Origin of the sequence: Tomitella biformata AHU 1821 (genome assembly GCF_000524475.1) — a bacterium.
Classification (GTDB): domain Bacteria; phylum Actinomycetota; class Actinomycetes; order Mycobacteriales; family Mycobacteriaceae; genus Tomitella; species Tomitella biformata.
Genome location: NZ_BAVQ01000036.1, coordinates 56,578 through 113,101, shown reverse-complemented (window position 1 = coordinate 113,101; position 56,524 = coordinate 56,578). Strand labels below are relative to the sequence as shown.

Genomic DNA, 56,524 nt, shown 5'->3' with positions numbered 1-56,524 from the left:
TCCGACGAGAAGGTCGAGGACGCAGACCTGGCCCAGAGCTCCACCCAGCTGCGGCTGCTGGAGTTCCGCGCCGACCACCTCCTCGAGACCGCGGCCCGCCGGCTCCGCGGGGCGGCGAAGAACCCCGACAACGATCTTGACGATGACGGCGAGGTCGACGATTTCGAGGCCTTCAACTCGGTGCAGGACCACATCCTGGCGGCCGGCGCCGCGCACATCGACCGCGTGGTCCTCGAGTCCTTCCTCGAGGCGATCGACGCCTGCGCGGACGAGGACACCGCCGCGCTGCTCGCGGACGTGTGCACACTGTTCACCCTCAGCACCATCGAGGCGGACAAGGCCTGGTTCATGGAGCACCGGATGCTGTCGGTCGAGCGCGCCAAGGCCGTCACCCGGCACCTCAACGAGCTGTGCCGCACGCTCCGCCCCCACGCGCTGACACTGGTGGAGGGCTTCGGAATCCCCCAGGTCCTGTTGAACTCGGCCATGCTCGACGGGCCGGGCACCGACGCCGTGCGGCTCGCTGCCGATTAATCATCACGAAGATGCATCAATTGGGCTGATCTGCCACCGCCTCTGCCAGACTCGCACCAGCTTGCGAAGTCACCTCTGAGCACGGGAGATCCTCCATGGTCAAGCCCCGCCGCGCCGCCGTCGCGATCGGCGCCGCGCTGCTCAGTGCCATCCTGCTGCCAGGGGCCGCCCCCGCGATCGCGGGGGCGGCCCCTGGCTCCGCAGGGTCCGGCGGCTCCGGCGCGGTCGGGAACATCGGCTCCATCGACGCCTTCAACAGCGTCGACCCGTCGAGTCTGGCGGCCGGTGCCGGGGGCATCGGCTCCACAGGTTCGTCGGGCTCGTCCGTCACTTCGGGATCCGGCACACTGCCGACGCTGGGCACCGGCTCGCAGAACACCAACGCCACCCCGCCCATCGGTATGGAGCAGACGCCGATAACACAGTCTGAAGTGCGAGCGGGCACCTATGGCGACCCGCGGGTCAACAGCGGAGACCACCGCTTGGAGACGTGGACCGTGGCGTCAAAGTCGATGAACCGCATCTTCGCCATCGAGATTTGGCGTGCCAGGGATCCTGCGGCCCCGGCCCCGATGCTGTATCTGCTCGACGGCGTCGACTCCCCCGAGCCCAGCGGCTGGATGCTCCCGGGCAATGCCCATAACATCTTCGCCGACGACCAGGTCACGCTCGTGATGCCCACCGGCGCGGATGGCTCGCTGTTTGCGGACTGGGCCGAAGACGACCCAGTGCTGTCCCGCAACAAGTGGGAAACGTTCCTGACCGAGGAGTTGCCGCCGCTGCTCGAGGGCCGGATCCCGTTCAATGGCAAGCGCGGTGTGGCAGGACTGTCAATGGGCGCGGCCAGCGCGGTGGACCTCGCCGTCCGCCACCCGGACATGTACGAGTCCGTCGGCGCGATCAGCGGCTGCTACACGCCCACCGACGACATCGGCTTCCTGCTGACGAAGATCACGGTGGAGACCCGCGGCGGCAATGTCGCCAACCTGTGGGGTCCGCGCAACTCGCCAGCCTATGAAGACCACAACAGCGTGGCGAAGATCGGCGCGTTGCGCGGCAAGTCGCTGTTCTTCTCCGCCGCGTCCGGCATCCCCGACGGCGCCGAGTGGGACCGCAACAACCACGACATGCTGCGCTTCGTCCAGGGCGCGGCCATTGAGCAGGCCACACACGCGTGCACCGTCACGATGGACCGCAGCTTGACGGCCAAGGGCGTCGACGCCCAGGTCGTGTTCACCCCGTTCGGACTGCACAACTGGGACACGTTCGGCCCGCAGGTCGCGCCGATGCGAGCGCGCCTGCTGCCGGCGCTGACCAGCTGACGGGAGTCGGCTCTCCCGGCCCCTGGCAGAGCGCTAACTGCGGCGCTGCCGCGCGATCTCGGCGAGCACGACGCCCGCTGCCACGGAGGCGTTGAGCGACTCCATGTTGCCGGCCATCGGGATGCTCAGGATGTGATCGCAGTTCTCGCGGACCAGCCGAGACAGGCCCTTGCCCTCAGAGCCGACGACGACTGCCACCGCGTCGTGCGCCACGTCCAGGTCATCCAGAGTCATGTCGCCGCCGGCGTCCAGACCGATGACGATGACTCCGGAATCCTTCCAACCCTTGAGCGTTCGGGTCAGGTTGGTCGCCTTCGCCACCGGGACGCGAGCGGCCGCACCGGCGCTGGTGCGCCACGCCACGGCGGTGACGCTCGCGCTGCGGCGCTCCGGGATCAGCACGCCGTGCCCGCCGAACGCGGCGACGGAGCGGATCACCGCGCCGAGGTTGCGGGGGTCGGTGATGTTGTCCAGCGCGACGATCAGCGGCGGGCTGTACGCCTGCTTCGCCTCGGCCAGCATGTCCTCGGGGTGCGCGTACCGGAACGGCGGGATCTGCAGCGCGACGCCCTGGTGCAGGCCGTTCGAGGACATGCGGTCCAGGTCCGTGCGCGGCACCTCGAGGATCGAGATGCCGGCCTCTGCGGCCAGCTGGACGGACTCCGTCAGACGCTCGTCGTTCTCGGTGCCGACGGCCACGTACAGCGCGGTCGCGGGCACGCCGGAGCGCAGGCACTCGAGCACCGGGTTGCGGCCCAGGACGTTCTCGTACGGGCTCTCCTTGCGGCGGGTGTGCGATTCGCGGGCGCGCTGCGCGCCCTTCTCCACACGGTTCGCCCGCTTGGCGGCAGCGTGGTAGGTGCGCTCCTCGGCCGGCGGAGTCGCGCCACGGCCAGCGAGTCCGCGTCGCCCCTTGCCGCCGGATCCGACGACCTGCCCCTTCTTGCTACCGGAATTCCGGGTTGCCCCTCGTCGGGACGAATTGCCTGCCATCAGTTTCCACCTTCAGATGCTTTGAGGGACCATTCCGGCCCGTCGGGGGTATCCGTGATCTCGATACCCGCCTTGACAAGGCGATCGCGGACCTGGTCGGCGACCTCCCAATTCTTCTCGGAGCGTGCCTGGCCGCGGCGCTCGAGCTCCGCCTGGATCAGCACGTCCAACGCTGCCGTCGCGGCCTCCGAATCGCCGCCGACCGCCCAGTGCTCGTCGAGCGGGTCGACGCCGAGGATGCCCATCATCGCGCGCACCTGCGACGCCGCCGCATAGGCGCTGGCGGTATCGCCGGACTCCAGTGCCCGGTTGCCCTCGGTGACGACGCCGTGGATGACAGCCAATGCCGCCGGCACGCCCAGATCGTCATCCAGCGCCGCCGCGAACTGCGCGGGCCACTCACCGGGGGTGACGTCCCCCGCTCGATCGGTCACCCGGTTCACGAAGGACTCGATCTTGCGGTATCCGGCGGCGGCATCGCGCAGCGCGTTGTCGGAGTACTCGAGCATCGAACGGTAGTGGGCACTGCCCAGGTAGTAGCGCAACTCCTGGGGCCGAACCTGCTTGAGCACGTTCGGGATCGAGAGCACGTTGCCGAGCGACTTCGACATCTTCTCGCCGCCCATGGTGACCCAGCCGTTGTGCAGCCAGTACCGGGCGAAGCCGTCGCCAGCCCCGCGGCTCTGCGCCATCTCGTTCTCGTGGTGCGGGAAGACGAGGTCCATGCCGCCGCAGTGGATGTCGAACTCCGCGCCCAGGTAGGTCCGCGCCATGGCAGAGCACTCGAGGTGCCAGCCGGGCCGGCCGCGGCCCCACGGCGTGGGCCAGGACGGCTCACCGGGCTTCTCGGCCTTCCACAGTGTGAAGTCGCGCAGGTCGCGCTTGTGCCCGCCAGCGCTCTCGCCCTGGTGCACGTCGTCGAGCTTGTGCCCAGACAGGCGGCCGTACTCGGGGAAGCTCTGGACGTCGAAGTACACGTCCCCGCCCGCCGCGTAGGCCCGGCCGGTGTCGATGAGGCGCTCGATCAACTCCACCATCTGCGTGATGTGGCCAGTCGCGCGCGGCTCCACCGACGGCGGCAGCACGTTGAGCTTGTCGTAGGCGTCGGCGAAGGTCCGCTCGTAGGTGGCGGCCCATTCCCACCAGGGCCGGCCAGCCTCCGACGCCTTGTTGAGGATCTTGTCGTCGATGTCGGTGACGTTCCGGACGAAGTGGACGTCGCTGCCGTAGCCGGCCTCGAGCCAGCGCCGCAGCACGTCGAAGGCGACGCCGCTGCGCACATGGCCGATGTGCGGCGCCCCCTGCACCGTTGCCCCACATAGATAGATCGAAGCCAGGCCGGGGACCAGGGGCGTGAACTCACGCATGGACCGCGTCTCAGTGTCGAAAAGGTGCAGGGTCACAGGGGCATATCCTACTGGTTGGGGGTGGATACAGTGCTATCGGCCGACGGTGTCGGCTGACACTAGGCGATTGGCCAGGCCCTAGCGGGGCACGACCATCGCGGTCGCCACCGCGGCCAGGCCCTCGCCGCGGCCGGTCAGGCCCAGCCCGTCGGTGGTGGTCGCGGAGACCGACACCGGGGCGCCCAACACCTCCGAGAGCACCCGCTGCGCCTCCTCGCGGCGCGGCCCGATCTTGGGCTTATTGCCGATGACCTGCACGGCGGCGTTGCCCACCAGCAGCCCCTGTTCGCCCAGCAGCCTGCGTACCTCGGTGAGCAGCTTCGCGCCAGACGCGCCCGACCACTCCGGCCGGCCCGTGCCGAAGACCGTGCCGAGGTCGCCCAGGCCCGCGGCGGAGAGCAGCGCGTCGCACAGCGCGTGGGCGGCGACGTCCCCGTCGGAGTGCCCGGAGCAGCCGTCCGCGTCCTCGAAGAGCAGGCCGGCCACCCAGCATGGGCGGCCGCTCTCGACGGGGTGCACGTCCGTGCCGATACCGACTCTGCCGTACTGCATTAGTCCTCCATAGTCATGCGGCCAACAGCTATGCCAGCAACGCCTCGGCGAGGGCCAAGTCGATAGGGCGCGTGATCTTGAACGCCATCTCGTCGCCCGCGACCACGAACACCTGCTCGCCGATCAACTCCACCAAGGCCGCGTCGTCGGTGGCTCCGGACTCTCCGCGATACGCCCGCCGGAGCACTTCGGCGTCGAATCCCTGCGGCGTCTGCACTGCCCGCAGCGTGGCCCGGTCAGGGGTGCCCACGACCATGCCCGACGCGTCGACCGCCTTGACGGTGTCCACCACAGCCAGGCCAGGGATGACGGCCCGATGGCCGCTCCGCAGTTCCGCGACCACCCGTTGGATGAGGCCTGGCGGGGTCAGCGCCCGCGCGGCGTCGTGGACGAGCACGTAGTCGGCGTCGCCGGCAGCCTGCAGGCCGCACCGCACCGAGTCGGTGCGCTCCGCGCCGCCCACGACCACCTGAACCGTCGCGGGGAGCAGGGCCGCCGCCGCCGCGACGAGGTCCGCGGGCACGATCACCACCACCTGGTCCACGCAGCCCGCGGCCAGCAGCCCCTCGACCGCCCGCACCAGCATCGGCTTGCCCGCCAGCTCCACGAACGCCTTCGGCATGCCCGCCTCAAGGCGAATGCCACGCCCGGCGGCGGGAACCAGTGCGATCACTGTTCCGCCGGCAGTCGTGGCATTCGCTGTCAGCTTTTGCTCTTCCACACGCATTACGACGCGGTGGCCAGCACCTCGTCGAGAATAATGTCGGCCTTCTCGGTGTCGGTGCCCTCGGCGAGCGCGAGCTCGCCAACCAGAATCTGCCGCGCCTTTGCCAGCATGCGCTTCTCGCCGGCGGACAGTCCGCGATCCTGCTCACGCCGCCAGAGGTCACGCACCACCTCGGCGACCTTGTTCACGTCGCCAGAGGCCAGCTTCTCGAGGTTGGCCTTATAGCGACGAGACCAGTTCGTCGGCTCCTCAGTGTGCGGCGCGCGAAGCACGTCGAACACCTTGTTCAATCCCTCTTGGTCGACCACATCACGAACGCCCACGTACGCGGCGTTCGACGACGGCACTCGAACCGTCAAGTCCCCCTGCGCAATGCGGAGGACCAAGTATTCCTTGGCTTCCCCCTTGATCGTGCGCATCTCAATCGCCTCGATCAACGCAGCACCGTGATGGGGATAAACTACGGTATCTCCGACAACAAAATTCATCTGTCCGGTACCCCTTTCGATGTGCCCATCTTAACACGCCGCTGAGCTGCACCGTTTCCGTCCATGCAGGTCAGGCACCGTGAGGCGTCCAAGAGCGGCCAATTCGACGCTTTCGACGTGCCCCATACCAGCACCGACACCCTCCGAAAGCCCGTTCGGCGGGGGCGTTTTGGGCTTGTCCTGGCCGGCACTCAGGCCAACGCGGCTCTCGGCCGGACCGCGCCTCTCGCCGCAGCCCCGGCTCGCCAAATTCCGCGAACGCCTACCCGGGCTTTCACTCTGGGCAGGAGGCGCACTACTCTACGTAGGAGAAGTTCGGGGCACTTCCCTCGGCGGGGCACCTCAGGTGGGTACCATCCAGCCAGGAACCGAGCACTGCGCGGACTGCATTTCGCCCCGCCAGCGACCGGCTTAGTGCCTATTTATCAAACGCGAAATTGACCACGCGACACGTCCTGGAGGATCGCCCGTGACTGCCTCAACTGCGTCGAATACCCGCTCCGTTTCTGGAGCGCGACGTCTCATTGGCCGACGCGCCATCGTGGCCCTGGCCATCGGCGCAAGCGCAACGCTGGGCCTGTCCGCGTGCGGCGCCGGCCAGATCGCCCAGACCTCGTCGCAGGCCCCCGGAGTCACCGGTTCCGAGGGGATGAGCGCCAACGGGCTCATCAGTGTCCACGACGTGCAGCTGCTGTACCCGAGCCAGGAGGACGCGCTCGAGCAGAATCTCCTGCAGATCTCCTTCACCGCGGTCAACACCGATCCGGTGAACGCGGACACGCTAGAGAGCATCACCGTCAACGGGCACGAGCTGACGCTGGCCGACGGCGACTTCGCGGTCCGCCCCAAGGGCGCCATCGCGACGCCCGAGTTGGCCGCATTCAGCACCGCGGCCCGCGATCTCGCCGGGGAGCAGTCCAGCCCCGCCTCGACATCGACGCCCGCGGAGACCACCACCTCCGATGACGGTGACGCGACCGAGTCAACCACCAGCACCCCCGCGCCGACCACGAGCGCGGCGGCCACTTCCGCGGCGCCCGCCGCCGACTCCTCCCTCCCCTCCAGGGTGACGGTCAACGCCGTCGACAACGCCAAGGTGGGCGAGGTCGGCGAGAGCGTCACGGTGGTCTTCAAGTTCGCCAACGCCGGCGTCATCGAGATCCCGACGCCCCTCGCCGTCTGGCACGACGTCCCCCGTCGCGCGCCCGACACCACTGCGGCGACGCACGACTAGCCGCTCTGAGTCTCCGCGCTGACGCCATCACCGTTCTCGGTGGTGGCGTCAGCGCTTTCACGAGTTGTCGGAGGCACGTTCTAAGCTGCCGCTGTGGCTAAGCAAAAGAGTTCGTACCGGTGCACGGACTGCCGTCATGTCGCACCCAAGTGGGTGGGGCGCTGCCCGGACTGCGGTAGCTGGGGCTCGTTGGAGGAGACGGCTCCGCTGACCGCCGTCCCCGCGGGCAGATCCGGTGCCGGGCAGACCACGATGCTGCCCAGTACCCCCGCGGTGCCCATCACACAGGTCGACGCGAGCACCTCGCACTACCGGAGCACCGGCGTGGCGGAGTTCGACAGGGTGCTCGGGGGCGGCATCGTGCCGGGGTCCGTGGTGCTCTTGGCGGGCGAGCCTGGCGTCGGCAAGTCCACCCTGCTGCTCGAGGTCGTGCACAAGTGGGCCCGCCTCGACCAAGGCCCCGCCCTGTACATCACCGGCGAGGAGTCCGCGGGGCAGGTCCGCATGCGGGCGGAGCGCACGGGGGCCGTCCACGAGCAGGTGCTGCTCGCCGCAGAGTCCGACCTGCACACCATCATCGGCCATGTGGACCAGGTCCGCCCGAGCCTGCTCATTGTCGACTCCGTCCAGACCATGGTCGCCTCAGACGTCGACGGCGTCGTGGGCGGCGTGACGCAGGTGCGAGCGGTCACCAGCGCCCTGACGACGCTCGCCAAAACCCACGGCGTGGCCGTCCTGCTCGTCGGCCACGTGACCAAGGACGGTGCCGTCGCAGGCCCGCGCGCGCTGGAGCACCTCGTGGACGTGGTGCTGCACTTCGAGGGGGATAAACACTCGACTCTGCGCATGGTCCGCGGCATCAAGAACCGTTTCGGCGCTGCCGACGAAGTGGGGTGCTTCGAGTTGCGGGACAGCGGCATTGTCGGGATCAGCGACCCGTCAGGATTGTTCCTGCACCACCGGGACGCGAACGTGCCAGGCACCGCGGTGACGGTGACCATGGACGGCAAGCGGCCGCTCCTGGGCGAGGTGCAGGCGCTGGTCGCCACATCCAGCACCCCGTCCCCGCGCCGCGCGGTCAGCGGACTCGACTCCGCGCGAGTGTCGATGATCCTCGCTGTGCTCGAGAAGCGTTGCGGGCTAAAGCTTTCCGATAAGGATGTCTACGTCGCCACAGTCGGCGGGATGAAGGTCACGGAGCCCGCCGCGGACCTGGCCATCGCGATGGCCGTCGCGTCCGCGTTTATGGATCGGGCGCTGCCGGACGGGCTGGTGGTACTCGGCGAGGTTGGTTTGGCCGGCGAGTTGCGCCGGGTGGCGGGCGTCGACCGGCGGATCGCCGAGTCCTCCCGGCTGGGCTTCCACGCGGCGATGATTCCCATGGGCGCGGGCGCCCTCCCCACCGGCGTGCGCAGACTCGAGGCCGAGAACCTCGCACTGGCGTTGCGCTCGCTGACGGGGTGATGATCTCAGAGGCGCGAGGACAGCGCGGCAGTGTCCTTGAAGTGCTCCTCGGGGTCGATCGTCAAGAACAGCGCGCGGCTGGTGGCGACCACCAGGCCGCTGCCGTCCACGTACGCCTCGGCCGTGGTGTACAGCTTGCGGCCCACCATGCCGGCGATCCGGGCGCGGATCTCCAGCCGACTGCCCAGCAAGATCGGCCGCGCATAGTCGATCTCGAGGTGGGCCGTCACCACCGGCGTGTTGAGGTGGCTCGAGATGCTGCCCATCGCCTCATCGAACGCGGCGCTGAGCACGCCACCGTGGATGACGCCGGGGCCGCCCTCGAACTCCTCGGTCACATCGAACACCCCGGTGACGCCGAGGCCCTCCTCGAGGATGATCTTCGTGCCCATGCCGCCCTCGGCCTTGGGGCGGCAGCCGAAGCAGCCGCGCCAGTGCGCGTGGATCTCTTCGCCGAGCTTCGGAGCCCTCGGGTGCCTGTCCGGGAGCGTCGCTTCCGCGGGTACGGTCCATGTACTACTCATGAGTGAGTAATCTAATCGTGAAACATCCCCGATCAGCGGCCGCCCCATTAAGATGTGTGGCCGCTCACGGATCAGGGACCGAATAAGTTCGCCCGCGGCAGCTAACCACCCCACAAAGGCGGTTTGCCACGGTCTTCTGTCATGCGAGGGGATGGAGCCATGGAACACCAGAGCCGCACCACTGCGGGGCTCCGCGACACTATCGCCAGGTTGGCCCCCGGCACGTCGCTGCGGGACGGCCTCGAACGCATCCTGCGCGGCCGCACCGGCGCCTTGATCGTGCTCGGCTACGACGACCTGGTCGAGTCCATCTGCGACGGCGGCTTCGAGCTCGACGTCCGTTTCGCGCCCACTCGCATGCGCGAGTTGTCCAAGATGGACGGCGCCGTGGTGCTCTCCACCGACGGCAGCCGGATCCTGCGCGCCAATGTCCAACTAGTCCCCGATCCCAGTCTGCCCACCGAGGAATCCGGCACCCGCCACCGCGCCGCCGAGCGCACCGCGATCCAGACCGGCTATCCCGTGATCTCTGTCAGCCAGTCCATGAGCATCGTCAGCGTGTACATCGGCGGCCTGCGCCATGTCTTGGAGACCTCCAGCACCATCCTGTCCCGCGCCAACCAGGCTGTCGCCACCCTGGAGCGCTACCGGATCCGCCTCGACGAGGTGAACCGCCAGCTGTCGGTGAGCGAGATCGAAGATTTCGTCACACTGCGCGACGCGCTGACAGTGGTGCAGCGGCTGGAGATGGTCCGGCGGCTATCCCAGGAGATCGAGAAGAACGTCATCGAGTTGGGCACCGACGGCCGGCAGCTGGCCCTCCAGCTCGAAGAGTTGGTCGGCAACAAGGACACCGCCCGCGAGCTGCTGGTGCGCGACTACCTGCCCGGCGAGGTCCGTCCCGACAGCAAGGAGGTCCGCGCCACGCTGGAGGCCATCGACCAGCTTACGGACGCCGATCTCCTCGACCTGACGACGCTGGCCCGCACGTTCGGCTACCCCCCGACGATCGAGGCCCTCGACTCGCCGCTGGTGCCGCGCGGGTATCGGCTGCTCACCAGGATTCCCCGCCTGCAATACATCCAGGTGGACCGTCTCGTGGAGTCGTTCGGCACCCTTCAGGACCTGCTCGCCACCACCGCCGCGGACCTCTACTCGGTGGACGGCATCGGCGAGGTCTGGTCCCGGCACATCCGCGAGGGCCTCTCGCGGCTCGCGGAGGCCGGCATCGCGGAGCGGTTCGGCTAGTCGACTGGCTGGCGCCGTCAGCCGATGTTGAAGGTCTCCGGCGCGCTCGCCTTGCCCGCGCTGTAGGCGGTGACCGAATATGCGCCGGGGCCCACCGGCACTCGATCCGCGGAGCAGCCCTCGGTGGAGGTGGTCCCAGACCAGTCGATCTGGGTGCGCTCCTGCTTGCCGGGCTGCAGGGTGACGATCTTGCCTTCGCCGCCGGGGAAGCAGTCGGTGCTTGCCCACACACGGGTCTGGCCGTCGAGCGAGGTGACCACGTTGGGGGTCAGCTTGTCGCTGAGATCCCTGGTGCAGGGCGCGTTGCCGATATTGGTGATTGTCGTGAAGAACCGGGGCTGCTGCCCTGCGGTGTAATTCGGCTTCTCCGGGGCCACGGTGATGCCGATCGCGGAATCCGGGCACTGGCCCTGCGCGATGGCGGCCGCCTCAGCCTGCCGCGCCTGCTCCTCCTCGGCAGGATCGGCAGTAGTGGTCGCCGCAGCCGTGGATGAGGAGGTCGCCGTCGTGGACTTGTCGGTGACGGTCGCAGTCTCCGACGAACTGGTGCTCGCGGCGTTGTCCGCTGGCGCATCCGATCCGCCGCACTGCGTGGCCAGGAGCAAGATAACCACGATCAGGACGACAAGCGCCCCGCCGATTGCGACAGCACGCCTGCGCCTATAGGTAGTTTCGGGCAACGGGCCCTGAGGTTCCAACACAGGCCCCACGTTAGGCGAGCGCGCGCGGTCCGAGCTGGACCGCGCGCGGCGTGTCGCCCGTACTAGATTGCGGCTTCGCCCACATCGCCGATGACATCGCGTAGCTTCATGCAGCCGTCGGTCAAGGTGTAGGTGACGCCGACGATCGCGCACTCGCCCTTCTCGACCCTGTCCGAGATGATGCTCGAGCGCTGCATCAGGAGCTTGCCCGTCTCGATGACGTGCCGCCCCTCGAGCTCGTCGACTGTGGTGAGGCCCTCCTTGCGGCCGATCAGGACCGAGGGGATCACCCGCTCCACCACGCTGCGGATGAATCCGCCGGGCACGACGCCCTGGTCCAGCGCGTCGAGGGTGGCCGACAGCGCGCCGCAGCTGTCGTGGCCTAGCACGATCACCAGGGGGACGTCCAGGATCTCCACGGCGTACTCGATGGAGCCGAGCACGGAGCTGTCGATGACGTGCCCCGCGGTGCGGACCACGAACATGTCGCCCAGGCCCTGGTCGAAGGTGATCTCGGCCGCCACCCGCGAGTCGCCGCAGCCGAAGATCACCGCAGTGGGGTGCTGTTCGTTCACCAGCGAATTTCGTGTCGCGATGCTCTGCGACGGGTGGATGGACTCGCCGGAGACGAACCGGCGGTTACCCTCCTTGAGGGCGTGCCATGCGGTAGTGGGTGTTGAGTTAGGCATGCTTCGAGTATGGACCCGGTTCGCATCCGAATTTCCACCGGGAGGGGTTACGGCTTCCGCGCCAGAATAGTTACTGACCAGTAGGTATAGGAGTATCGACGTGGCGAGAGCCCCGCAGCACCCCGACTCCGAGGTGCTCATCTCGTGGTTTGCCGACCAGGGCCGCGATCTCCCGTGGCGGCTCCGCGGCACCCCTGCTTGGCACATCCTCATCAGCGAGGTGATGCTGCAGCAAACCCCTGTCGCCCGCGTGCTGCCGATCTGGCTCGACTGGACGCGGCGCTGGCCCACCCCCTCCGCGATGGCCGCCGCCAGCCCCGCCGAGGTTTTGCGCGCCTGGGGCAAGCTCGGCTATCCGCGCCGGGCGCTCAGGCTGCACGAGTGCGCCCGGGTGCTCGCCGAGCAGCACGGCGACGAGGTCCCGGCCGACGTGGACACGCTGCTGGGCCTGCCCGGCGTGGGCGCGTACACCGCCCGGGCGATCGCATGCTTCGCCTACGGCCAGCGGGTCCCCGTGGTCGATATCAACGTGCGCCGCGTCATCGCCCGCACCGTGCACGGCCAGGGCGATCCGGGGCCCGCCTCCACCACCCGCGACCTGGCCGATGTCGCCGCGGCGCTACCGGTGGGCCAACGTCGCGCGGCGCAGTACTCGGCCGCCCTGATGGAGCTGGGGGCTCTGGTCTGCACCGCCCGCAAGCCCGGCTGCGACCGCTGCCCGCTCCCCGAATGCGCTTGGCGCGCAGCAGGATTCCCCACCTACGATGGCCCGAAACGACCCACTCAGCGCTTCGAGGGGACTGATCGCCAGGCCCGCGGCCGGCTGCTGGATGTGCTGCGCGACGCCCCGGGCCCGGTCGACCGGACTCTGCTCGACCTCGCCTGGACCGTCGACCCCGGCCAACGCGACCGCGCCCTCGACTCGTTGTTGGTGGATGGGCTGATCGAGCAGACCGACACTGGCCTGTTCGCCCTGCCCGGGGAGTTGTCGCCGGGCTAATCAGCCGAGGACCTCCGATAGGAACGCCTCGACCGCGCCGCGGTACACCTCCGGCGCATCCGCCTGAACCAAGTGGCCCGCGCCGTCTACTCGGACATGGCGGGCCACACCCGACCTCGGCATCTCGGCCATGCGCTGGATCTGGCCGGCTGGGGCTAGGGAGAACTCCGCCTCGATCAGGAGCGCGGGGGCCGATACCGCCGCCCACTGCGCCCAATAGTCCCGGGTCCCCCAATGCTGCGCCACCTCGCGCCAATGCACGATCTCGCCGTGCAATCGCCACCCGGCATCGGTGCGATCGAACGAGTCCAGGAAATAGTTGCCCGCGACCTCCCCGAACATCCCCATCACCTGGCTCTTGTCCGTGAACTCCACCGGCCAACTGTCGAACCAGGCGTCCCAGGGCTGGGTCGTCTGGCCTTGGAAGTCCGGCGCCATGTCCTCGACGACGATCGCCGCCACCAGGTCCGGCCGGGCCGCTGCGAGGCACCACGCGTGCAGTCCCCCCATGGAGTGGCCGATGACGATGGCCGGACCACTCCCGATCGCCTCGAGCGCATCGGCCGCGTCGGCGACGAACCGCTCGGTCCGCATGTTCTGCGCGTCCGGGGCCTCGGTGACCTCGCGCCCTCGATGCCAGGCCGCGTCCAGCGTGAACACCCGCCCGTACTCGCGCAGCCAGTCCACGTGTGGAGCCCATGCCCGGCCACGCCCCATCAGCCCGTGCAGTAGCAGGATCGGCGGGCCAGAGCCGCCCCAATCGCTGACGCCCAGTCGGTCGAATTCCTGTGATCGGTTGTCCACGACTTCGCACGCTACGCCACCGTGGCCCGCGCCTTCCCTGACCTATCCGTTGGCAGCTACCGCACTAGTCCCCCGCGATAGGCGACCAACGCCAATTCAATCCGGTTCTGGGCGTTGACCTTCGCCATGATCGCCGAGATATGCGTTTTCACCGTGGTCACACCAAGAAATAGCGTTTCCGCGATCTCCTTGTTCGATCGCCCGCTCGCCAGTGTCACCAAGACCTGGCGCTCGCGATCGGTCAAGTCTGCCAGCTGATCCACATACCTGGCCCCGCCCTTATCTGGCACGATGCGCCCCCACATGCGGTGGTTCATCCACATATTTCCACCGGCCACGACTCGCACCGCCTCTTCAATCAGCTCTGGCGGATCTTGGCCGCACACAATGCCGTGCACTCGAGTGCCCGCCGCGCGGAGCCACTCGGCGCTGTCCGTGGGCAGTGCCACCGCGATGACCCGGACTTCCCCGCCGGCGACAGTTCGCGTGTGGGGGTAGTTCACCGCCTCTGCTGTCCGCATCAACACCACTTGCGGACCGTGCATACCGATGGCCAGCGCAAGCTCGGCCGCGCTGGTGACTACCCCGACGACGTCGATACCCTCTGAGTCCAAGAGCGCCGATGCCAGGCCCAATCCCCGATAATGGTCGTCGTCAAAGACCACCACGCCAACCATTGAATGCAGTTCGTCCACCCCTGCCATCTGCCGCTTCCACAAGTTTTCCTAACACATCCCCTCGTCGCCCAAAGTCGACTCTGACTACATGTTGCGGACCCTACGGGCAGGCTCTGACATTGATCCGGAGCGCGAGAACCAACCCCCCGATGCTGTTGAGACGGCCGGCCCGGCCGCCAATATCTCCACGCCGGTAGCCTCGGCCTCATGACTGTCGTGAAGATCAATGCCATCGAGATCCCCGCCGGCTCAGGCCCCGAACTCGAGCAGCGCTTTGCTGCCCGGGCCGGTGCCGTCGAAGGCTCGCCCGGGTTCATCCGCTTCCAACTCCTCCGCCCGGTCCAGGGCGAGGACCGCTACTTCGTGGTGACGGAGTGGGAGTCCGAGGAAGCGTTCCAGGGCTGGTCCGGCGGCCGCGCCCAGGCCGCCCACGCCGGCGAGCAGCGCAAGCCCGTCGCGACTGGAGCCGCGCTTCTCGAGTTCGAGGTTGTCCAAGAGGTCAGCGCCCGTTCCTGATCTCCGGCAGTACACCTGATCGCAAATACAAAGACGCGACGGTGCCGACCTCACGAGAGGTCGGCACCGTCGCGTCTTTGTTTGACTAAACCAGTGCGGCATCCAGCGTGATCTCCACGCCGGTCAGCGCCTTGCTCACCGGGCACATCTCCTTGGCCAACTGGGCAGCCTTCGCGAAGCCCTCCGCGTCCAGGCCCTCCACCTCACCGCGAAGCGTGAGCTTGATTCCAGTCAGCTTGAAGCCGGGGGTGTCAGGGCCCAGCGTGACGTCCGCGGTCACGTCTAGCGCGATCGGTGTGCCGCCAGCCTCGCCGATGATGGCGGACAGCTGCATCGCATAGCAGGCGGAATGCGCGGCGGCGATGAGCTCCTCCGGGCTGGTGGAGCCATTCGCGGTGTCTGCGGAGCGGGTCGGGAACGAGGTTGTGAACGTGCCCAGCCCCGAACTGGTCAACTCCACCTTGCCTGACCCCTCGGCGAAGGTTCCTGTCCAATCGGTGCGTGCGCTACGTGTAGGCATGAGCTGTCCTCTCGAAGTCTGACATCACTGAGCAAGCCTCATCCTTGTCTGTTTGCGCGCCAATGTCACTGCCTGGTCACGGTCCGCGCCGCGGATAGCCGAAAGTGCGGGCGGCCCCGAGGGGCCGCCCGCACTTTCGTTCTGGACTAACTCAATCGATCAACGCCGCGATCACTCAGCGGTGGGCTCCACCGTGGGCTCGGCCTTGGTGATCGAGACCATCGCCTCGGCCGGGGTGTCCGGCACCTCTGAGGGCCGAGGAGAGGACGCGAACGTGAACTTCGCCTTGTCGCCCTCGCCCTCGCCGTCCCAGTTCTCGACGTCGACCAGGACGATGTCGCCCGCGCTGACCTCGCCGAAGAGGATCTTCTCGGACAGCTGGTCCTCGATCTCGCGCTGGATCGTGCGACGCAGCGGCCGCGCGCCCAGCACCGGGTCGAAGCCGCGCTTGGCCAGCAGAGACTTCGCCTGCTCGGTCATCTCGAGCGCCATGTCCTTCTGCTTCAACTGCACCTCGAGGCGGCCGATCAGCAGGTCCACCATCTGGATGATCTGATCGCGCGTCAACTGGTGGAAGACCACGATGTCGTCGATGCGGTTGAGGAACTCCGGTTTGAAGTGCTTCTTCAGCTCGTCGTGCACCTTGAGCTTCATGCGCTCGTAGTTGTCGCCCTCACCGCTGCCGGAGGTGAAGCCGAGGCCCACCGCCTTCGAAATGTCGGCGGTGCCCAGGTTCGAGGTGAAGATCAGCACGGTGTTCTTGAAGTCGACCGTGCGGCCCTGGCCGTCGGTGAGACGACCTTCCTCGAGCACCTGCAGAAGCGTGTTGTAGATCTCCTGGTGCGCCTTCTCGATCTCATCGAAGAGCACCACGCTGAACGGCTTGCGGCGGACCTTCTCGGTGAGCTGGCCGCCCTCCTCGTAGCCGACGTAGCCGGGAGGGGCACCGAACAGGCGCGACGCGGTGAAGCGGTCGTGGAACTCGCCCATATCGATCTGGATCAGCGCGTCGTCGTCACCGAACAGGAAGTTCGCGAGCGCCTTCGACAGCTCCGTCTTACCCACACCGGACGGGCCGGCGAAGATGAACGAGCCCGAGGGACGCTTCGGGTCCTTGAGGCCCGCACGGGTGCGGCGGATCGCCTTGGACACCGTCGCGACGGCCTCGTTCTGGCCGATGATGCGCTTGTGGATCTCATCCTCCATGCGCAGCAGGCGGGTGGTCTCCTCCTCGGTGAGCTTGAACACGGGGATGCCGGTCCAGCTGCCGAGAACCCCTGCGATCTCCTCCTCGTCGACCTCCGCGACGACGTCGAGGTCTCCGGAACGCCACTGCTTCTCCCGCTCGGCGCGCTGCGCGATGAGCTGCTTCTCCTGATCGCGCAGGCTGGCGGCCTTCTCGAAGTCCTGCCCGTCGATCGCGGACTCCTTCTCACGACGCACATCGGCGATGCGGTCGTCGAATGCGCGCAGGTCTGGCGGCGCGGTCATCCGTCGGATTCGCATTCGGGCGCCCGCCTCGTCAATGAGGTCGATCGCCTTGTCCGGCAGGAAGCGGTCGTTGATGTAGCGATCCGCGAGGGTCGCCGCGGCAACGAGCGCGCCATCGGTGATCGACACGCGGTGGTGTGCCTCGTAGCGGTCGCGCAGGCCCTTGAGGATCTCAATGGTGTGCTCGACGGAGGGCTCGCCCACCTGCACCGGCTGGAAGCGGCGCTCGAGCGCGGCGTCCTTCTCGATGTACTTTCGGTACTCGTCGATCGTGGTCGCGCCAATGGTCTGCAGCTCGCCACGCGCCAGCTTGGGCTTGAGGATCGAGGCCGCGTCGATGGCGCCCTCGGCGGCGCCAGCGCCGACGAGGGTGTGCAACTCATCGATGAACAAGATGATGTCGCCGCGGGTGTTGATCTCCTTGAGGACCTTCTTCAGGCGCTCCTCGAAGTCGCCGCGGTAGCGGCTGCCGGCCACGAGCGAGCCCAGGTCCAGCGTGTAGAGCTGCTTGTCCTTGAGCGTCTCGGGCACATCACCGTTGACGATGGCCTGCGCCAGCCCCTCGGCGACGGCCGTCTTGCCGACGCCGGGCTCGCCGATCAGGACCGGGTTGTTCTTGGTGCGGCGGCTGAGCACCTGCATCACGCGCTCGATCTCTTTGGAGCGTCCGATGACGGGGTCGAGCTTGCCCTCGATGGCGGCCTGTGTGAGGTTGCGGCCGAACTGGTCCAGGACCAGGGAGGTCGATGGCGTGCCGCTGTCGCTGCTGCGGGTGCCGGCGGTGCCCGAGCCTTCTGACCCTTCTTTGCCTTGGTATCCAGACAGGAGCTGGATGACCTGCTGGCGGACCCGGTTCAGGTCGGCGCCGAGCTTGACCAGGACCTGCGCGGCGACGCCCTCGCCCTCGCGGATCAGGCCCAGGAGGATGTGCTCGGTGCCGATGTAGTTGTGGCCGAGTTGGAGCGCCTCGCGCAGCGAGAGCTCCAGGACCTTCTTCGCGCGCGGGGTGAAGGGGATGTGTCCGGACGGCGCCTGCTGGCCCTGCCCGATGATCTCCTCGACCTGGCTGCGCACTCCCTCTAGGGAGATGTCCAGGGACTCCAGAGCCTTCGCCGCAACGCCCTCACCCTCATGGATGAGGCCGAGCAGAATGTGCTCGGTGCCGATGTAGTTGTGGTTGAGCATCCGGGCTTCTTCTTGAGCCAGGACGACGACGCGCCGTGCGCGGTCGGTAAACCTCTCGAACATTGCTCTTCCTCACTCTTCGGCAGCTGGGTAAATGGCAGTTGCTTCAGTGGCAATGGCCTGGCGACCGCATGTCGACTTGTCCGACAACGGCTCCACCACCCCACAACACACTGTAGTGGCCTAGACCGCGCGCAGATGTCCCTCCTGCGCGCAACCGCTCCTTGATTGGGCACTGCTAGTACCAACGTCGCACGTCAGCGATTCATTACCACCAGCGGTACGCCACCAGCGAACAGCGCCATTCTGGCGTCCCAGACAGCTAATCCGTCGGCATTCAGCCGACGAAGGGCGGCACGAACACGCACGGGACGGGCTGCGCGTGGGCTGGGTCCAGCGTGTTCAGCACGATTTGCTGCGCCCGCACCGACGACCCGACTGCCACATGGTCGGAGAAATCCTGCTCGCAGGTGTCCTGGAGAACGATGTTCACGGCGTTCGGCGCCTCCACGTAGCCGGCGGTGTACGGCATCACCAGCTCGTCATAGCGGGTCATGACGTTCGTGTACTGCACGTTCGGCGCATAGGGGCCGCCGTCGGTGATCTCGTTCATGAAGTCCGAGCCCTTCGCCATCTGCAGGCAGGCCGGGCAGATCGGGTCCCACAAGGCCAGCGTCTGGTTCCGGATGCCGAGCTGGTCCATCACCTCGAGCGCGACGCCAGCGCCATAGGCCTCGTTGCCCCGCCACACCGGAGTGAGCGCGATGAGGTTGTCGACGTCGGTGGAACCGCCGAGGACCTTGACGTAATAGCCGGCCAGCAGGGTGCCGGTGGAGTGCGAGACGAGGTCCACCTGCTCGGCCCCCGTCGCCGCCAGCACTTGCTCGACGAAGACGGCGAGCTCGGCGGCGGCTCCTCGCATGTCCCCCACCGCGCCGATGACGTTCAGCGGGTATTCCGTCGCGTGCGGCAGCACCCCGACGGTGGGCGCGAACACGCAATAACCCTCGCGGACCAGCGCGCCCGACATTGGCACCCAGTTGATCTGGCGGTTGGCGGTGAGCCCGTGCACCAGGACCACAGGCTGCGGGTGCTCGGCCGAGGGCTTGCAGTCCCAGTCGTTGATGCCGGGCAGATTCCCACCGGGGTTGGCGGCCTCGGCCGCGTAGCCGGCATAAAACCCGCCGGGCACCGCCTCCGGCTCCGCGGCCGCGGGAACAGCCCCCGCCACCAGGGCGAACCCGGCGATGAGAATCGGTACTGTTGACCATAGTTTCCGCATTGCGCACCCACTTCTTCTAGTGTTCGGGTTGAGGTCGGGGCCCTTCCGGTTCGGACTCAGCCCAGCACGGGCAGCACTAGCACACACGGCACCGGCTGAGCGTGCGCGGGATCGAGGGCGTTCAGCACATACCGCTGCGAGCGCACAGATGCCGCGACGGCGAGGTGGTCGGAGAAGTCCTGCGCACACTCGTCCTGCACCACGATGTTTGTCGCGTTGGGACCGGGCGCATATCCGTTGGTGTATGGCGTCACCAGCTCGTCATAGCGGGTCATGATGTTCGTGTAGGTGACGCCAGCCGCGTAGAGGCCGCGCTCATGCATCCGGTTGAGGAATTCCGAGCCGTTGTCTTGCTGCGCGCAGGCGACGCATAACAACTGCCCATCCGGTCCGGTCAGATCCGCGAACGGGTCCTCCGCGCGCGGACCGCCGCCGAGCCATTCTGGGGCCAGCGAGACGTACCGGTCCACCTTTTCCGCCCCGCCGAGGTTCTGCACGTAATAGTTGGGCATCAGGGTGCCCTCCGAGTGTCCGACGAGGTCCACCTTCTGGGCCCCGCTCGCGGCGCGGACGCGGTCCACGAACGACGCGAGCTCCGCAGCGCTGTCCTCCATCGGAGCTAGGCCGCCGAGCGCGCTGACCGGCCACTGGGAGCCCGGCAGCGCCCCGTAGGTGAGCGCATACACGCAATAGCCCTCGTTCTTCAGGCGCGGGGCCAGCGCGCCCCAGTTCGTCTGCGCACCGCCGGCCTGCCCGTGCACGAGGACCACCGGGTTCGGATGCGCGACGCTGGGCTCACAGTCCCATTCGTTCACCCCTGGCAGGTCGCCGCCGGGATTGACCAGCTCAGGCCCGATGCCGGCGAAGAACGTCGGCGGCACGGGCAGCGGCCCCGCCTGCGCGGATCCCCCGCCGACAGCCACGGCGAGACCGACGGCTAGTCCCAGGAGCACTCTCGACAGCCTGCGCACGGGATATCAGCCAAAGATCGGTGGCACGAACACACAGGGCACGGGCTGGGCGTGGTCGGGGTCGAGGGCGTTGAGCACGTACTGCTGCGCGCGCACAGAAGCCGCGATGGCGAGATGATCGGAGAAGTCCTGCGCGCACTCGTCCTGCACCACGATGTTTGTGGCGTTCGGGCCCTCGACATATCCGGAGGTATACGGCAGCACCAGCTCGTCGTAGCGGGTCATGATGTTGGTGTACTGCACCCCCGGCGCGTAAACCCCGCCGGCGTGCATCTGCGCCAAGAAGCCTGGACCGTCGATCATCTGCCCCACCGCGTACGGCTTCAGCGCGTCCGCCACGCTGGCGCTGTCGCCGAGGACCTCGCCGCCAAGTTCCATGCCCGTGCCGTTCCACATCGGCGCCAGCGAGACGTATCGGCCGACCTTCTCCGCGCCGCCGAGCTCCTTGACGTAGTAGTTCGGCATCAGCGTGCCTTGCGAGTGCCCGACGAAGTCCACTTCCTTCGCCCCGCTGGCCGCCAGCACTTTGTCCACAAAGGCGGATAACTCCGCCGCGCTGTCGTCCATCCGCATGAGCCCGCCGAGTTGGTTGACCGGCCAGGGCGACCCGGGAATCGAGCCGTAGGTCAGCGCGTAGACGCAGTAACCCTCGTTCTTCAGCCGCGGGGCCATCGGGCCCCAGTTCGTCTGCGCGCCGCCGGCGGTGCCGTGGACCAGGATCACGGGATTGGGATGCGCGGCGCCGGGCCGGCAGTCCCACTCGTTGACTCCGGGGAGGTCCCCGCCGGGATTGCCGAGCTCAGGGCCGATGCCAGAGAAGAAGGTTGGCGGCACCGGGAGTGGGTCGGCCGCCGCTGCTGTCGCGCCGGCCAGGAGGGCAATCACACCCACGGCCATAAACGCCGTGGACCACAGTGTGCGCATCGAGACCCCTCACGGTTCACGCCGGAAATAGCGTGTGCCGAAGTTAACACGAAATCGAGCATTGTCCAGCACAATGGGCAGCATTTCTGGCGCAACGGGCGCGAAAACGGGTGCCCTCGCCAATCCGTGGATTGGCGAGGGCACCCGCTAGCACTTCAACGGCTAGGCGCCGTTAGTTCAGCTGGCCTTCTGGTAGGCGTCGAGCACCTCGGTGGGGATGCGGCCACGCGCCGAGACGGTGAACCCGTTCTCCCGCGCCCAGCTGCGAATGGCTGCGGTCTCCTCGCGGTGCGATGCACCACTGCGAACGCCAACCGTCGGACGGACACCGGTCTTGCGACGGCCGCCGGAGCGTCGTGCGCTGGCAATCCAGGTTGCCAGGCTCTCACGGAGCGCTGTGGCATTCGCATCCGACAGATCAATCTCGTACGTCACGCCGTCGAGCGCGAACTCTACGGTCTCGTCGGCGGTCGACTCCAGGTCGATATCGTCCACCAACGTCACGGTAACCTTCTTGGCCATTACACCCTCATCCCTTGCTTGCATGTCCGAAAGCAGTTGTATTCAGAGGCAATTCTTCAATTGACCCTATCCCCTGAATACGAGAGTACTCGCTTCAACAGATATTGCAGAACTTCGGGCTTCGAGCCTGATCAATTACGCTGAACCCAGTCAACGAATTGACTGGACAGTCAATCGGTAGCGGGCTTCACCATTGGAAACAGGATGGTCTCCCTGATTCCCAGACCGGTCAGCGCCATCAGCAATCGATCGACGCCCATTCCCGTTCCGGTGGTCGGCGGCATCGCGAACTCCATTGCGGCCAGGAACTCCTCGTCGAGTGCCATCGCCTCGACATCGCCGTCTGCCGCCAACTGCGCCTGGGCCAGGAAGTTCTCGCGTTGGATAACGGGATCTACCAATTCGGAATATCCGGTGGCGAGCTCGAATCCCCGCACGTAGAGGTCCCATTTCTCGGTAACACCCTTGATTGTGCGATGCGGCCGGGTCAACGGCGACGTCTCCGCGGGGAAGTCGCGGACAAAGGTCGGCGCGGTCAAATGGTCGCCCACCAGGAACTCCCAGAGCTCTTCGACCAGCTTGCCGTGGTTGACGGCCTTCTTGGGCACCTCGACCCCCAGCTTGTCCGCATGCGCTAGCAGTTCGGCAATAGTAGTGTCCGGGGTGATCTCCGTCCCCAGCGCCGCGGAGAGTGACGGGTACATCTCTAGCGTGGCCCATTCCCCACTAATGTCATACGTGCTGCCGTCCACCAAGGTCAGCACGCGAGTACCGAATACGTCATCGGCAATCTCCTGCACAAGCTCCCGGGTCATACGTGCCGAATCGTCATATGTGCCATATGCCTGATAGGTCTCAAGCATCGCGAACTCCGGCGAATGCGTCGAGTCGACGCCTTCATTGCGGAAATTCCGGTTGATCTCGAAAACCTGGTCAATGCCGCCGACCACACAGCGCTTCAGGAATAGCTCCGGTGCGATACGCAGGAACAACTCAAGGTCTAGCGCGTTTGAATGGGTCGCGAAAGGCCGGGCGGCGGCCCCGCCGTGCACAGTCTGCAACATCGGCGTCTCGACTTCAAGGAAGCCTCGCTTGGTCATCGCCGCGCGCAGCGAACTCATCACAGCGATTCGCTCACGGGCGATACGGCGCGCTTCTGGACGCACGATCAAATCAACGTAGCGTTGGCGGATACGTGATTCCTCGCTCATTTCCTTATGCGCGACGGGCAGCGGACGCAGCGACTTCGAAGCCATCGTCCAGGAAGCCGCCATCACGCTGAGCTCGCCACGGCGAGAACTGATCACCTCACCGTGCACAAAGACGATGTCGCCGAGGTCGACGAACGCCTTCCACTGCGCCAGGGATTCCTCCCCCACGCCGGCCAGGCTGATCATCGCCTGCAACTGCGTGCCGTCGCCCTCCTGCAGGGTGGCGAAGCACAATTTTCCGGTGTTGCGGAGAAAGATGACCCGGCCCGAGATACCGACAATGTCGCCGGTCTGGGTATCGGGTTCGAGCGCGGGGTGAGCCGCGCGAATCTCTGCCAGGGAATGGGTGCGCGGGACCGAGACCGGGTACGGGTCCAAGCCCTCCGCGAGCATCCGCTCGCGTTTTTCCATGCGGATCCGATGCTGCTCCGGAATCGCATTCGACGGATCTTCGACCGCGGCCGAAGTGGCGGCGGGGGAAGGCTGCGGCTGGGCTGACGCGTTATCACTCACGGTGACTCAGGGTAGTGCGTGTTGGGCGTCACGTGGTGTCCGGCACGCACTACCCGGCCGGCACCCGCGATTACGGCTAGTGCGCTGAGATCGACCGCGCTTCCCGACGCAGGTGCTGCGCCGAGGACACCGCACCCACCCCGCCTTCCGCCCGGAGCGCGCGATAGCCGCCCGCGACGTCCACGACGTTGCGTAGGCCCAATTGCTGCAGCGCAGTGGCGACGCGTGCGGAGACGCTGCCGTCGCTGCTGACCAGCACCCACTCGACGTCCTGGTCGACGGCGAGGGCCAGTCGGGTGGGCGCCGACGAGTCCAGGCGGTCCGCCAGCAGTGCCGGCTCGATGGCCAGTGCGCCGGGCAGCGTGCCCTCCACGGCTCGGGCCGATTGGGGCCGAATATCGACGACGACGGCACCACGCAGTACCGCAGCAGACAGGTCGGTGGCGGCCACGCGTAGTGGCCGGGAATAGCCAGCGGGCCGGGTCGTGGGAGGGGAAAGGGCAGAAACAGACAGATCTGCCAAGAAAGCAGTCATGGGAGAACTCCAGGAGTGAGGGATGGTCGAGGCGGAGGTCAGCCTCGACAACACTCCAAGGCACTGCAGGCCCGTACGCAGGCGGCGACGCCGACAGGGACGCCAAAGGCGTTCTGCGGGGCCACACTGCGAGCAATCACATCGTGAATAATGCCATAGGATCCGAGCAATTGCCAGCGATCAGCCGCGGACATTGCGCCGGCCGGCCCGCGTCCCGGCCTGGTTGCGTTCGAACACCAACCGCAGCCCCGTGACGGTGAGGTCGGGCTCGTGGTCGGTGATGGTCTCGCACTCGTCGATCACCAGGCTGGCCAGGCCGCCGGTGGCGACCACGGCCACGTCGTCGGAGTCGAACTCGGGCAGTTCGCGCTGCACGCGCCGGACGAGGCCGTCTACCTGCCCGGCGAAGCCGAAGATGACGCCGGACTGCAGGCATTCCACGGTGGACTTCCCGATCACCGAGCGCGGACGCACCAGCTCGACCTTGCGCAGCGCGGCGCCTGCGGCCGTGAGCGCGTCCACGGAGATGTCGATGCCGGGGGCGATGGCGCCGCCCAGAAACTCGCCGTCGCCGGTGACCACGTCCACGCGGGTGGAGGTGCCGAAGTCCACGACGATCGTCGGGCACGCGAAGAGGTGATGCGCGGCGAGCGCGTTCATCACGCGGTCCGCGCCCACCTCCTTCGGGTTGTCGACCTGCAGCGGCACCCCGGTGCGCACGCCGGGGGCGACGACGACCTGCGGCAGGTCTCGCCAATAGCGGTCGAGCATCATCCGCATCTCACGCAGCACCGACGGGACCGTGGACAGCGCGGAGATTCCAGTGATCCGCTCGGCGTGCCGGCCCAGCAGGCCGTTCACGGTCAGCGCGATCTCGTCCGAGGTCAGTCGCGCGTCCGTGCGCATCCGGCGGCGCAGCACCACATCCGCGTCGGCACCCTGTCCCTCGAAGACCGCGAGGGACAGATTGGTGTTGCCGACATCGATGGCCAGGAGCAACGTCAGGCCAGGGTGGGCTCGAGGACGTGCTGCATGCTGACCAGGCCCGAGTCGGCCGGCGCGTGGCCGGGGTTGGAGCCGAGGTCCACGGGCCGGTTGAGCTCGTCGACGAACACGACGCGGGGCTCGAACTCGCGGCACTCCTTCTCGTCCATCATCGCGTAGGAGATGAGGATGACGAGGTCGCCCGGGTCGATCAAGTGCGCGGCCGCGCCGTTGATGCCGATGACCCCCGAGCCTGGCTCGCCCGTGATCACGTAGGTCTCGAGGCGGTTGCCGTTGTTGATGTCGACGATGGCGACCTGCTCGCCCTCGTAGAGGTCGGCGGCCTTCATCAGGTCCGCGTCAACCGTGACGGAGCCGACGTAATGCAGGTCCGCGTGGGTGACCGTCGCGCGGTGGATTTTGGACTTGAGCATTGTGCGGAACATGTTGGCCTCTCGGTTAGGAGTGTGCGGACTAGTTGTCTTGGAAGTGGCTAGCTGTGAGCTCGTCCTCGGGGACACCGGGGGTGTCCGAGCCAGTGAAGCCGACGCCGATGGGCACCCCGACATTGTCGATGAGCCTGGTGCCGCCCAGTCGTGCCGCGATGAGCAGCCGCCCGTCCCCCAGCTCCGGCGCAGGACCCAGATCCAGGCCGCGCAGCTCGAGGTAGTCGACCTCGAGCTCCGGCGCGGTTGCCAGGACGGCACGGGCGGTGTCCAGCACGGCCTGACCGCCGTCGCCCGCGGCATGCGCGCCGGCGACCAGGGCCGCGGCGAGCGTCGTCGCCAGTGCGCGGTGCTCCGCGCTGAGGTAGCGGTTGCGGGAGGACAGCGCGAGGCCGTCGGCCTCGCGGACCGTGGGCACGCCGACAACGCGCACGTCCAGGTTGAGGTCGCCGACCATCTCCCGGATCAGCGTCAGCTGCTGGTAGTCCTTCTCGCCGAAGTACGCGCTGTGCGGGCTGGTGATCGTGAACAGCTTGCAGACGACCGTGAGCATCCCGCCGAAGTGTGTCGGCCGGGCGCCGCCCTCCAGCTCCGCGCCCAGCGGCCCCGGATGGACCATCGTGCGTGGGCCCCTCGGGTACATCTGCGCGGCGGTGGGTGCGAATACGAGCTCGACCCCCTCCGCACGCAGCAATTCGAGGTCCTGATCCAGGGTGCGCGGGTACGCGTCGAGGTCCTCGCCAGCGCCGAACTGCAGCGGGTTGACGAAGACCGAGACGATCACCACCGAGCCGGGAGTCCGCTTGGCGTGGCGCACCAGCTCGATGTGTCCGGCGTGCAGCGCGCCCATGGTGGGCACCAGCACGATCTGCCGGCCGACGCCGCGCAGCGCGCGGGAGACCGCGGCGATGTCCGCCGGATCGTGGTGCACCGTCAGCTCCCCGGGCACGTAGCCGCGGGATTTTGGTCGGGTCACTGCAATTCCTCCAACTGCTCGATCAGTTCGGGCGATGCGCCAATGCGCTGGGCGGTGCGTAGTGAGAGCGCGCGGTAGCTGGCGGCGATGCGTGTGTCGTCCTGCTCCAGCACCCGCAGGTGCCGGGCCACGGCGTCGGCGTCCCCCCGTGCAACGGGGCCGGTGAGTGCCGCATCGCCATAGCGCAGGGCGTTGTCGAGGGCCGCGGACAACAGCGGGGCGAGGATCCGCTGCGGCACACCGGCCGCGGCATCCTGGTCCAGCAGGCCCTGGCCGTCGAGCGCGTGCGATAGCGCAGCCACCGCGTCGTTGACCAGTGTCACCAGGTGGTTGGCGCCGTGGGCGAGGGCCGCGTGATAGAGCGTGCGGTTGGCCTCGGGCACGTGCACAGGCTCCCCGCCGATCTCCAGGACGAGTGATTGGGCGATGGCGAAGCCGACCTCGTCGGGCGCGGTGATGCCGAAGCAGGCGGAGATGAGGCGGTCGACGTCGCCCTCGTGGCCGGTGAAGGTCATCGCGGGGTGGATCGCCAGGCAGATCGCGCCGCGCGCCGCTAGCGGCGCGAGCACCCCGATCCCCTGCGCCCCGGAGGTGTGCAGCACGATGCGGCTGCGGAAGCTGACGTCGCTGGCTGCGAGTCCGCGGACCAGGCCCTCAAGCTCGGTGTCCGGAACCGCGAGGATGAGCAGCTCCGCGCCGGCCGCGACCTCCACGGCTGGGCGGACCGGGGTGTCGGGCAGGCGCGTGCGGGCGCGGTCCAGGGAGGCCTCGGAGATAGCGGCGACAGCGGTGACGACATGCCCGGCGCGCTCGAGAGCGGCGCCGAGAGCTGAGCCGACACGCCCAGCGGAGATCACGCCGACGGTCAGGCGCGCAGGCCGCGGCCAATCGGTCTCGTTATCGGGGCCGGGCATGTTGCCCAGACCGGGAGCCTGTCCGAGTGCAGACACTCGAGTAGTCCTTCCAGAGGCGTTCCAGTCCTGCAGGGCAGGTACCGGACGTACCGCTCGAGAATATCGTGGTGGCCGCTCGGATGGCGCCCACGGTGAGACAACTCACTCCCCACCCCACGGCCCAGTCCCCGGTCCCCGCCACTAATGCGAGCCGCCCCCGCTGCGGCGCGGCAGCGGGGGCGGCTAAGGCCTATCGGCTCGGAGCTTCTCGGGTCGGACTCAATCCTCGGAGCGGCGCCGGCGACGGCCACCGCTCTCCGGCAAGGTCCCATTCGCCTGTAGCCGGGCCATCAAGTCCGCGACGGAGCGTCCGCCCGCTCGCACCGAATGCTCGGAGTCATCCGCGAGGTCTTCCTCAGCATCGTCAAGCTCTACCTCGACCTCGCCGGCCTCGTCCTCGTCGTCGGCGTCATCGTCGTCGGCGTCATCGTCTGCCGCATAATCCCCGTCGGCGTGCTCCTCGACGTCGTGGTCCTCGACCTCACCGACCTCGACCTCATCGACCTCGAGCGCCTGGCCGTCAGTGCTGTAGTCCTCGGCGTCGTATTCCACCGCTGCGGCGTCCGAAACGGTGGAGCCCTGGACCCCGTAGCCCTGGGCCGCGATCTCCTCGGCGGACAGGATCTGCGTCTCAGCGGTCTGCGGGTCATCATCGGCGTCGGCGATGCCCGGGATCACGGTCTGCGCGGCCTGGCGGTAGCCCTCGTAGTCCGGCTCGAAGCCCTCCGCGTCCTCGTCCTGGGCGAGAGCGACGTCCTCGATCGGGGGGAGGTCGGCGGCCTGAGCCGCGACCAGCCGGCCGGGTGCGCCGGCGAGCTCCTGCAGACGGTGGGACTCCGCGCGCACAGCGGTCCGCTCGTCCGGCAGCTCGCCGTCGAACAGCGCCTCCAGGCTGGAGCGCAACGCGGAAATCTCCTCGCGGAGCCCGATCAGCTCCTCGGTGGACTCGACGCGGACCTGCTCCTCGACCTGCCGGCGGACCTGCGTCTCGACCACCAGCTCGTACTCGCGGCGGGCGGAGATCTCCCGCTCCAGCTGCAGCTCGTAGACCAGCTTGAGGTCGCGAGTCTTCGCGGCGTCGTTCTCGGAGTCCTTCCGATACTTCGTCATGGCGATCGAGCCGATGACGGCGGCCCACAGCGCGGCGACGAGGCCGATCCGGAGCATGGTGACGCTGTCGGTGAAGACCATCACGATGCTGGCCGCCACCGCCAGGAAGATGAGCGCGCCCAGCAACAGCTGGAGTTTGCTCTGGCTACGGACGGTTTTGCGGCCCGGCTCGCGACGAGCCGTCTCGCGACGGTTCGGGCGTGGGGAGGTGGCGCGGCCGGAATCGGTCATGTCGACAACATACCGTTAGCCGCCGCCAGGTTCGTAGAGGGCGGGCGGCGATTCTCCATTTTGCACTAACCTGCGCCATCGAGCGTGGATTGCGGCGGGGTGACGCAGCCGCGTTCCAGCCACACCGCCGCCGCGGCGAGCAGCGCTCCCACGATGAGCCCGATAATCACTCCTGGCAGGTCGGCCTCCGCGGCGTGCAGGCGGGAGGACTCCGGGACCAGGTAGATCAGCAGCCCTGCCCACAGACCCGCGGTGAACACGCCCACCCAGGCCGATGCCTTTGCGAGGACCGCGCTGCGGGCGACGGTGATCGGATGGGTCTCGTGCAGGCCCGAGCCGATCTCGCGGTGTGCGATGCGCCGCCGGAGATACCCGCCGAGCCCGACCTCCGCCAACGCCAGCACCAGTAGCGGCAGGCCCACCAGCAGGTGGACGGCCGGCAGGCTGCCATAGAGCGAATTGGCCAGGACCCAGCCCAGCGCCGTGCACGCCAGTGCCGTCAGCAGCAGGTCACGGATCCGGGTCACGCGCAGCTCATACATTGGCGATCGCCAATCGCTCCGCCACCTGTGCCACTCCGTCGCGTTCCCGCGCGGGCAGCGCGGCGAGTAGCGCCGCGACCGAGTCGCCGCCCAGGACGGCGTCGCGGTCCACATCGAGCCAGGGGCGCAGGACGAAAGCCCGCTCACGGGCGCGCGGGTGCGGCAGCAGCAGCTCGGGGTCCTGGCTGACGATCTGGACGCCGTCGCGGGCGCAGGTGATGACGTCGACGTCGAGGGTCCGCGGGCCCCATCGCACCTCGCGCACCCGGTGGGCCCGAGCCTCGAGGTCCTGGCCGAGCCGCAGCCAGCCCCACTCGTCGAGGCCGGGGGCGTCCGCGATCAGCGTGGCGTTGTAGAAGTCCGGCTGGTCCACCCCGCCCCACGGTGCGGTGGAGTACACCGGCGAGACGGAGATCACGCGCGGTCCGAGCGTGTCGAGGACCGATTGCAGGTTGCCCAGACGGTCACCCAGGTTGGTGCCGATAGACAGCACCGCGCGGGTCAACGCCGGCCCCGGGTCCGGCGCGCCACCACCGCGACGTCTTGGAAGACCAGGGGGATGGGCGCCGACGGCTTGTGGACGGTGACCTCGACCGCCGTGATCCGTGCATCGCCCATGACGTGCTCGGCGATCTCCGCTGCGACGGTCTCGATGAGGTCCCGAGTCGGGCCTGCCACGATGTCCGCGGCCCCCTGCGCCAGCGCGCCGTAGTCCACCGTGTCCGCCAGATCGTCGGAGGCGGCGGCCGCGCGCTGGTCGAACCACACAACGAGGTCGATCAGGAAGTCTTGGCCGTCGCGCTTCTCATGCTCGAACACCCCGTGGTTGCCGCGGACGGTCAGACCACGCAGCTCGATGCGGTCGCCGGTAATCTCGGTCACGTGGATCTCCTGGGGGTCGGGGGCTCGGGGTTCCTGCGCGCAGTGGGCCCAGCCGCGGAGTGCCCCGCCGTCGACCATGCGCTGGCCACCGCGATCGCGTCGAGGGATGCCCGGACGTCATGTACCCGCACGCCCCACGCCCCGTGCTCCGCGGCAAGGGCGCTGATCACGGCAGTGGCGACCTCGCGGCCTGCGGGCTCGCGCGGCTGGCCGTCGGGGCCCGCGAGCAGCCCGCCGAGGAATCGTTTTCGGGATGCGCCCACCAGCACCGGGAAGCCGACGTCGATCAGTCGCGGCAGTTCGCGCAGCAGCGCCCAGTTGTCGTCGGCGGTCTTCGCGAAGCCCAGGCCTGGGTCGAGGACCAGCGCCGACGCGTCCACACCCGCCGCGATCGCGAGGTCCGCCTGCTGGCGCAGCTCGTCGAGAACCACGTCGACCACGCTGGCGTCGCCCGTCTCCGCGCGGCCGCCGGCCTGCACATACTCGCCATCGGCCCGCCAGTGCATGAGGATCCAGGGCGCGCCCGCCTGCGCGACCACGCGCGCCATGTCTGTGTCGGCCCGTCCGCCGGAGACATCGTTGACTATGGCCGCGCCCGCCTCAAGGGCGTCGGCGGCCACGCGGGCTCGCATCGTGTCGACGCTGACCCGGACTCCAGCCGCGGCCAGCGCCGCGATCACCGGCACAACGCGCGCGGACTCCACGTCGGCCGTGACGCGGTGCGCGCCGGGCCTGGTGGACTCGCCGCCCACGTCGATGTAGTCCGCGCCCTCCGCGCACAGCCGCAGGCCGTGCGCGACGGCCGCGTCGCGGTCCAGATAGCGGCCGCCGTCGGAGAAGGAGTCGGCCGTGACATTCAGGACGCCGAAGACCGCGCAGCGCCCCCCGTAATCGAGCGGTGCGGAGCTCACTTGCGCAGGATCAGGTCCAGGGCCTCAGACCGAGAGGTGGCGCTGGTCTTCAACAGCCCGCGCACGGCCGAGGTGGTGGTGGTGGCGCCCGCCTTGCGGATGCCGCGCATCGCCATGCACAGGTGCTCGGCCTCAATCACGACGATCGCCCCGCGCGGGTCGAGCTTGTTCATGAGGGCGTCGGCGACCTGACTCGTCAACCGCTCCTGCACCTGGGGACGCTTGGCGTAGAGGTCGACCACCCGCGCGAGCTTCGACAGGCCCGTGACCTGCCCGTGCTCGCCCGGGATATAGCCAACATGCGCGACGCCGTGGAAGGGCACCAGGTGGTGCTCACAGGTGGAGTAGATCGGGATGTCGCGCACCACGATCAGCTCCTGGTGGTTCTCATCGAACACCGTCTCCAGCACCGCGTCCGGGTCGCAGTAGAGCCCGCCGAAAGTCTCGCGGTACGCCCGCGCGACCCGCGCGGGCGTCTGCACCAGCCCGGGGCGGTCCGGGTCCTCGCCCAACGCGAGGAGTAGCTCCCGCACCGCGGCCTCGGCCCGCGCCTGATCGAAATGGCGAACCGGGAGCCCGGCGCCTGACTCGTCGACAGACGAATCACTGCCAACGCTGTTCTGCGTGAGCACTCCGTGCACCTCCATGAAGGGCGGTCAATAGCGGCGATCCGCGCATCGCGGGCCGCTCGATTTATCCGGTCGCCTACCGCGAGCCGTCGTCAGTGCTCCAGTCTTGCCCATTGGCCACCGGCGGGTCCACCTGGCCGGGTCCGAGCTGCGGATTCTGCGCTCCGGGGTGCCACTCCTCGGGACGCTGTGGACCGGCTTGCCGGGGTCCAGGCTGGTGCGGCACGGGCTGCTTGGGGGACGGCGGCCACCCCGGCGCATGCCAGCCCGGAGGGGCACCATAGTTCGGTCCCGCGGGCGGGGCCGGCTGTGGCAGCGCATGGGCGCCCGGCTCCGGCGTGGTGCCGTTGGCCTCCGGGGGCGGTCGGCGGAACGCGGGCACCGGCGCGGGCGGGGGCCACGGCTCGCCGCGCTCCATCGCCAGCTCGCCGGGGGTCTTGATCGGCGGCTGGTCCGACGGGGTCCGCGTCCCGAACTCATTGAACGTGGTGATGCGGGGGCGCTTGACGACCGTGCTGAAGATCTGCTCGAGATCCTTGCGGTGCAGGGTCTCGCGCTCCAGCAGCTCGCCGGCGACGGCGTCGAGCGCCTCGCGGTACTCGCTGAGGATGGCCCACGCCTCGGTGTGCGCGGCCTCGATCAGGGCGCGCACCTCCTCGTCGATCTCGTGTGCCACCTCGAGGGAGTACTCGGCCTGGCGGCCCATGGACCGGCCCAGGAAAGGATCGCCCTGCTCGTGCCCGTACCGGACAGCGCCGAGCTTTGCGCTCATGCCATACTCGGTGACCATTGAGCGGGCAACCTTGGTGGCCATGTCGATGTCCGAGGATGCGCCGGTGGTCGGCTCCTGGAAGACGAGCTCCTCAGCCGCGCGCCCGCCCATGGCGAACACCAGCCGGGCAATCATCTCCGAGCGGGTCATCAAGCCCTTGTCGTCCTCGGGGACGGTGAGCGCGTGGCCACCAGTGCGCCCGCGCGCCAGGATTGTCACCTTGTAGACGGGCTCGATATCCGGCATCGCCCATGCGGCGAGCGCGTGTCCGCCCTCGTGGTAGGCCGTGATCTTCTTCTCGTGCTCGCTGATGATGCGGCTCTTGCGGCGCGGCCCGCCGATGACCCGGTCCACCGACTCTTCGAGGGCCTCGCCGGTGATGACGGTGCCGTGCTCCCGCGCGGTGAGCAGCGCGGCCTCGTTGATCACGTTGGCCAGATCCGCGCCGGACATGCCGGAGGTGCGCTTGGCCAGCCCGTCCAAGTCGGCGTCGGGCGCGATCGGCATCCCCACCGAGTGCACCTTCAGCACCGCGCGCCGGCCCGCGAGGTCCGGGGCGGTGACGGGGATCTGCCGGTCGAAGCGGCCGGGACGCAGCAGCGCCGGGTCCAAGATGTCGGGTCGGTTGGTGGCGGCGATCAGGATGACATTGGTGGTGGTGCCGAAGCCGTCCATTTCCACGAGGAGCTGGTTCAGCGTCTGCTCACGCTCGTCATGCCCGCCGCCCATGCCGGCGCCACGCTGGCGGCCGACCGCGTCGATCTCGTCGACGAAGATGATGCAGGGCGAGTTCGCCTTGGCCTGTTCGAACAGATCGCGCACTCGGGACGCGCCGACGCCAACGAACATCTCGACAAAGTCGGAGCCGGACATTGTGTAGAACGGGACGCCAGCCTCGCCCGCGACCGCGCGGGCCAGCAGCGTCTTGCCGGTCCCGGGCGGGCCGTAGAGCAGGACGCCCTTGGGGATCTTCGCGCCCAGGGCCTGGTAGCGGGCCGGATTCTGCAGGAAGTCCTTGATCTCGTAGAGCTCCTCGACGGCCTCGTCGGCCCCCGCGACATCATCGAACGTGGTCTTCGGCATGTCCTTGGTCAGCAGCTTGGCCTTGGATTTACCGAAGCCCATCATGCCGCCGCGGCCGCCTTGCATGCGGCTCATCAGGAAGACGAACAGCCCCAGCAGCAGGATCATCGGCACCATGAACATTAGAATCGACGTGAACCAGCTCTCCTGGGTCACGACGGTGTTGTACTTGCCGATCTTGGAGTTGTTCAATTCCTCGAACAGGTCGGGGGCCGTGCCGGACGGGTACTTCGCCACGATCTTCGTGGCCCCGTCGGTATCGTCGGCCGCCGCCTTCAACGTCAGCTCGAGCTGTTGCTCTTTATCGTTGATCTGCGCGGACTCAACGTTGTCGGTCTTCAACTGAGAGATGACGACAGACGTGTCGACCTCTTTGAACTCCTGGGATTTGCCAGTGACCTGGAAGATCACCCAGACCGCCAGTAGAAGGGCGGCAATGATCGCCAGGTTTCGGAACACCGTCTTACGGTTCATACAGCGTCGGCCGCGCTGGCCAGGTCCTTCCAGTCATGGGTTCCGGCTTGGTGTCGCCGGATTCTCTAGGCTACCTGGGCGGTCATGGCAGTCCGCAGCCACCGATAGCCCATTGTCCGATTAACGCGCGGGCCCGCGCTGGGGTTCCCAGCCCAATGCACCGCCTGGCTCGGCTCCGGCACGGCACTGGCTCGAACATGAAGAAGATTCACACTTTTGGCGCGAAACACCGGATCTTCTTCACATTCGACGCGAGCCCCTATGGGGCCTCAACGATAGTGCGGCGCCACGCGCTCCCACGGCAGCAGCTGCTCGATTTGGGCCGCCAGCGCCAAGATGGTGCCCTCGCTGCCCGGGAGGCCGCCGATCTGCACGGCCATCGGCAGCCCCGTGCGGTGGCTAATCCCCGCGGGCACGCTCGCTGCCGGCCACCCCAGCATGTTCCACACCGCTGGATACGAGGCGTACCGCACGTTGGAGACGGTATTCGAGAGCCACGACTTCTCCGACCAGCGCTCGGCGGCCGGCGCGGGCTGCGCGAGCGTCGGGGTGATGACGACGTCGAACTCCTGGAAGAACTCCTCGAAATCCGAGGTAAGCCTGCGAGCCTGCGCTTCTGTGGCCAGCCCGAACCTCTCCACCAGCGCGCCCAGCTGCGCGTGCCGGCGAGTGCGCGGGGCCAGCAGGCTCTGGTCGAGGCCCTCCGCGTCCGCGTAGACCCCGCGGGTCCAGCGGGCGAGCAGCCCGACGGGGCTCGCGGGATACGGCAGCCGTGCCCGCGCCACCTGGTGGCCGGCGCCGATCAGCTCGTCGGCGACCCGCTCCAGCCCGCCCGCGAGGGTCTTGTCGAGGCGCACCAGCGGGCTCGGGGTGTTGGCCGCAACGCCGATGCGCAGCCCGGGTGCGGGGTCCGGATTCGCCAGCGACGGACGGCCGGCCAGTACCGAGAGCATCAGCGCGGCGTCCGCGACGGTGGTGGCGAGGGGTCCGGACTCGGACATGCCGTGCCACGTCTCGAGAGCTGCCCCCGAGGGGACGACGTCGCGGCCGGGCTTGAGGCCGAAGAGCCCACAGTTGGCGGCCGGGATCCGGATGGACCCCATGCCGTCGGTGCCGTGCGCCAGCGGGATCATGCCCGACGCGACGGCGGCCGCGGAGCCGCCCGACGAGCCGCCGGGCGTGCGATCTCGGTTCCACGGGTTTCGAGTGATGCCGAACGAGGAGTCGGTGGTGCCGAACACACACAGCTCCGGCACCGAGGTCAGGCCCACGACCACCGCGCCCGCGGCGCGCAGGCGGCGGACCACCTCGTGATCGGCCGGAGCCGGGGCCGGTGAGGTCGCCGCGGAGCCGTGGCGGGTGGACTCGCCCGCCACCGCGACAGAGTCCTTGATGGCGATCGGCACCCCCGCCAGAGGCAGGGTCGCGAGGTCCGGGCGGGCGGCGACCGCATGTGCCTCCGCCATCGCCTCGGCCGCGCGGACCTGCCGGAACGCGCCGAGCTCGCGGTCACGACTAGCGATGCACTCGAGCGCCCGCTGCGTGGCGTCGACCGGGGACTGCCGCCCGGCCCGCACCCGCGCCGCGATCGCGACAGCCGTGTTGTCCGAAAAGGTATCGACCATTCCGGAAGGCTATCGCGGAATCACGGCTAGTGGTGCTCGTATACCTTCGGGTCCAGCCGCCCGATGTACGGCAGGTCGCGGTAGCGCTCCGCGTAGTCCAGGCCGTAGCCGACGACGAACTCATTGGGGATGTCGAAGCCGATATTCGCGACGTCGAACTCCGCCTTCACCGATTCCGGCTTGCGCAGCAGCGAGCAGACCTCGAGCGACGCGGGGTTGCGCGTCGCGAGGTTCCGCATCAGCCAGGACAGCGTGAGCCCGGAGTCGATGATGTCCTCGACGATGAGGACATCCCGGCCGGCGATATCGCGGTCCAGGTCCTTGAGGATCCGCACCACGCCCGAGGAGGACGTGGAGGAGCCGTAAGAGCTGACCGCCATGAACTCCATCTGCGTGGGGATCGGCAGCGCGCGGGCGAGGTCCGTCATGAACATCATCGCGCCCTTGAGCACACCGACGAGCAGCAGATCCTTGTCCGGATCGCCCTGGCCCGCCTCCGGGTACCGCGCACCGACCAACGCGGCCAGCTCTGTCGTTCGCTGCCGGATCTGGTCCTCAGTGATCAGTACCGATGCAATATCGCCCTCGTACACGGTCTTAACTCCCATTCTGTTCGCGCTGCACGGTCAGCCTCCCACGTTCTCGCTGGACCACGATCCGCACACCCGGCCCGCCACCTGCCAAAGCCACCCCGCCCTGCCCTCGCCAGTCCCCGATCAGCGCGTCCACCGACCGCAAATGCGCGTCGGTCAGGCCCTTCACGCCGGCCCCCAACAGCCACCAGCGCAGGGCCCGGCGGCGCACCGCCACGTGCTGTCCGGCAAGCACCGCGACCTCCAACTCCTCGGCGTCCGCGGCGAGTGCATGCAGGTCGGCGGCCATCTCGTCGAGCGCGTCTGCATCCTCGGCCAGCTGCGCGGCGGTGCGGGCCAAGGCCGTCGCGACCCCTCCGCCGAGCACCTCCTCGAGCAGCGGCAGCACCTCACGGCGCAGCCGGACCCGCGTGAACGCCGGATCGAGGTTATGCGGGTCCGCGTGAGGTTCGACACCGCGCGCCGCGCAGGCGGCAACGGTGTCCGCGCGGCGCACCCCCAGCAGCGGACGACCCCACGGCTGCGCCCAGTCGGCCATACCGCGGATCGAGCCCGGGCCGGAGCCGCGGGACAGGCCCAGCAGCACCGTCTCGGCCTGATCGTCCAGGGTGTGGGCCAGCAGCACCGGCTGCCCGTCGCGAGCGCCGTTCAACGCCGCGTATCGAGCCCTGCGCGCGGCCGCCTCCATACCGCCGGGGCCCGTCACATCCACTGTGAGCACCTGCGCGCGCACGCAGCCGAGCGCGAGCGCCTGCTCGGCGGCCCGCGCCGCCACCGCGGCGGAGCCCTCCTGCAGCTGATGGTCGACGATCAGCGCCGCCACCTCGCGCTCCCCGGCGGCGGCAGCGGTCAGGGCGAGGGAGTCCGCCCCGCCGGACAAGCCCACACACACCGGTCCCGTCGGCGCGTACTCCCGGAGCCAGTCGCGCACGGCCCGCCGCACCACTGGTTCCGTCAACCCAGGACCCTGTCGATCCACAGTCGCGGCTGCTCGATCTCCGCACTGCGCGGCAACGTCTCCGGACCCGTCCAGATCGCGTTGAACTCGGTCATGCCCACGGTGCCCACGACCTCGTCGACGAATGCCTTGCCCCGCACGTACTGCGCCATCTTCGCGTCGACCCCCAGCAGCGCGCGCATGATCCGCTGCACCGGGTTGGGGTTGCGCTGGCGGCGACCGTCGAACGCGCGGCGGATGCTCGCGACGGTCGGCACCACCTTCGGCCCGACGGAGTCCATCACGTGGTCGGCGTGGCCCTCGAGCAGCGTGCCCAGCATCAGCAGCCTCTCGATGGCCTCCCGTTGCGGCGCGGCCTGGGTGGCGGTCAACAGCCCGAGGATGCCCGCGCTCTCCGGCGCCCCGTCCCCGGCGCGGCGGCGGCGCACCTCCGCCGAGAGCCGCCCGGCGATGGCCGACATCGGCTCGTCGACCTCCTCGCCGAGCAGGTCGACGGACTCCTTCATGTAGTCCGCGAGCCACGGCGCGGACGAGAATTGGACCCGGTGCGTGACCTCGTGCAGGCACACCCACAGCCGGAAGTCGCCGGGCCGCACGCGCAGCGCCCGCTCGACCGCGATGATGTTCGGGGTCACCAGCAGCAGCGTGCCGTGCTCGCCGGTGAAGGGGTCGTACTGGCCAAGGATCGCTGTGGACAAGAACGCGAGCACCGCGCCGGCCTGCGCCCCCGAGGCCTGCCCGCCGACGCGCCGGACCAGCCCGGGTCGCTCAGTGCCCGTGCCAGTGTCGGTGTCGGTGTCAGCCTCGGCCTTGGGTGGGCTGAGCATCGAGCGCATCGACTGCGTGGCCGCCCCGATCCAGCCGGGCCGGTCCACCACCTGCGCCGCCGGCACCGGAAGACCGTCGGCTAGCCCCGTCACCTCGCGGACCGGGCCCTCCGCCAGGACGGCTGCCGCGAGCAGCTCCACGTTGGCCTTCTCGAGCGTGTAGGCCGTCGTCTTCGGACCGGCCGGGGCCAGCCTCGCGCCCACCTTCGCGGCCACCGCCCAGTCGATGTCGGCGCCCAGGTTCGCATTCTGGGGACCGGCACCGGGTTCCTCTAGCGACATCCGCATCCCCTCAACACCTCAGCCACCTCGTCGAGCGCTGGCCGCGCCAACTCCGGCGGGGTGCCGCCGGACATCAGCGCGAACGCCAACACCCGATTGTCCACGTCCGTGACGATCCCCGCCAGGGTGCTCACGCCGGAGAGTGTGCCGGTCTTAGCCCGCACCCAACCCGCGCCCGTCGCGCCGTCGCCGTAGCGGTCCACAAGCGTGCCCGTGCCGCCGGCGATTGGCAGCGAGTCCAGCAGCGGCCGCAGCTTGGGCTGGCCGTCGCCCGCCGCTGCGACGAACACATCATCTAGCAGTCGGGCGGGCAGCAGGTTGTCCACCGACATCCCGCTCAGGTCGTGCAGTGTCGCGCCGGCGGTGTCGATCCCCGCATCGCGTAGCGCGCCCAGAACCGCTGCGCCGCCGCCGCTGAAGCTGGCGGGCTTCCCGGCCGCCACCGCGACCTCCCGCCCCAGCGCCTCCGCCAGGACATTGTCGGAGTCCACCATCGCCTGTCGGATCAGAGTCTCGAGCGGCTGGGACTGCACCGCGGCCAACTGCTCGGCCCCCGACGGCGCCGTGCCCAGCGCCACCGCGGCGGAGTCCACGTCCAAGCTCGCGGCGAGCGCCCGGCCAGCCTCGAGCGCCGGAGTGGCGGAGCGTGGGGAGAGATCGCGTGTCGGGTCCAGCCGGCCGCCGTCGAGCATGACGGGCCGCATGGGTGCGATGTTGCCGCCGCCGATGTCCTCCTCGAACCAGCCCTGCGCCATTTCCGGCCCGCTGTAGCGGCTCACGTCGACCGTGATGCTCGTGGCGGTGACGCCGGCGTCGCGGATCTGCGCGGCGAGGTCCGCGATGTGCGCCGCGCCCTCGAAGTAGCCTTCCTGGCCGATCGGGGTGGCCGTCAGCGTCGGATCGCCGCCGCCGACGAGCACCACTTCACCGGGCTTCGAACCGCGGACCACGGTCGTGGTCAGCCGGTGGTCCAACGGCATCGTCAACAACGCCGCCGAGGAGGTCAGCGCCTTCGTCACCGAGGCGGGGGTGCGGGGCGTCGACGCGCCCTGCTGCCACAGCACCTCGCCGGTCTCCGGATCGCTGACTTGGCCGGTGAAATCGCCGAGGTCGGGGTTCGCCAGCACCGGCGCCAGCGCGGCCGCCAGCGCGGCGGAACTCGGCAGCGGCGAGTCAGCTGGCACCGGCTCAACCTGTGGGCTGGCGGTGACCAACGCGGGCGCGGGCTCCGCCGGCTGGTAGGACCCACCGGAAAAGGCCCCGGTGGCGATCCCGGAACCGGCTAAGACCAGCAACAATGCCAGTGTCGACGCGACCATCGCCCGTCGTCCCCCACGACGCCGCACAGCAAGGTTCCCCGGCTTGGCTTTGCTCAATTCCCCACGTCCTGGCCTGACATTGGTGGGTGTCTCCTCGGTGTCGGACTCCCCGGGGTGGCTACCGCAGGTCAGTCTGCGTCCACACTATCTGGCGACCGGCTATCCTTCTTGGGTTGACTCCGCCGCGTGCCTAGATGATGTCGTGCCCGGTGCCTGTGTCAACACTGCCATCAGTGCAAGGCCGACATTGGGTCTGGTGATGGTCCCCCATTGTGAACGGCATCAGTGAACCGGAGCGAAGACGCGTGGAATTCGACGTCAGCATCGAGATCCCCAAGGGTCAGCGAAACAAGTACGAGATCGACCACAAGACAGGTCGGATCCACTTGGACCGCTACCTCTACACCTCGATGGTGTACCCCGCCGATTACGGCTACATCGAGGACACCCTCGGGGAGGACGGCGACCCGCTGGATGCGCTGGTCCTGCTGCCCGAGTCCGTCTACCCGGGCGTGATCGTCAAGGCTCGCCCCGTCGCGATGTTCAAGATGGTCGACGAGGCCGGCGGCGACGACAAGGTGCTGTGCGTGCCCGCGGGCGACCATCGCTGGGACCACATCCAGGACCTGGCCGATGTGCCGGAGTACGAGCTTGCGGTCATCAAGCACTTCTTCATCCACTACAAGGACCTCGAGCCCAACAAGCACGTCGATGGCGCGGACTGGGTCGGCCGGGCCGAGGCCGAGGCCGAGGTCACGCGCTCCTTCGCACGCTTGAAGGATCAGGGCGAGCACTAAGCCCCTGTTCTTCTAGGTTTTCTCTTCTAGGTTTTCGCCCAGCCGCGAGCCTATTTCTGGTCAGCGGGCCCCGAAGGGCCTGCAGGCCGCGAATAGGCTCGCGGCTGAGTCGTTTGAGGGCTAAACCTCGCTGGGATCCGGGCCGTCCTCCGCCTCGCCCTTCGCCGCCACCAATCCTGCACTCTCCCGCAGCGGCACCTCCTTCCAGAACAGCACCAGCACCCACGCGATGAGCGCGAATCCGGTGGTTGCCAGGAACACCTCGTCCATCGCGTCGGCGAACCCGTCTGCCAGGGGTTTCGCAAGCTCCGGGCTCAGCTTCTGAATGATCGAGCTGTCCTCCAGCACGCTGCCCGCCGCGCCCGAGTCCTTGTTCAGCAATCCCTGCGCGAAGGCCTTGTCGACGGGGTTGCCGCTGACCGCCGCCTGCTGGACGACCGCCACATACTGCGGATTCTGGGTGGCCGTCTCCAGCTGCGACGTGATGCTGGGGGTGATCTGGGCGAACAAGATCGACAGGAAGATCGCGACACCCAGGGTGCCGCCGATCTGCCGGAAGAACGTGGCCGACGCGGTGGACACGCCCATGTCCTTGGCCGGCAGCGCGTTCTGGATGGCCAGCACCAGCGGCTGCATCATGTTCCCCAGACCCACGCCCACGATCAGCATGAAGCCCATCACCACCGGGAACGACGTGTCCGCGCGCACTAGATGCAGCAAGAACATGCCGATGACCAGCAGGGTCGAGCCGATGATCGGGTAGATCCGGTAGTGCCCCGTCTTGGATATCGCAATGCCGGACGCGATCGAGCCCACCATCAGCCCCAGCACCAGCGGCAGCATCTGCAACCCGGCGATGGTCGGTGAGGAGCCCTTCGCCACCTGCAGGTACTGCGGCAGCAGCATGATGCCGCCGAACATCGCCATGCCCACCACGAAGGAGATCGCGACGCCCAGCGCGAAGTTCTTGTTCCGGAAGAAGCCCATCGGGATCAGCGCGGCGTCCTTCATCGCGATCTCCACCAGCACGAAGGCCACCACGCCGACGGCGCCCAGGAGATAGCAGGTCCAGGACAGCGCGCTGCTCCAGCCCCAGATGCGACCCTGCTCCGCGACGATGAGCAGCGGTACCAGGCCCAGGGTCAGCGTCGCCGCGCCCCACCAGTCGATCCGCACGTTGTTGCGCACCTTCGGCAGGTGCAGGTTTTTGAACACGACGGCCAGGGCGATGAACCCGATGGGCACGTTGACCAGGAACACCCAGCGCCAGCCGGAGATGCCGAGGATGCTGGCGTGGCCGGCGAACACTCCGCCGAGCACGGGGCCCAACACGCTGGACGTGCCGAACACCGCGAGGAAGTAGGCCTGATACTTCGCCCGCTCACGTGGCGCGAGGATGTCGCCGAGGATGGCCAGCGCCAGGGACATCAAGCCGCCGGCGCCAACACCCTGCAGAGCGCGGAACGCCGCGAGCATGTACATCGACGTCGAGAACGAGCACAGCGCCGAGCCGATGAGGAAGATGACAATCGCACTCATGAACAGAAGCTTGCGGCCGTAGATATCGGAGATCTTGCCGTAGAGCGGCGTCGCGAGCGTCGAGGTGATCAGGTACGCCGTGGTCACCCAGGCCTGCAGCGCATAACCGTTCAGTTCGTCGGCGATAGTGCGGATCGCGGTGGAGACGATGGTCTGGTCGAGCGAGGCCAGGAACATGCCCAGCATCAGGCCGCTGAGAATCAGCAGGATCGCGCGGTGGCTGAGGCCCGCCGGCGACTCGCCCTCGGTGCCCGCAACCGCCGCGCTCTCGGTCATGGCTCCACAGCACCCTGCCCGACACGGTCCAACGCCTCCGCCAGCAGGTCCTCGCGGCGCAGCTCGTAGTCGTCTAGCAGCCGGGTCATCAGCCGCACCAGCTCTTGCCGGTCCTGCCGTGGCCAGTCCCCGATCACCGTGGCCAGGCGCTCGTTGCGGCGTGCCCGCATGCGACCAGCCGCCGCCCGGCCCGCAGCGGTCGCCGCGATCACGGTCGCGCGCCCGTCCGCGGGGTCCGGCCTACGCTCGAGATGTCCCAGCGCAACCAGCTGCGCGACGTGGCGGCTCACTGTGGACGGGTCCGCCAGGACCGCCTCTGCCAGCGCCCCGGAGCGCATCGGGCCCAGCTCCAGCACCGCGAACACGCAGCGGTACGCGGCCATCTCCAGCCCGTCCGCACCCCGCCAGCCGAGTTGGTGCACGGTGCGCTCACGGACCCGTTGCAGGCGTCCGAGCTGGTAGCCGAGGTCGTCCGCATCGTGAGCGAGGTTGTCGTCCGCGCCACTCACGATCGAGCCCCCAGTACCCCAGGTCCCCCACGCCCCAGTACGACGACGAACCGCCGAGTGGCCCGGGCCGGTGCTCGGCCCATCCCGCTCGGCGGTTCGGTGTGTCGCGCAAGTCGTTGCATTCCCCAAGCATCCGCCTGTCGGCGCCGCGGCGCAATCGGTTGGCGCAAGTCAGGGCCCTGGGGTTCTAATGTCCCTTGAAGTCGGGCGTGCGCTTCTCGAACACCGCGCCCATCGCCTCCCCGAGGTCCTTTGACGGCAGGAAGGCGGCATTCCACACTGCGACGTACCGCAGGCTCGCGTCGATGTCGGCCTGTCGGGTGTGGTTGAGCACGGCCTTGACCCCGTGCACCACCAGAGGCGGGTTGCCGGCAATCTCCAGCGCGGTGGCGTGTGCGGCGGCCAGCGCGGCGGCCTGGTCCTCGTAGACATCGTTGACGAGGCCGATCTTCTCGGCGCGGGCGGCGTCGATGTCCTTGCCGGTCAGTGCCAGCTCACGCAGGTGGCCTTCGCCGACGATCCCGGGCAGACGGCTGAGAGTCCCCATGTCCGCGACCATGGCCACCCGCACCTCGCGGACGCTGAACTTGGCGTCGGCCGACGCGTAGCGGATGTCCGCCGCGGTGATCAGGTCCACGCCGCCGCCGATGCACCAGCCGGAGATGGCGGCGACGACGGGCTTGCGGCAGTCGGCAACCGCGTTCGCGGCGCGCTGCATGGACAGGACCATGTCGTGGAAATCGGCGCGTTCTTTGGCCATCGCGCCCGGCACCAGTACCGCACCGAGGGCACCGGCCATCGACTGCAGGTCCAGACCATAGGTGAAGTGCTTGCCGGCTCCGGTGAGCACGATGGCACGCACCTCTGGGTTCGAGTCGAGCTGGGCGAACACCTCCGGAGTCTCCGACCAGAAGTCCGGCCCCATGGCATTGCCGCGGCCTGGCCCCGTCAAGGTCACCTGTGCGACGTGCCCGGTGATGGACACCTCCAGAGACTTCCAGGTGGTCACTTCAGTTTCAGCGGTCATGCGGGCCTCCGGAGTAGTCGGGCGATGCTATTGCCATCGATTATGTACCAGCCAGTAACTTATGGCGACTGCCGCGTGCCCGATGCGTCAGGACTGGGCCAACCGCGCCTTCTCCGCCTCCACGTCGAAGTCCGCCGGCGGCCAGTTCAGGTGCTGCCGCTCCAGTGCGTCGATCACCAGCTCCATCACCGCGGTGCGGGCGAACCACTTCCTATCGCACGGGACCACGTGCCACGGCGCGTGCGCGGTGGACGTCTTGTCCAGCACCGCCTGATAAGCCTCCTGATATTCCAGCCAGTGCGCACGCTCGTCGATATCGCTCGGGCTGTACTTCCAGAACTTGTCGGGCCGCTCGAGCCGCTCGGCCAACCGCGCCTTCTGCTCCGCGAACGACACCACCAGCACCACCTTCACAATGATGGTCCCGCTGGCGGCCACCTCCGCCTCGAAGGCATTGATCTCGTCGTAGCGTGCGGACCACTCGGACTCCGGCACCAGATCATGCACCCGCACCACCAGCACGTCCTCATAGTGCGAGCGGTCAAACACGCCGATCTGCCCACCCACCGGCAGCGCGCGGCGGATACGCTGGAGGTAATGCTGCGCCTGCTCCTCCTCTGTCGGCACGCCGAAGGAGTGGTTGCTCACGCCCTGCGGGTCCACCAGCCCCATAACATGCCGGACGATGCCGCCCTTGCCTGAAGTGTCCATACCCTGCAGGACCAGCAGGACGCTGCGCCGATCCCCCGCCCGCCCGTTCGCGTACAGCAGCTCCTGCAATTTCGACAGGTAGTCGCCACGCTCGACGATCAGCTCCTTGGCCGCGGACTTATCGCCCTTGAATCCGGGAGTGGAGTTCGCGTCGAACTCGGCGATCCGTAGCCCGGCCCGCATGCGCAGGACCTCCGAAGGCGTCTCGGTCCAGTGCTTCGGCAACAAGCGTGTGTTCTGCGTCATCCGATCAGGATACGACCCGCCCAGCAACGTCGCATGCGGTCCGCGAACACCGATCCCGCCTCCCCTGTGCTTGGTGAGGATCACGGGGCTGGAGTGACATAAGTGCTGGTTGAGGATAGTGAAAACACCATCTTGCGTTGTTGTGTGCGATTAAAATCAGGGTATGGAACTACCCGGGCTGGTCATCGGCGAACAGGTTGTGGACCTGCTCGCGCACCCGCCCACCCCCGATCTGACCGCCCACCATAATCGGCAGGTCTGCGAGATCACCGAAGAGTTGATGCGCCTCCAACGCGCCGTGACCGTCGCCGGGTGGCGCGAGATTGATGAGATGGTCACCCGCGAGGGCACCCGCCGCGCCATCGACATCACCGCCGACTGGCTCCACGCCCACTCCTCATTGCTATTGCGCGATACCCGGGCGCTGGTGATTATGGCCGTGCGGATGTGCGCGGACCCTGCCGTCCTGCAAGCGTTCGCCGACGGGGATATTGGGGAGCGGGAGGCCAAATATATTGTCGACTTCCTCGCCTACCCACCGAAGTACATGAACACCGACCCCGCCACCGGAGAACCCCGAGATACGGCAGATCGGGACCAGTTGCGCGGTGAGGTGATCGACGGTCTGCTCGTGGCCGCCGGATCACGGGATATGCGGGTGCTGCGCGCCCACGGCGAATACACCCGCGACGCCCTCTCCGGCGAGATCAGCCCCGGCGATGATATTGATCGCAACACCGTCGATATCGCCGACTACGGCACCGGCCGGGTGCGGATCCGCGGCGATATCGACACCGAGACGGGCATGAACCTGCGGGCGGCGCTCCAGCCATTTATGGATGTACGCCCCGAGCATGATGGGAGCCCGGATCGGCGTAGTCCCAGCCGGGTCCGGGCGGACGCGTTGTCGGAGTTGGTACGCCGGCACACCCCCGCCGCCGCTGCGACCACTGCAGGCCCTGACAGCGCTGCGGCCACTGACTCGATTGATGTCCCGGCCCCTAACTCTGACTCTGATACTGATACTGATGCTGAGGCCCCTGGCTCATCCAGCCCTACCGACGTTCCCAGTCCTGACGCGGCTGCCGCGCAGCGCGGCACGGCAGTGCAACCGCGGATCAGCATCTACATCCCCATCGAGTTGCTTTTCGGGGATATCCCCACCCATGCCGAGGCCATCGAGATGATCAAGGACGGCCGCATCAAGGACGTTTTCGAGCGGACCGGGCGGGGGTGGATGTCTCATCTGAACTCGATCTCCATGGCCGCGGCGCAGCGCTTGGCGTGTGATTGCGAGTTGACGATGATCGGCGCGGATATTCACGGTGCCCCCTGACGCGGCTGCMGCTGACCGTGGACACCACCAAACGTTTTGCCAGCAAGAAGCATCGCATTGCGTTAGAGGGCCGGGACAAAGGGTGCGCGTTCCCGAATTGTGATCGGCCGGCGGATTGGACCCAAGCCCATCATATGATTCCGTGGGAAACCCGGCATGAGACGCAGATCGATGGATTGTGTTTGCTGTGCACCGCGCATCATGTCGCGGTGCACCACCAGGGGTGGGAGGTGGCTCTGGGGGCCACCCGATATCCGGTGTTTCGGCCACCGACCAAGATTGACCCGCTCCGCCGATGGCGCGATAGCAATGGGAACTTCACCGATGACCCACCGTCCCCGGAAACGTTCTTCGCGGCAGGCGCCTGACCCACCGATGCGGGACCCCCGCCAGCACACAGCTGACGGGGGCACCGTGCCGCTATCAATTACTCAGGCCGCGAAGCTGCCGCAGCCAGGGGTCGCGAGGTCTCCTAGCTGGCCCAGGCCCAGGAAGTCCGGCAGGGGGCGCGTCTCGGGGCTCGGGGCCCAGTGACCCTCGGTCTTGGCGTAGCCCCAGGCGGGGCCGCAGGTGCGCAGCGCCTCGATGGCCAGGATCAGCCGGTTCACGTCCGCGGCGGTGGAGCCCAGGCCGATGCTGGCCCGCACCGCGCCCGCGCCATGGCCGAGCTTGGCAAGCAACGGGTGGGCGCAGAAGCGGCCGTCGCGCACGCCGATCCCGTGCTCGGCGGACAAGTACGCAGCCACCTCGCCAGGCTCGAAGCCCTCGACGGTGAACGCGACGATCCCGACGGTGTCATCGGAGTCCTCGGCCCAGATGCGCAGGACGTCGACCCCGTCCAGGTCCGCCAGGCCCGAGCGCAGCAGCCGCGTCAGCGACTCCTCGTGCCGAGCGACGGTGTCCTCGTCAAGCGTGGCAATCGCGGTGCAGGCAGCAGCGATCGCGGCCACGCCCAGCACGTTCGGGGTGCCGGCCTCGTGGCGGGCGGGCCCGGTGGCCCACTCGGTCTCGAAGACGCTGACCTCGCGCACAGCCCCGCCGCCGGCGAGGTACGGCTCCGCGGCGTCGAGCCAGTCCGCGCGGCCGATGAGCACACCGGCGCCGAACGGGGCGTAGAGCTTGTGACCGGACAGCGCCAGGTAGTCGATGCCCAGGGCCTCGATGTCGATGCGGCGGTGCGGGGCCAGCTGCGCGGCGTCGACGAGGATGCGCGCGCCGTGGCGGTGCGCGATGGCGGCGAGCTCGGCGATCGGCAGCACCTCGCCGGTGACGTTCGACGCGCCCGTGACGGCCAGCAGCGCCGCCGGGGCGCACGCGAGCTCGGCCTCGATGGCCTCCAGCGTCCCGGCGATCGTCGGAGTGGCAGCGACCACGCGGGCCCCGCACTGCTGCCACGGCAGGAAGTTGGCGTGGTGCTCGATATCCAGATGCACCACCTCGCCGGGGGTGCAGTGCGCCAGCAGGTTCAGCGCGTCGGTGGTGTTGCGGGTGAACACCACCGCGTCGTCGGCGCGGGCGGAGAGGAACTCGCCGATGACGCGACGGGACTGCTCGTAGCTGGCGGTGCTGACCTGCGAGGCGTAACCGGCGCCGCGGTGCACGCTGGCGTAGTGCGGCAGCAGCGCGGCGAGGTGGTCGGTGACCGCGGCCAGGGCCGGGGCGCTGGCCGCGTAATCGAAGTTGACGTATCCACTGGTGCGGCCGTCGATCAACGGCACACACAGCTCCGCGCCGGACACTGCGGCGGCGGGACGGTCGATCAGGGTGGTGATAGCAGTCATCGCAAAGACATCCTTGGACCCAAGGACTCACGTGTAGGAGTCCGCGCTTGCCGTCGCGTCTTATGACGCGGGGCCTGGTCGTCACCCGGAGCACCCCACCGCAGAAGGAGGGTTGCCGACCAGCAAGCCGGGGCTGAACGCTGGTACTCGTGACCTGCGAAAAACAATGCCCAACTGCAGCCCTCTTGTCAAGTCCCCATATTTCGATCGGCCTATAACCACTGTGCGACAACCCAATTCAGAGGACACGCCATCGAGGCCCGACCGCGCTGGGACCGCGTCGGGCACGGCCCTGACACAATCAGCCCATGCCCACCGCACCCGCCGAGTCCTCTCTGGCCAAGAAAGGGATGACCCGACTGCTACTGGCGACCGTGTTCGCCGCCGCGTCCGGCTATATCGTGATGTTGCTGGCCGGCCGCCACCTCGGTGCCGCGGGCTACGCCACCTTCACCGTGTTCTGGGGCCTGTTCTTCATGTTCGTCGGCATCTCCAACGGCCTGATGCAAGAGACCACCCGCGCCGTCGGGGACCGCGCCCACACCCACGTGCGCGACGGCGCATCCCCCGCGCACGCCGCACTCTGGGTCGGCGCCGCGATGGCCGCTCTCATCGTCGCGACCTCCCCCCTGTGGGCCACCGTGGTGCTGCCCGGCAACCCGGCCCTTGGGGTCGCCGTGCTGGCCGTGTCCACGTGGTCGGTGGTCGCGCAGTGCACGCTGTGGGGCCTGCTCGCGGGTGCCGGTCGCTGGGGCCTGTACTCGGTGGCGATGGCCTTGGACGCCACGTTCCGACTGGTCGTCGCGGTGGTCGCGGTGCTGAGCGGCTATGAGGTTCTCGGCTTCGTGTTCGCGACCGTCGCCGGCGCGATGTCCTGGCTCCCCCTGGCGGCTCTGTCCTCGACAGCCCGCGGCGCGCTACGGCTGCGCGCCGACGTGCCGACGCGGGAGTTCCTGCGCCGCGCCGGGCTAGCGATGTCCGCCACCGCCGCCACCTCCGTGCTGGTCGTGGGCTTCCCCGTGCTGCTGGCGCTCACCTCGGGCGGAGACCTCACCGACGAGGCCGGCTCCCTCCTGTTCGCCGTGTCCATCACGCGGGCGCCGCTCCTAGTCCCGCTGACGTCATTTCAGAGCGCCATCGTCATCTACTTCCTCGAGCGCCGCGCGCACCTGCTCCGCGCCCTGCTGCTGCCGGTGGCGGCGGTCGGCGCCGTCGGCGGGGCCGGGGCCGCGCTCGCCTGGTGGATCGGCCCCCCGCTGATCCGGCTCGTCGGCGACGGCTTCGACATCAGCGGGGGCGCCGCCGCGGCGCTCACCTTCGGCGCGGTCGCCACCGCGATGCTGATGCTCACCGGCTGCGCCGCCCTGGCCAACGAGGCGCACCGCGCGTACTCGCTGGGCTGGCTGATCGCCACCGTCATCGCCGTCGTCATGCTCCTGCTGCCCATCGGCCTCACCGAGCGCACCGCGGCGGCGCTGATCGTCGGCCCCCTGGTGGGTGTGGGCGTGCACTTGGCGGTGGTGCTGATCGTCGCGCGCGATGGTCGCCGAGAGACGGCAGTCACGGCCAGCTAAGCTCTACGCGGATCACGCGACCGCGGATCTCCCACCCTCAGGAGGCGCCCCGTGCACGGCACATCGGATGTCTGGCTGGTGGTGCCCGTATACAACGAGGGCCCCGTCATCCGAGGAGTCGTCGAGGCGGCCAAGAAAACGTTCCCCAACATCGTGTGCGTCGACGATGGCAGCAGGGACGACTCGGCCACCGAGATCAGCGCCGCCGGCGCTCACCTGGTGCGCCACCCCGTGAACCTCGGCCAGGGCGCGGCGATCCAAACCGGCGTCGAGTACGCCCGCAGCCAGCCTGGCGCCGAATACTTCGTCACCTTCGACGCGGACGGCCAACACCAGGTCTCCGATGTCGAGGCGATGCTCGCCCGCCTGCGCGTCGAGCCCCTGGACATCATCGTCGGCACCCGCTTCGCCGGCCAGGACAACACCAACGTGCCGCTGATCAAGCGCATCGTGCTGCGGACCGTCGTGATGCTCAGCCCCCGCACCCGACGCCTCGGCCTATCCGACGCGCACAACGGCTTGCGCGTGTTCAACAAGAAGGTCGCCGACGGGCTCGACCTCACGATGAACGGCATGAGCCACGCGTCCGAATTCGTCCGGCTAATCGACGAGCACTCCTGGCGCGTCGGCGAGCAGCCCGTGACCATCCTCTACACCGAGTACTCCATGGCCAAGGGGCAGTCCCTGCTCAACGGGGTCAACATCTTGTTCGACGGTCTGCTCAGCGGACGGATGAGGCGATAGCGATGAACATCATCCAAATTCTGCTAGTCCTCGCGGTGCTGCTGGTGCTGGTGTACTTCCTGCGCTCGCGTGGCACCGCCAAGTCCTCCGCGCTGTTCAAGCTGTTCTTCGTGGCGTTCGGCATCTTCGGCATCTACGCCGTGCTGCGGCCCGAGGACCTCACGTGGATGGCGCACCAGGTCGGCGTCGATCGCGGCACCGACCTGATGCTCTACGCGCTGGTCGTGACGTTCGCGTTCACCACGCTGGGCACCTATATCCGCTTCCGCGAGGCCGAACTGCGCTACACCCGCCTGGCCCGCGCCATCGCCCTTCAGGACGCCCGCAAACCAGGCGAGTAGGCCCCGACCGCACTTTGCGCCCGCTGTTTGGCCATGCGCACCCTGTGCCATGCGCATGGCCAAAGACCAGACGCAAAGTGCGGAACAGCGCCTGCGGCGAGGCCTCTCCGGACAGTTATCCACAGGCACTCCCCCATCCACAGGTCATCACATTTCGGGCCGTCAGCGAGCGTCTGCCTATGCACACTTATGTCCATGGGATCACGGAAACCACCATTGCTGCACCGGCGCGACGCCATACTGGCGGGCATCACGGACACAGATCTGCGCCGCGACTGCCACCAGAACAATCTCGTCCATATCGCCCGCGGCAGTTATCTGCCAGAGCCTGAGTACCGAGAGCTCGACGTCGTCGACAAACACCGGGCGCGGGTCGTCGCCGCAGCTCACCGGCACGGTGAGACGGCTGTGTTCAGCCATATCTCGGCCGCGGTGCTGCACGGATTTGACGTCTGGAACGCGCCGCTGCAGGCCGTCCACGTGACGCGTACAGGGGCCCGGCCCGGAAGACGCGGGCCAAATGTGCACCACCACCCGACGGCCCTGGAACCCGCGGAGATAGTCGAGATCGATGGCTTACGCGTCACCTCGCCGGCGAGGACCATCACCGATCTAGCCAGAACCCTCAGCCTGCACTCTGCGGTGTCCACGGGCGATCACGCATTGCGCCTCGGGCTTGCCGTCGGCGACCTGGCCGCATCTGTCGCCACGGCCACCGGCCGCCATGGAGCCGCGAAGGCCCGGCATGCGCTCACACTGATGGACGGCCGCAGCGAGAGCGTTGGGGAGTCCCTCAGCCGCCTGCTGATCCGGGAGGTGGGACTGCCCACCCCGTCGTTGCAACGTCGGGTCTTCGGCTCCGGCGGCGAGAGCCTGGGCCGTGTCGACTTCGATTTCCCCGGCACGGCCGTGGTCGGCGAGTTCGACGGCAAAGTCAAGTACGGCAAGTACCCTAAGCCGGGCCAAGACGCGAGCGACGTTCTCTACCGGGAAAAGATCCGTGAAGACCGCATTCGCGACACCGGATTGGTTGTGGTCCGCTGGGTGTGGGCAGACCTTAGCCGTCCACTGGTGCTCCGCAGCCGAATCGCCGAGGCCTTCCGGCGTGCGCACAAATGGCGGGGCGGCCCGCGCACAACCTGATCCGCACGCGGCCATTGACCGGCACCGCAGCCTTGCGTCCCGTCTATGGCCGTGCGCAGGCTGCAGGGTGCGCATGGCCAAGGAACGGACGCAAAGTGCCGCGGCCACAAGCGGCATATGCCTAAATCGTCCAGCGGCGCCGGTCCCGCTCAGCTGGAGACGGGGATCACCCCAGCGCGTGCCGCACGAGCCGGCGAGCCGCCGGCCACTGCCGTCCGGCGAGCGCCGCGGGAATGGTGACGATCGCGTTCAAACGGGATGTGAGGTGACCGCGCGCCGCACGTGCCGCGCGGGGCCAACCGTGCGCCGAGAACGCCGCGGCCTCCTCTGCGAAGAAGTCGCGCTCCTCGTCGAAGCGCCGCCCGTCCACCGCTCGCACAGATGACACGGACTCGGTGTGGCGGCGGTAGCGGAACGCCACCTCCGGGGCGAGCACGAGGACGCCGCCGGCGCGGGCGAGGTCCAGCAGCAGCGCCAGGTCCAGGGCCACCTCGAGTCCCGGCCGGAAGCTGATGGGGGCCACCACCTCGGTGCGCCACGCCAGCGACGGGAAGTAGGTCCAGTTGCCGTGCAGCAGGCCCACGGCGAGGGTCTCCCCCACCAGCACTGTCGACTTCTCGGCGGACGGCGCGAGCATGGACTTGATGCGGTCGCCGAGCGGGCGCACCACCGCGCCACTGTCGTCGATCACGTGCACACCCGGCGAGACGACGGCCGCGTCGGGGTGCTGGGCAAATACGGCCAGGACCACGTCGACGTAGTTCGGCTCGAGCACATCGTCGCCGCCGAGCATCTGGAAGTAGGGCGCGCGCACCAGCTCGACGCAGCGGCGGAAGTTCCCGTTGACCCCCAGCTGGGACTCGTTGCGCAGGTACTCCACGCGCGGGTCGGCGAGCTCGGCGAGCCAGCGGCCGGCCTCGGGGTCGGGGTAGCAGTCGTCGACCACCACCAGCCGCCAGTCGGGGTTGCGCTGGGCGAGGACGCTGCGCACGGCCTGCTTCATCAGCTCGACGTCCCCGTAATAGGGCAGCATCACGTCAAATTCCGCGCGCACAGGATCAGCGGCCACGCTCGAGCACCTCCAGCAGGTAGGCCCCGTAGCCGGACTTGAGCAGCGACTGGCCGCGCTCCGCGAGCTGCGCGTCGTCGAGGAAGCCCTGCCGCCACGCCACCTCCTCGGGGGCGCCGATCTTCAGGCCCTGCCGCTTCTCGATGGTGCGCACGTAGTTCCCGGCCTCCAGCATGGAGTCGAAGGTGCCGGTGTCCAGCCAGGCGGTGCCCCGCGGCAGCACCTCGACCGAGAGCTTGCCCGCCTCGAGGTAGTGGCGGTTGATGTCGGTGATCTCGTACTCGCCCCGCGCGGAGGGCGCCAAACCGCGCGCAATCTCGACCACGTCGTTGTCGTAGAAGTACAGCCCGGGCACCGCGTAGTTCGAGCGCGGCGCGGCGGGCTTCTCCTCGAGGGAGATCGCACGGCCGTCGGCGTCGAACTCGATGACGCCGTAGGCGGACGGGTCGGCCACCCAGTAGGCGAACACCGCGCCGCCGTCGACCTCGTCGAAGCGGCGCAGCGTCGCCCCCAGTCCGGGGCCGTAGAAGATGTTGTCGCCCAACACAAGTGCGACGGAGTCGTCCCCGATGTGGTCCGCGCCGAGCACGAACGCCTGCGCCAGCCCGTTCGGCTCCGGCTGCTCCTTATAGGTGATCGAGATGCCGAATTGGGAGCCGTCGCCCAGCAGCCGCTGGAATTGCGGCGCGTCCACGGGGGTCGTGATGACGAGGATGTCTCTGATCCCCGCGAGCATCAGCGTGCTCAGCGGGTAGTAGACCATCGGCTTGTCATAGACGGGCACCAGCTGCTTGCTGATCCCCTGCGTGATGGGGTGCAGCCGCGTGCCGGAGCCCCCCGCCAGGATGATCCCCTTCATTTGCCCTCCAGGTAGGTCTGCACCGCGTCGTAGTTCGGCAGGATGCCCATCCAGGCGGCGTCGGCGAGGCTCGGCGCGGCCGCGTCCTTGTCGGACAACACGGGAGTCAGCCCCTCGGCCTCGCCCCAGTTGACGCCCAGGCTCAGCGGGTTCACACCATGCTCGGCGCCGGGGTTGTAGCCGGTGGAGCACAGGTACATGACCGTCGCGTTGTCCTCGAGCGCCAGGAATCCATGCCCCAGGCCCTCCGAGAGGTAGACGGCCTTGCGGTCGACCTCGTCGAGACGCACGGTCTCGACCTGGCCGAAGGTGGGCGAGCCAACGCGGACGTCGACGATGATGTCGAGCACCGCCCCGCGCACGCAGGTGATGTATTTCGCCTGGCCCGGGGGCGTGTCGGCGAAGTGGATGCCGCGCAGCGCGCCCGCGTGCGAGACGGAGCAGTTCGCCTGCGCCAGCTCGAGCTCATGCCCGACAGCCGCCGCGAACTCCGGGCCCTTGAACCACTCCAGGAACAGCCCGCGGTCGTCGCCGTGCTGACGGGGGGTGAACTCCCAGGCTCCGGCGATGGCCAGTTCTTGGATCTTCATGCCTGCCCCTGCTCTGCGTAACGAGCCTCGACGCGTTCCTTGTCGGCCGCCCACCACGCGGTGTTGTCGCGGTACCAGTCGATGGTGGCGGCCAGGCCCGCGGCGAAGTCGCCGTAGTCCGGCGCCCAGCCCAGCTCCGCGCGCAGCGGGGCGGCGTCGATGGCGTAGCGCAGGTCGTGTCCCGCACGGTCGGTGACGTGGTCGAACTCGTCGGGCCCATGGCCCATCTGCTCGAGGATCATCCGCATGACGGTGAGGTTGTCCAGCTCGCCGTCCGCGCCGATGAGGTAGGTGCGGCCGAGCTCGCCGGCGTCGAGCACCGCCCACACGCCGGTGTTGTGGTCGTCCACGTGGATCCAGTCCCGCACGTTCAGCCCCGCGCCGTAGAGGGCGGGGCGACGGCCAGTGAGCAGGTTGGTGATCTGCCGCGGGATGAACTTCTCGATGTGCTGGTAGGGCCCGTAGTTGTTGGAGCAGTTCGACAGCGTCGCGCGCACGCCGAACGAGCGCGCCCACGCCCGCACCAACAGGTCGGAGCCAGCCTTGGTGGCCGAGTACGGGCTCGACGGGTTGTACGGCGTCTGCTCGGTGAACTTCGCGGGATCGTCCAGCTCCAGGTCCCCGTACACCTCGTCGGTGGACACGTGGTGCAGGCGGACACCGTGCTTGCGGACGGCCTCCAACAGCGCGAACGTGCCGACGAGGTTCGTCTGGATGAACGGCGACGGATCATGCAGCGAATTATCGTTGTGCGATTCCGCAGCGAAATGCACGACGGTGTCGGCACCGCTGACCAGCTTGTCCACCAGCGCCGCGTCGGCCACATCGCCCACGACCAGATCGACGTCGAGGCCCTCGAGCGAGGCCCTATTGCCCGCGTAGGTGAGCTTGTCCAAGACGGTGATTCGCGCGTCGGGCCTGGTCTGCAGGGTTTGACGCACAAAGTTGGCGCCGATGAACCCCGCGCCGCCGGTCACGAGCAAACGCATGGCTCTCCTCAGCTCCGAAAGTATTCGACGGTGCGGCGGATGCCGTCTTCGATATCGATCTTCGGCGCCCAGCCGAGGACCTCGCCGGCCAGCGCCGGGTCCAGCGCCGAGCGGCGCACGTCGCCGAGGCGGGCAGGCAGCAGTGCTGGTGTGTCAGGGGCGTCGGCGGCCTGGGCGACCATGCTGTGCAGCTCGCGGTCGCTGGTCTCGACACCGGTGCCGATGTTGAAGCGTTGGCCGTTGCCGAACGTGCCGGCCGCGGCGACGAACGCCGAGACGACGTCGTCGACGAACACGTAGTCGCGGGTGTTGCCGCCGTCGCCGAACAGCTTCGTCCGCTGGTCGTGCAGCAGCGCCTGGGCGAAGATCGCGACGACGCCCGCCTCCCCGTGCGGGTCCTGCCGCGGGCCGTACACGTTGGCCGGCGCGATGTGCGTGCACTCGAGGCCGTAGAGCTGGCGGAAGGTGTTGAGGTAGATCTCCCCCGCCACCTTGCCCGCGGCATACGGCGACATCGGGTTCACCGGGACCTGCTCGGTGACCGGGAACTGAGTGGGCGAGCCGTAAATGGAGCCGCCAGAGGAGGTGAACACGACCTTGCGCACCCCAGCCAAGCGGGCGGCCTCGGCGAGGCGGACCGTGCCAATGACGTTGACCGACGCGTCGGCAGCAGGGTTGACGACGCTCGCGCGGACATCGATCTGCGCGGCGAGGTGAAAGATCACGTCCGGCTTGCACTCGGCGACGATGTCGTCGAGGTCCGCCGTCACCAGGTCCGCGTGGACGAAGCGGTAGTTCGCGTTCTCTCGGGCCTTCTGCAGGTTGGCGGCCCGGCCGCGGCTGAGGTTATCGACGGCGGTGACGCTGTGGCCGTCCTCCAGCAGTCGATCCACCAGTGTGGAGCCGATGAATCCGGCCCCGCCCGTCACGATTGCACGCATCGCTGCGGTTCCTCCTCTGCCTCGCGGCACCTAGCTTGAGCCCAATAGTCCTGGAATACCGTCACACGTGCGTGCCAGCCGCGTCAAACAGAGAAGGTGCTATCCGGTGCCCTCGGGCGGAACCCATCCGGGCTGCAGCTCTGGGCGTTCATAGTCGGAGGTGATGCCCTCCCGATCATCGAACGGCGCCCAGCCCACACGCACCTCGCCCGGGGCTGCGGGCCGCCACGTCTCGACGCGGTAGATCTGCGTCTCGCCGTTGTTGTAGATCTCGGTCAGGCCGGGCGTCTGATCCAGCTCCCGCAGACCTGGTGCCACCTCCTGGAAGTGCCAGAACACCGGTGAGCTCATGATCACGTACTTCACGTCGAGATCCCGCAGCGCTTTCTCCGCCAGGTCGCTCCGCTCCGGTTCGGCCGGAT

General features: G+C 68.3%; 58 protein-coding genes and 1 riboswitch (2 of these 59 running past the window's edge). Of the genes, 13 read left to right on the top strand and 45 right to left on the bottom strand.

From position 1 onward, the window contains the following. Together TBIF_RS12565 and TBIF_RS23565 are read left to right on the top strand one after the other, a co-directional pair. Positions 1–534, top strand: partial view of an acyl-CoA dehydrogenase family protein gene (locus TBIF_RS12565; protein ID WP_024795146.1) — the 3' portion only. The gene continues 1,446 nt to the left of window position 1, outside the view; only the last 534 of its 1,980 coding nucleotides appear in the window; its start codon lies beyond the left edge, outside the window; it ends in the stop codon at positions 532–534. A gap of 95 nt (positions 535–629) precedes the next feature. Then, positions 630–1,856: an alpha/beta hydrolase gene (locus tag TBIF_RS23565; RefSeq protein ID WP_024795145.1), complete on the top strand. Its 1,227-nt coding sequence runs from the start codon at positions 630–632 to the stop codon at positions 1,854–1,856. 33 nt (positions 1,857–1,889) lie between these two features. Here the strand turns inward: TBIF_RS23565 and rlmB are convergent, their stop codons facing one another. From rlmB to TBIF_RS12535, 5 genes are all read right to left on the bottom strand, one after another. After that, the gene (gene rlmB / locus TBIF_RS12555; protein ID WP_024795144.1) at positions 1,890–2,849 is read right to left on the bottom strand and encodes a 23S rRNA (guanosine(2251)-2'-O)-methyltransferase RlmB; all 960 of its coding nucleotides are present in this window, start codon (positions 2,847–2,849) and stop codon (positions 1,890–1,892) included. After that, entirely contained in the window at positions 2,849–4,252 is a 1,404-nt protein-coding gene (gene cysS, locus TBIF_RS12550) for a cysteine--tRNA ligase (protein WP_024795143.1), read from the bottom strand. Before cysS ends, rlmB begins: the two co-directional genes overlap by 1 nt. Before the next feature lie 81 nt (positions 4,253–4,333). Continuing rightward, on the bottom strand, positions 4,334–4,807 hold the full coding sequence (gene ispF / locus TBIF_RS12545) for a 2-C-methyl-D-erythritol 2,4-cyclodiphosphate synthase (RefSeq protein ID WP_024795142.1): 474 nt from the start codon (positions 4,805–4,807) through the stop codon (positions 4,334–4,336). Positions 4,808–4,835: 28 nt separating this feature from the next. Then, positions 4,836–5,534, bottom strand: coding sequence for a 2-C-methyl-D-erythritol 4-phosphate cytidylyltransferase (ispD, locus tag TBIF_RS12540; protein WP_024795141.1), 699 nt, complete (start codon positions 5,532–5,534; stop codon positions 4,836–4,838). Further along, positions 5,534–6,022 (bottom strand): CarD family transcriptional regulator, encoded by a 489-nt coding sequence (locus tag TBIF_RS12535; protein WP_024795140.1) that lies wholly within the window; start codon positions 6,020–6,022, stop codon positions 5,534–5,536. Before TBIF_RS12535 ends, ispD begins: the two co-directional genes overlap by 1 nt. A 469-nt stretch (positions 6,023–6,491) precedes the next feature. On the opposite strand from TBIF_RS12535, the gene TBIF_RS12530 reads away from it, so the two are divergent. Both TBIF_RS12530 and radA read left to right on the top strand, forming a co-directional pair. Continuing rightward, the gene (locus TBIF_RS12530; protein WP_148302255.1) at positions 6,492–7,256 is read left to right on the top strand and encodes a hypothetical protein; all 765 of its coding nucleotides are present in this window, start codon (positions 6,492–6,494) and stop codon (positions 7,254–7,256) included. A gap of 93 nt (positions 7,257–7,349) precedes the next feature. After that, a complete protein-coding gene (radA, locus tag TBIF_RS12525; protein ID WP_024795138.1) occupies positions 7,350–8,720 on the top strand; it encodes a DNA repair protein RadA in 1,371 nt (456 codons plus the stop codon). Positions 8,721–8,725: 5 nt separating this feature from the next. Here radA and TBIF_RS12520 read toward each other — a convergent pair whose 3' ends face one another. Beyond that, positions 8,726–9,244 (bottom strand): PaaI family thioesterase, encoded by a 519-nt coding sequence (locus TBIF_RS12520; RefSeq protein WP_024795137.1) that lies wholly within the window; start codon positions 9,242–9,244, stop codon positions 8,726–8,728. A gap of 159 nt (positions 9,245–9,403) precedes the next feature. Here TBIF_RS12520 and disA point away from each other — a divergent pair, with 159 nt between their 5' ends. Continuing rightward, positions 9,404–10,492, top strand: coding sequence for a DNA integrity scanning diadenylate cyclase DisA (disA, locus tag TBIF_RS12515; RefSeq protein WP_024795136.1), 1,089 nt, complete (start codon positions 9,404–9,406; stop codon positions 10,490–10,492). 17 nt (positions 10,493–10,509) lie between these two features. On the opposite strand, the gene TBIF_RS12510 is transcribed toward disA, so the two are convergent. Next, entirely contained in the window at positions 10,510–11,106 is a 597-nt protein-coding gene (locus TBIF_RS12510; protein ID WP_051461510.1) for a hypothetical protein, read from the bottom strand. Positions 11,107–11,255: 149 nt separating this feature from the next. After that, entirely contained in the window at positions 11,256–11,882 is a 627-nt protein-coding gene (locus TBIF_RS12505; protein WP_024795134.1) for a carbonic anhydrase, read from the bottom strand. A gap of 100 nt (positions 11,883–11,982) precedes the next feature. Between TBIF_RS12505 and TBIF_RS12500 the strand changes: the two genes are divergently transcribed. Then, positions 11,983–12,882, top strand: a complete 900-nt coding sequence (locus tag TBIF_RS12500; RefSeq protein ID WP_148302254.1) for an HhH-GPD family protein — start codon at positions 11,983–11,985, stop codon at positions 12,880–12,882. Here TBIF_RS12500 and TBIF_RS12495 read toward each other — a convergent pair whose 3' ends face one another. Both TBIF_RS12495 and TBIF_RS24495 read right to left on the bottom strand, forming a co-directional pair. Then, entirely contained in the window at positions 12,883–13,686 is an 804-nt protein-coding gene (locus tag TBIF_RS12495; protein ID WP_024795132.1) for an alpha/beta fold hydrolase, read from the bottom strand. 56 nt (positions 13,687–13,742) lie between these two features. Beyond that, on the bottom strand, positions 13,743–14,390 hold the full coding sequence (locus tag TBIF_RS24495) for a response regulator transcription factor (protein WP_024795131.1): 648 nt from the start codon (positions 14,388–14,390) through the stop codon (positions 13,743–13,745). Between the two features lie 180 nt (positions 14,391–14,570). Here TBIF_RS24495 and TBIF_RS12485 point away from each other — a divergent pair, with 180 nt between their 5' ends. After that, positions 14,571–14,879 (top strand): antibiotic biosynthesis monooxygenase family protein, encoded by a 309-nt coding sequence (locus TBIF_RS12485; protein WP_024795130.1) that lies wholly within the window; start codon positions 14,571–14,573, stop codon positions 14,877–14,879. 85 nt (positions 14,880–14,964) lie between these two features. Here TBIF_RS12485 and TBIF_RS12480 read toward each other — a convergent pair whose 3' ends face one another. The 24 genes from TBIF_RS12480 to dacB all read right to left on the bottom strand — a co-directional run bounded on the left by TBIF_RS12480 (position 14,965) and on the right by dacB (position 39,630). Beyond that, positions 14,965–15,399: an OsmC family peroxiredoxin gene (locus TBIF_RS12480; RefSeq protein WP_024795129.1), complete on the bottom strand. Its 435-nt coding sequence runs from the start codon at positions 15,397–15,399 to the stop codon at positions 14,965–14,967. A 171-nt stretch (positions 15,400–15,570) separates the two neighbouring features. After that, positions 15,571–18,138, bottom strand: coding sequence for an ATP-dependent Clp protease ATP-binding subunit (locus TBIF_RS12475; protein WP_024795128.1), 2,568 nt, complete (start codon positions 18,136–18,138; stop codon positions 15,571–15,573). Positions 18,139–18,412: 274 nt separating this feature from the next. Then, a complete protein-coding gene (locus TBIF_RS12470; RefSeq protein WP_024795127.1) occupies positions 18,413–19,357 on the bottom strand; it encodes an esterase/lipase family protein in 945 nt (314 codons plus the stop codon). Positions 19,358–19,413: 56 nt separating this feature from the next. Beyond that, positions 19,414–20,319 (bottom strand): esterase/lipase family protein, encoded by a 906-nt coding sequence (locus TBIF_RS12465; RefSeq protein ID WP_024795126.1) that lies wholly within the window; start codon positions 20,317–20,319, stop codon positions 19,414–19,416. 15 nt (positions 20,320–20,334) lie between these two features. Next, entirely contained in the window at positions 20,335–21,252 is a 918-nt protein-coding gene (locus TBIF_RS12460; protein ID WP_024795125.1) for an esterase/lipase family protein, read from the bottom strand. 177 nt (positions 21,253–21,429) lie between these two features. Then, positions 21,430–21,774, bottom strand: a complete 345-nt coding sequence (locus TBIF_RS12455; RefSeq protein WP_024795124.1) for a histone-like nucleoid-structuring protein Lsr2 — start codon at positions 21,772–21,774, stop codon at positions 21,430–21,432. Between the two features lie 170 nt (positions 21,775–21,944). Continuing rightward, on the bottom strand, positions 21,945–23,420 hold the full coding sequence (gene lysS, locus TBIF_RS12450) for a lysine--tRNA ligase (RefSeq protein WP_268746913.1): 1,476 nt from the start codon (positions 23,418–23,420) through the stop codon (positions 21,945–21,947). A gap of 154 nt (positions 23,421–23,574) precedes the next feature. Then, positions 23,575–23,949 (bottom strand): rhodanese-like domain-containing protein, encoded by a 375-nt coding sequence (locus TBIF_RS12445; RefSeq protein ID WP_024795122.1) that lies wholly within the window; start codon positions 23,947–23,949, stop codon positions 23,575–23,577. A gap of 264 nt (positions 23,950–24,213) precedes the next feature. Continuing rightward, on the bottom strand, positions 24,214–25,032 hold the full coding sequence (locus tag TBIF_RS12440; RefSeq protein ID WP_024795121.1) for a type III pantothenate kinase: 819 nt from the start codon (positions 25,030–25,032) through the stop codon (positions 24,214–24,216). Between the two features lie 2 nt (positions 25,033–25,034). Further along, entirely contained in the window at positions 25,035–25,463 is a 429-nt protein-coding gene (panD, locus tag TBIF_RS12435; RefSeq protein ID WP_024795120.1) for an aspartate 1-decarboxylase, read from the bottom strand. 28 nt (positions 25,464–25,491) lie between these two features. Next, on the bottom strand, positions 25,492–26,439 hold the full coding sequence (gene panC / locus TBIF_RS12430) for a pantoate--beta-alanine ligase (protein WP_024795119.1): 948 nt from the start codon (positions 26,437–26,439) through the stop codon (positions 25,492–25,494). Further along, entirely contained in the window at positions 26,436–27,353 is a 918-nt protein-coding gene (locus tag TBIF_RS12425; protein WP_024795118.1) for a Rossmann-like and DUF2520 domain-containing protein, read from the bottom strand. The genes panC and TBIF_RS12425 overlap by 4 nt, the downstream gene beginning before the upstream one ends. 258 nt (positions 27,354–27,611) lie before the next feature. Beyond that, the gene (locus tag TBIF_RS12420; protein WP_024795117.1) at positions 27,612–28,733 is read right to left on the bottom strand and encodes a DUF6779 domain-containing protein; all 1,122 of its coding nucleotides are present in this window, start codon (positions 28,731–28,733) and stop codon (positions 27,612–27,614) included. Positions 28,734–28,798: 65 nt separating this feature from the next. Then, positions 28,799–29,260 (bottom strand): DUF3180 domain-containing protein, encoded by a 462-nt coding sequence (locus TBIF_RS12415; protein ID WP_235174702.1) that lies wholly within the window; start codon positions 29,258–29,260, stop codon positions 28,799–28,801. A 7-nt stretch (positions 29,261–29,267) separates the two neighbouring features. Further along, positions 29,268–29,780: a 2-amino-4-hydroxy-6-hydroxymethyldihydropteridine diphosphokinase gene (gene folK / locus TBIF_RS12410; protein WP_024795115.1), complete on the bottom strand. Its 513-nt coding sequence runs from the start codon at positions 29,778–29,780 to the stop codon at positions 29,268–29,270. Further along, positions 29,777–30,157 carry a dihydroneopterin aldolase gene (gene folB, locus TBIF_RS12405; protein WP_024795114.1) on the bottom strand — a complete coding sequence of 127 codons (381 nt, stop codon included), beginning with the start codon at positions 30,155–30,157 and terminating at the stop codon, positions 29,777–29,779. The genes folK and folB overlap by 4 nt, the downstream gene beginning before the upstream one ends. Continuing rightward, positions 30,154–31,068, bottom strand: coding sequence for a dihydropteroate synthase (gene folP / locus TBIF_RS12400; protein ID WP_024795113.1), 915 nt, complete (start codon positions 31,066–31,068; stop codon positions 30,154–30,156). Before folP ends, folB begins: the two co-directional genes overlap by 4 nt. After that, complete coding sequence (folE, locus tag TBIF_RS12395) at positions 31,065–31,715, bottom strand: GTP cyclohydrolase I FolE (protein WP_024795112.1); 651 nt, start codon at positions 31,713–31,715, stop codon at positions 31,065–31,067. The genes folP and folE overlap by 4 nt, the downstream gene beginning before the upstream one ends. A 58-nt stretch (positions 31,716–31,773) precedes the next feature. Further along, a complete protein-coding gene (ftsH, locus tag TBIF_RS12390) occupies positions 31,774–34,026 on the bottom strand; it encodes an ATP-dependent zinc metalloprotease FtsH (RefSeq protein ID WP_024795111.1) in 2,253 nt (750 codons plus the stop codon). Positions 34,027–34,295: 269 nt separating this feature from the next. Next, positions 34,296–35,651 (bottom strand): amidase, encoded by a 1,356-nt coding sequence (locus TBIF_RS12385; protein ID WP_024795110.1) that lies wholly within the window; start codon positions 35,649–35,651, stop codon positions 34,296–34,298. A gap of 26 nt (positions 35,652–35,677) precedes the next feature. Continuing rightward, a complete protein-coding gene (gene hpt / locus TBIF_RS12380; RefSeq protein ID WP_024795109.1) occupies positions 35,678–36,244 on the bottom strand; it encodes a hypoxanthine phosphoribosyltransferase in 567 nt (188 codons plus the stop codon). Between the two features lie 4 nt (positions 36,245–36,248). Continuing rightward, a complete protein-coding gene (gene tilS, locus TBIF_RS12375; protein WP_207165179.1) occupies positions 36,249–37,202 on the bottom strand; it encodes a tRNA lysidine(34) synthetase TilS in 954 nt (317 codons plus the stop codon). Beyond that, positions 37,199–38,311: a zinc-dependent metalloprotease gene (locus TBIF_RS12370; protein WP_024795107.1), complete on the bottom strand. Its 1,113-nt coding sequence runs from the start codon at positions 38,309–38,311 to the stop codon at positions 37,199–37,201. The genes tilS and TBIF_RS12370 overlap by 4 nt, the downstream gene beginning before the upstream one ends. Further along, a complete protein-coding gene (gene dacB, locus TBIF_RS12365; RefSeq protein WP_024795106.1) occupies positions 38,302–39,630 on the bottom strand; it encodes a D-alanyl-D-alanine carboxypeptidase/D-alanyl-D-alanine endopeptidase in 1,329 nt (442 codons plus the stop codon). The genes TBIF_RS12370 and dacB overlap by 10 nt, the downstream gene beginning before the upstream one ends. 305 nt (positions 39,631–39,935) lie before the next feature. Between dacB and TBIF_RS12360 the strand changes: the two genes are divergently transcribed. Then, positions 39,936–40,427, top strand: coding sequence for an inorganic diphosphatase (locus TBIF_RS12360; protein ID WP_024795105.1), 492 nt, complete (start codon positions 39,936–39,938; stop codon positions 40,425–40,427). 120 nt (positions 40,428–40,547) lie between these two features. Here TBIF_RS12360 and TBIF_RS12355 read toward each other — a convergent pair whose 3' ends face one another. The 4 genes from TBIF_RS12355 to TBIF_RS12340 all read right to left on the bottom strand — a co-directional run bounded on the left by TBIF_RS12355 (position 40,548) and on the right by TBIF_RS12340 (position 44,735). Then, the gene (locus TBIF_RS12355; RefSeq protein ID WP_024795104.1) at positions 40,548–42,242 is read right to left on the bottom strand and encodes an MDR family MFS transporter; all 1,695 of its coding nucleotides are present in this window, start codon (positions 42,240–42,242) and stop codon (positions 40,548–40,550) included. After that, positions 42,239–42,751 (bottom strand): MarR family winged helix-turn-helix transcriptional regulator, encoded by a 513-nt coding sequence (locus TBIF_RS12350; protein ID WP_024795103.1) that lies wholly within the window; start codon positions 42,749–42,751, stop codon positions 42,239–42,241. Before TBIF_RS12350 ends, TBIF_RS12355 begins: the two co-directional genes overlap by 4 nt. A gap of 187 nt (positions 42,752–42,938) precedes the next feature. After that, positions 42,939–43,778, bottom strand: coding sequence for a crotonase/enoyl-CoA hydratase family protein (locus TBIF_RS12345; protein ID WP_024795102.1), 840 nt, complete (start codon positions 43,776–43,778; stop codon positions 42,939–42,941). 87 nt (positions 43,779–43,865) lie between these two features. Further along, the gene (locus TBIF_RS12340; protein WP_024795101.1) at positions 43,866–44,735 is read right to left on the bottom strand and encodes a PPK2 family polyphosphate kinase; all 870 of its coding nucleotides are present in this window, start codon (positions 44,733–44,735) and stop codon (positions 43,866–43,868) included. Between the two features lie 163 nt (positions 44,736–44,898). On the opposite strand from TBIF_RS12340, the gene TBIF_RS12335 reads away from it, so the two are divergent. Then, positions 44,899–46,071 (top strand): DUF222 domain-containing protein, encoded by a 1,173-nt coding sequence (locus TBIF_RS12335; protein ID WP_024795100.1) that lies wholly within the window; start codon positions 44,899–44,901, stop codon positions 46,069–46,071. 431 nt (positions 46,072–46,502) lie between these two features. Here TBIF_RS12335 and TBIF_RS12330 read toward each other — a convergent pair whose 3' ends face one another. After that, positions 46,503–47,852 carry an aminotransferase class V-fold PLP-dependent enzyme gene (locus tag TBIF_RS12330; protein WP_024795099.1) on the bottom strand — a complete coding sequence of 450 codons (1,350 nt, stop codon included), beginning with the start codon at positions 47,850–47,852 and terminating at the stop codon, positions 46,503–46,505. Between the two features lie 38 nt (positions 47,853–47,890). Then, a riboswitch (SAM riboswitch) is annotated at positions 47,891–48,007 on the bottom strand. A gap of 153 nt (positions 48,008–48,160) precedes the next feature. Between TBIF_RS12330 and TBIF_RS12325 the strand changes: the two genes are divergently transcribed. The 4 genes from TBIF_RS12325 to TBIF_RS12310 all read left to right on the top strand — a co-directional run bounded on the left by TBIF_RS12325 (position 48,161) and on the right by TBIF_RS12310 (position 51,654). After that, complete coding sequence (locus TBIF_RS12325; RefSeq protein ID WP_051461508.1) at positions 48,161–49,426, top strand: polysaccharide biosynthesis protein; 1,266 nt, start codon at positions 48,161–48,163, stop codon at positions 49,424–49,426. A 51-nt stretch (positions 49,427–49,477) separates the two neighbouring features. Then, a complete protein-coding gene (gene ppgS, locus TBIF_RS12320; RefSeq protein WP_024795097.1) occupies positions 49,478–50,170 on the top strand; it encodes a polyprenyl-phospho-N-acetylgalactosaminyl synthase PpgS in 693 nt (230 codons plus the stop codon). Between the two features lie 2 nt (positions 50,171–50,172). Next, positions 50,173–50,511 carry a DUF2304 domain-containing protein gene (locus TBIF_RS12315; protein ID WP_024795096.1) on the top strand — a complete coding sequence of 113 codons (339 nt, stop codon included), beginning with the start codon at positions 50,173–50,175 and terminating at the stop codon, positions 50,509–50,511. Positions 50,512–50,706: 195 nt separating this feature from the next. Beyond that, complete coding sequence (locus TBIF_RS12310) at positions 50,707–51,654, top strand: type IV toxin-antitoxin system AbiEi family antitoxin domain-containing protein (protein ID WP_024795095.1); 948 nt, start codon at positions 50,707–50,709, stop codon at positions 51,652–51,654. Between the two features lie 166 nt (positions 51,655–51,820). On the opposite strand, the gene TBIF_RS12305 is transcribed toward TBIF_RS12310, so the two are convergent. The 6 genes from TBIF_RS12305 to TBIF_RS12280 form a co-directional block, all read right to left on the bottom strand. Continuing rightward, entirely contained in the window at positions 51,821–52,687 is an 867-nt protein-coding gene (locus TBIF_RS12305; RefSeq protein ID WP_038171019.1) for a glycosyltransferase family 2 protein, read from the bottom strand. Positions 52,688–52,712: 25 nt separating this feature from the next. Then, the gene (gene rfbA / locus TBIF_RS12300; RefSeq protein WP_024795093.1) at positions 52,713–53,582 is read right to left on the bottom strand and encodes a glucose-1-phosphate thymidylyltransferase RfbA; all 870 of its coding nucleotides are present in this window, start codon (positions 53,580–53,582) and stop codon (positions 52,713–52,715) included. Then, positions 53,579–54,172 carry a dTDP-4-dehydrorhamnose 3,5-epimerase family protein gene (locus tag TBIF_RS12295; protein ID WP_024795092.1) on the bottom strand — a complete coding sequence of 198 codons (594 nt, stop codon included), beginning with the start codon at positions 54,170–54,172 and terminating at the stop codon, positions 53,579–53,581. The genes rfbA and TBIF_RS12295 overlap by 4 nt, the downstream gene beginning before the upstream one ends. Further along, a complete protein-coding gene (gene rfbB / locus TBIF_RS12290) occupies positions 54,169–55,161 on the bottom strand; it encodes a dTDP-glucose 4,6-dehydratase (RefSeq protein ID WP_024795091.1) in 993 nt (330 codons plus the stop codon). Before rfbB ends, TBIF_RS12295 begins: the two co-directional genes overlap by 4 nt. Before the next feature lie 8 nt (positions 55,162–55,169). Continuing rightward, on the bottom strand, positions 55,170–56,102 hold the full coding sequence (locus TBIF_RS12285) for an NAD-dependent epimerase/dehydratase family protein (protein ID WP_024795090.1): 933 nt from the start codon (positions 56,100–56,102) through the stop codon (positions 55,170–55,172). Between the two features lie 99 nt (positions 56,103–56,201). Beyond that, on the bottom strand, positions 56,202–56,524 hold the end of the coding sequence (locus tag TBIF_RS12280) for a DUF6541 family protein (RefSeq protein WP_148302253.1). 1,804 nt of this gene lie beyond the right edge of the window; the window shows 323 of its 2,127 coding nt (coding positions 1,805–2,127); its start codon lies off the right edge, out of view; its stop codon occupies positions 56,202–56,204.

Bases quoted from the DNA above. Each gene is read 5' to 3' on its own strand.
- rlmB (WP_024795144.1), bottom strand. From the start codon at position 2,849: ATGGCAGGCAATTCGTCCCGACGAGGGGCAACCCGGAATTCCGGTAGC.
- TBIF_RS12355 (WP_024795104.1), bottom strand. From the start codon at position 42,242: ATGACCGAGAGCGCGGCGGTTGCGGGCACCGAGGGCGAGTCGCCGGCG.
- disA (WP_024795136.1), top strand. From the start codon at position 9,404: ATGGAACACCAGAGCCGCACCACTGCGGGGCTCCGCGACACTATCGCC.
- TBIF_RS12520 (WP_024795137.1), bottom strand. From the start codon at position 9,244: ATGAGTAGTACATGGACCGTACCCGCGGAAGCGACGCTCCCGGACAGG.
- rfbA (WP_024795093.1), bottom strand. From the start codon at position 53,582: ATGAAGGGGATCATCCTGGCGGGGGGCTCCGGCACGCGGCTGCACCCC.
- TBIF_RS12470 (WP_024795127.1), bottom strand. From the start codon at position 19,357: ATGCGGAAACTATGGTCAACAGTACCGATTCTCATCGCCGGGTTCGCC.
- TBIF_RS12535 (WP_024795140.1), bottom strand. From the start codon at position 6,022: ATGAATTTTGTTGTCGGAGATACCGTAGTTTATCCCCATCACGGTGCT.
- TBIF_RS12310 (WP_024795095.1), top strand. From the start codon at position 50,707: ATGGGATCACGGAAACCACCATTGCTGCACCGGCGCGACGCCATACTG.
- TBIF_RS12325 (WP_051461508.1), top strand. From the start codon at position 48,161: ATGCCCACCGCACCCGCCGAGTCCTCTCTGGCCAAGAAAGGGATGACC.
- TBIF_RS12455 (WP_024795124.1), bottom strand. From the start codon at position 21,774: ATGGCCAAGAAGGTTACCGTGACGTTGGTGGACGATATCGACCTGGAG.
- TBIF_RS12285 (WP_024795090.1), bottom strand. From the start codon at position 56,102: ATGCGTGCAATCGTGACGGGCGGGGCCGGATTCATCGGCTCCACACTG.
- TBIF_RS12425 (WP_024795118.1), bottom strand. From the start codon at position 27,353: ATGCCCGGCCCCGATAACGAGACCGATTGGCCGCGGCCTGCGCGCCTG.
- TBIF_RS12305 (WP_038171019.1), bottom strand. From the start codon at position 52,687: ATGCTGCCCTATTACGGGGACGTCGAGCTGATGAAGCAGGCCGTGCGC.
- TBIF_RS23565 (WP_024795145.1), top strand. From the start codon at position 630: ATGGTCAAGCCCCGCCGCGCCGCCGTCGCGATCGGCGCCGCGCTGCTC.
- TBIF_RS12295 (WP_024795092.1), bottom strand. From the start codon at position 54,172: ATGAAGATCCAAGAACTGGCCATCGCCGGAGCCTGGGAGTTCACCCCC.
- TBIF_RS12505 (WP_024795134.1), bottom strand. From the start codon at position 11,882: ATGCCTAACTCAACACCCACTACCGCATGGCACGCCCTCAAGGAGGGT.
- panD (WP_024795120.1), bottom strand. From the start codon at position 25,463: ATGTTCCGCACAATGCTCAAGTCCAAAATCCACCGCGCGACGGTCACC.
- ispD (WP_024795141.1), bottom strand. From the start codon at position 5,534: ATGCGTGTGGAAGAGCAAAAGCTGACAGCGAATGCCACGACTGCCGGC.
- TBIF_RS12475 (WP_024795128.1), bottom strand. From the start codon at position 18,138: ATGTTCGAGAGGTTTACCGACCGCGCACGGCGCGTCGTCGTCCTGGCT.
- rfbB (WP_024795091.1), bottom strand. From the start codon at position 55,161: ATGCGTTTGCTCGTGACCGGCGGCGCGGGGTTCATCGGCGCCAACTTT.
- TBIF_RS12370 (WP_024795107.1), bottom strand. From the start codon at position 38,311: ATGTCGCTAGAGGAACCCGGTGCCGGTCCCCAGAATGCGAACCTGGGC.
- TBIF_RS24495 (WP_024795131.1), bottom strand. From the start codon at position 14,390: ATGGCAGGGGTGGACGAACTGCATTCAATGGTTGGCGTGGTGGTCTTT.
- ispF (WP_024795142.1), bottom strand. From the start codon at position 4,807: ATGCAGTACGGCAGAGTCGGTATCGGCACGGACGTGCACCCCGTCGAG.
- TBIF_RS12340 (WP_024795101.1), bottom strand. From the start codon at position 44,735: ATGACGCAGAACACACGCTTGTTGCCGAAGCACTGGACCGAGACGCCT.
- TBIF_RS12345 (WP_024795102.1), bottom strand. From the start codon at position 43,778: ATGACCGCTGAAACTGAAGTGACCACCTGGAAGTCTCTGGAGGTGTCC.
- TBIF_RS12315 (WP_024795096.1), top strand. From the start codon at position 50,173: ATGAACATCATCCAAATTCTGCTAGTCCTCGCGGTGCTGCTGGTGCTG.
- folE (WP_024795112.1), bottom strand. From the start codon at position 31,715: ATGGAGGTGCACGGAGTGCTCACGCAGAACAGCGTTGGCAGTGATTCG.
- TBIF_RS12330 (WP_024795099.1), bottom strand. From the start codon at position 47,852: ATGACTGCTATCACCACCCTGATCGACCGTCCCGCCGCCGCAGTGTCC.
- ftsH (WP_024795111.1), bottom strand. From the start codon at position 34,026: ATGAACCGTAAGACGGTGTTCCGAAACCTGGCGATCATTGCCGCCCTT.
- TBIF_RS12420 (WP_024795117.1), bottom strand. From the start codon at position 28,733: ATGACCGATTCCGGCCGCGCCACCTCCCCACGCCCGAACCGTCGCGAG.
- dacB (WP_024795106.1), bottom strand. From the start codon at position 39,630: ATGGTCGCGTCGACACTGGCATTGTTGCTGGTCTTAGCCGGTTCCGGG.
- TBIF_RS12485 (WP_024795130.1), top strand. From the start codon at position 14,571: ATGACTGTCGTGAAGATCAATGCCATCGAGATCCCCGCCGGCTCAGGC.
- TBIF_RS12480 (WP_024795129.1), bottom strand. From the start codon at position 15,399: ATGCCTACACGTAGCGCACGCACCGATTGGACAGGAACCTTCGCCGAG.
- TBIF_RS12385 (WP_024795110.1), bottom strand. From the start codon at position 35,651: ATGGTCGATACCTTTTCGGACAACACGGCTGTCGCGATCGCGGCGCGG.
- TBIF_RS12335 (WP_024795100.1), top strand. From the start codon at position 44,899: ATGGAACTACCCGGGCTGGTCATCGGCGAACAGGTTGTGGACCTGCTC.
- TBIF_RS12460 (WP_024795125.1), bottom strand. From the start codon at position 21,252: ATGCGCACACTGTGGTCCACGGCGTTTATGGCCGTGGGTGTGATTGCC.